At 65.0% G+C, this 57,671-nt stretch carries 54 protein-coding genes, 1 tRNA gene and 3 pseudogenes (1 of these 58 running past the window's edge); 50 read left to right on the top strand and 8 right to left on the bottom strand.

Annotation, left to right across the window (positions count from 1 at the left end):
* The 32 genes and pseudogenes from AC1DKD_RS25725 to AC1DKD_RS25570 form a co-directional block, all read left to right on the top strand.
* The coding region annotated (locus AC1DKD_RS25725) for a CDP-alcohol phosphatidyltransferase family protein (protein WP_477143859.1) crosses the window boundary (this coding region is incomplete at its 5' end): on the top strand, positions 1–94 show 94 of its 504 nt. The annotated region extends 410 nt beyond the left edge of the window.
* 162 nt (positions 95–256) lie between these two features.
* Positions 257–748 (top strand): peptidoglycan-binding protein LysM, encoded by a 492-nt coding sequence (gene lysM, locus AC1DKD_RS25720; protein ID WP_441630161.1) that lies wholly within the window; start codon positions 257–259, stop codon positions 746–748.
* A 370-nt stretch (positions 749–1,118) separates the two neighbouring features.
* A complete protein-coding gene (locus tag AC1DKD_RS25715; RefSeq protein ID WP_441630159.1) occupies positions 1,119–2,657 on the top strand; it encodes a 2-isopropylmalate synthase in 1,539 nt (512 codons plus the stop codon).
* Between the two features lie 234 nt (positions 2,658–2,891).
* Entirely contained in the window at positions 2,892–3,098 is a 207-nt protein-coding gene (locus AC1DKD_RS25710) for a hypothetical protein (protein WP_441630157.1), read from the top strand.
* 204 nt (positions 3,099–3,302) lie between these two features.
* Complete coding sequence (locus tag AC1DKD_RS25705) at positions 3,303–4,547, top strand: branched-chain amino acid ABC transporter substrate-binding protein (RefSeq protein ID WP_441630155.1); 1,245 nt, start codon at positions 3,303–3,305, stop codon at positions 4,545–4,547.
* 202 nt (positions 4,548–4,749) lie between these two features.
* Positions 4,750–5,022, top strand: a complete 273-nt coding sequence (gene rpsO / locus AC1DKD_RS25700; protein ID WP_035868720.1) for a 30S ribosomal protein S15 — start codon at positions 4,750–4,752, stop codon at positions 5,020–5,022.
* A gap of 460 nt (positions 5,023–5,482) precedes the next feature.
* Positions 5,483–7,678 (top strand): polyribonucleotide nucleotidyltransferase, encoded by a 2,196-nt coding sequence (gene pnp, locus AC1DKD_RS25695; RefSeq protein ID WP_477143858.1) that lies wholly within the window; start codon positions 5,483–5,485, stop codon positions 7,676–7,678.
* A 190-nt stretch (positions 7,679–7,868) separates the two neighbouring features.
* Positions 7,869–8,873, top strand: coding sequence for an NAD(P)H-quinone oxidoreductase (locus tag AC1DKD_RS25690; RefSeq protein ID WP_441630151.1), 1,005 nt, complete (start codon positions 7,869–7,871; stop codon positions 8,871–8,873).
* Positions 8,874–9,033: 160 nt separating this feature from the next.
* Positions 9,034–9,771, top strand: coding sequence for a triose-phosphate isomerase (gene tpiA, locus AC1DKD_RS25685; protein ID WP_441630149.1), 738 nt, complete (start codon positions 9,034–9,036; stop codon positions 9,769–9,771).
* A gap of 46 nt (positions 9,772–9,817) precedes the next feature.
* On the top strand, positions 9,818–10,195 hold the full coding sequence (secG, locus tag AC1DKD_RS25680; RefSeq protein ID WP_045238150.1) for a preprotein translocase subunit SecG: 378 nt from the start codon (positions 9,818–9,820) through the stop codon (positions 10,193–10,195).
* A 206-nt stretch (positions 10,196–10,401) separates the two neighbouring features.
* A tRNA-Leu gene (locus AC1DKD_RS25675) sits at positions 10,402–10,486 on the top strand.
* Positions 10,487–10,650: 164 nt separating this feature from the next.
* The gene (locus AC1DKD_RS25670; protein WP_006156838.1) at positions 10,651–11,010 is read left to right on the top strand and encodes an NADH-quinone oxidoreductase subunit A; all 360 of its coding nucleotides are present in this window, start codon (positions 10,651–10,653) and stop codon (positions 11,008–11,010) included.
* A gap of 6 nt (positions 11,011–11,016) precedes the next feature.
* Positions 11,017–11,499, top strand: coding sequence for a NuoB/complex I 20 kDa subunit family protein (locus AC1DKD_RS25665; RefSeq protein ID WP_006156837.1), 483 nt, complete (start codon positions 11,017–11,019; stop codon positions 11,497–11,499).
* A gap of 1 nt (position 11,500) precedes the next feature.
* Complete coding sequence (locus AC1DKD_RS25660) at positions 11,501–12,100, top strand: NADH-quinone oxidoreductase subunit C (protein WP_045238149.1); 600 nt, start codon at positions 11,501–11,503, stop codon at positions 12,098–12,100.
* Between the two features lie 9 nt (positions 12,101–12,109).
* Positions 12,110–13,363: an NADH-quinone oxidoreductase subunit D gene (locus AC1DKD_RS25655; RefSeq protein WP_441630146.1), complete on the top strand. Its 1,254-nt coding sequence runs from the start codon at positions 12,110–12,112 to the stop codon at positions 13,361–13,363.
* Positions 13,364–13,563: 200 nt separating this feature from the next.
* Positions 13,564–14,058, top strand: coding sequence for an NADH-quinone oxidoreductase subunit NuoE (nuoE, locus tag AC1DKD_RS25650; protein WP_035868701.1), 495 nt, complete (start codon positions 13,564–13,566; stop codon positions 14,056–14,058).
* A 1-nt stretch (position 14,059) separates the two neighbouring features.
* Complete coding sequence (nuoF, locus tag AC1DKD_RS25645; RefSeq protein WP_477143857.1) at positions 14,060–15,355, top strand: NADH-quinone oxidoreductase subunit NuoF; 1,296 nt, start codon at positions 14,060–14,062, stop codon at positions 15,353–15,355.
* 12 nt (positions 15,356–15,367) lie between these two features.
* The gene (gene nuoG / locus AC1DKD_RS25640; protein WP_477143856.1) at positions 15,368–17,590 is read left to right on the top strand and encodes an NADH-quinone oxidoreductase subunit NuoG; all 2,223 of its coding nucleotides are present in this window, start codon (positions 15,368–15,370) and stop codon (positions 17,588–17,590) included.
* Complete coding sequence (nuoH, locus tag AC1DKD_RS25635) at positions 17,548–18,534, top strand: NADH-quinone oxidoreductase subunit NuoH (protein WP_477143855.1); 987 nt, start codon at positions 17,548–17,550, stop codon at positions 18,532–18,534. Before nuoG ends, nuoH begins: the two co-directional genes overlap by 43 nt.
* 65 nt (positions 18,535–18,599) lie before the next feature.
* Positions 18,600–19,091: an NADH-quinone oxidoreductase subunit NuoI gene (nuoI, locus tag AC1DKD_RS25630; RefSeq protein ID WP_017224316.1), complete on the top strand. Its 492-nt coding sequence runs from the start codon at positions 18,600–18,602 to the stop codon at positions 19,089–19,091.
* A gap of 144 nt (positions 19,092–19,235) precedes the next feature.
* Positions 19,236–19,886, top strand: coding sequence for an NADH-quinone oxidoreductase subunit J (locus AC1DKD_RS25625; protein ID WP_045238145.1), 651 nt, complete (start codon positions 19,236–19,238; stop codon positions 19,884–19,886).
* A 16-nt stretch (positions 19,887–19,902) separates the two neighbouring features.
* Complete coding sequence (nuoK, locus tag AC1DKD_RS25620) at positions 19,903–20,208, top strand: NADH-quinone oxidoreductase subunit NuoK (protein ID WP_006156828.1); 306 nt, start codon at positions 19,903–19,905, stop codon at positions 20,206–20,208.
* Positions 20,209–20,267: 59 nt separating this feature from the next.
* A pseudogene (nuoL, locus tag AC1DKD_RS25615) lies at positions 20,268–22,081 on the top strand (NADH-quinone oxidoreductase subunit L).
* A 13-nt stretch (positions 22,082–22,094) separates the two neighbouring features.
* Positions 22,095–23,561 carry an NADH-quinone oxidoreductase subunit M gene (locus AC1DKD_RS25610; RefSeq protein ID WP_441630137.1) on the top strand — a complete coding sequence of 489 codons (1,467 nt, stop codon included), beginning with the start codon at positions 22,095–22,097 and terminating at the stop codon, positions 23,559–23,561.
* Positions 23,562–23,579: 18 nt separating this feature from the next.
* Entirely contained in the window at positions 23,580–25,055 is a 1,476-nt protein-coding gene (gene nuoN / locus AC1DKD_RS25605; RefSeq protein ID WP_035868681.1) for an NADH-quinone oxidoreductase subunit NuoN, read from the top strand.
* A 22-nt stretch (positions 25,056–25,077) separates the two neighbouring features.
* Entirely contained in the window at positions 25,078–25,386 is a 309-nt protein-coding gene (locus tag AC1DKD_RS25600) for a DUF2818 family protein (protein ID WP_477111087.1), read from the top strand.
* A gap of 51 nt (positions 25,387–25,437) precedes the next feature.
* Positions 25,438–26,061: an NUDIX domain-containing protein gene (locus AC1DKD_RS25595; protein WP_477102670.1), complete on the top strand. Its 624-nt coding sequence runs from the start codon at positions 25,438–25,440 to the stop codon at positions 26,059–26,061.
* 1,039 nt (positions 26,062–27,100) lie between these two features.
* On the top strand, positions 27,101–27,547 hold the full coding sequence (locus tag AC1DKD_RS25590; RefSeq protein ID WP_441630131.1) for a DUF1178 family protein: 447 nt from the start codon (positions 27,101–27,103) through the stop codon (positions 27,545–27,547).
* Positions 27,548–27,642: 95 nt separating this feature from the next.
* Positions 27,643–28,845 carry an acyl-CoA dehydrogenase family protein gene (locus AC1DKD_RS25585; protein WP_477143854.1) on the top strand — a complete coding sequence of 401 codons (1,203 nt, stop codon included), beginning with the start codon at positions 27,643–27,645 and terminating at the stop codon, positions 28,843–28,845.
* Positions 28,846–28,858: 13 nt separating this feature from the next.
* Positions 28,859–29,977 (top strand): acyl-CoA dehydrogenase family protein, encoded by a 1,119-nt coding sequence (locus AC1DKD_RS25580; RefSeq protein ID WP_477143853.1) that lies wholly within the window; start codon positions 28,859–28,861, stop codon positions 29,975–29,977.
* 107 nt (positions 29,978–30,084) lie between these two features.
* Positions 30,085–30,534 (top strand): MaoC family dehydratase, encoded by a 450-nt coding sequence (locus AC1DKD_RS25575; RefSeq protein ID WP_441630128.1) that lies wholly within the window; start codon positions 30,085–30,087, stop codon positions 30,532–30,534.
* A gap of 76 nt (positions 30,535–30,610) precedes the next feature.
* Entirely contained in the window at positions 30,611–31,090 is a 480-nt protein-coding gene (locus AC1DKD_RS25570; protein WP_035868658.1) for a MaoC family dehydratase, read from the top strand.
* Positions 31,091–31,167: 77 nt separating this feature from the next.
* Here AC1DKD_RS25570 and AC1DKD_RS25565 read toward each other — a convergent pair whose 3' ends face one another.
* On the bottom strand, positions 31,168–32,469 hold the full coding sequence (locus AC1DKD_RS25565) for an MFS transporter (RefSeq protein WP_477143852.1): 1,302 nt from the start codon (positions 32,467–32,469) through the stop codon (positions 31,168–31,170).
* Between the two features lie 205 nt (positions 32,470–32,674).
* On the opposite strand from AC1DKD_RS25565, the gene AC1DKD_RS25560 reads away from it, so the two are divergent.
* The 15 genes and pseudogenes from AC1DKD_RS25560 (at position 32,675) to AC1DKD_RS25490 (ending at position 46,406) form a co-directional block, all read left to right on the top strand.
* Complete coding sequence (locus AC1DKD_RS25560) at positions 32,675–33,034, top strand: hypothetical protein (protein WP_441630123.1); 360 nt, start codon at positions 32,675–32,677, stop codon at positions 33,032–33,034.
* A 166-nt stretch (positions 33,035–33,200) separates the two neighbouring features.
* Positions 33,201–34,466: an urea ABC transporter substrate-binding protein gene (urtA, locus tag AC1DKD_RS25555; RefSeq protein ID WP_477143851.1), complete on the top strand. Its 1,266-nt coding sequence runs from the start codon at positions 33,201–33,203 to the stop codon at positions 34,464–34,466.
* A 221-nt stretch (positions 34,467–34,687) separates the two neighbouring features.
* Positions 34,688–36,160, top strand: a pseudogene (gene urtB, locus AC1DKD_RS25550) (urea ABC transporter permease subunit UrtB); the annotation flags it as partial.
* Positions 36,160–37,365, top strand: a complete 1,206-nt coding sequence (urtC, locus tag AC1DKD_RS25545; protein WP_477111100.1) for an urea ABC transporter permease subunit UrtC — start codon at positions 36,160–36,162, stop codon at positions 37,363–37,365. The pseudogene urtB and the gene urtC, both read left to right, overlap by 1 nt.
* Entirely contained in the window at positions 37,362–38,210 is an 849-nt protein-coding gene (gene urtD, locus AC1DKD_RS25540; RefSeq protein WP_441630117.1) for an urea ABC transporter ATP-binding protein UrtD, read from the top strand. Before urtC ends, urtD begins: the two co-directional genes overlap by 4 nt.
* A gap of 31 nt (positions 38,211–38,241) precedes the next feature.
* A complete protein-coding gene (gene urtE / locus AC1DKD_RS25535) occupies positions 38,242–38,934 on the top strand; it encodes an urea ABC transporter ATP-binding subunit UrtE (protein WP_035868638.1) in 693 nt (230 codons plus the stop codon).
* 211 nt (positions 38,935–39,145) lie between these two features.
* Positions 39,146–40,024, top strand: a complete 879-nt coding sequence (locus AC1DKD_RS25530; protein ID WP_441630113.1) for an urease accessory protein UreD — start codon at positions 39,146–39,148, stop codon at positions 40,022–40,024.
* Between the two features lie 55 nt (positions 40,025–40,079).
* Entirely contained in the window at positions 40,080–40,382 is a 303-nt protein-coding gene (locus tag AC1DKD_RS25525; protein WP_035868631.1) for an urease subunit gamma, read from the top strand.
* 69 nt (positions 40,383–40,451) lie between these two features.
* A complete protein-coding gene (locus tag AC1DKD_RS25520; protein WP_441630111.1) occupies positions 40,452–41,075 on the top strand; it encodes a HupE/UreJ family protein in 624 nt (207 codons plus the stop codon).
* 19 nt (positions 41,076–41,094) lie between these two features.
* Entirely contained in the window at positions 41,095–41,400 is a 306-nt protein-coding gene (locus AC1DKD_RS25515; protein WP_441630109.1) for an urease subunit beta, read from the top strand.
* A complete protein-coding gene (gene ureC / locus AC1DKD_RS25510; protein WP_477143850.1) occupies positions 41,400–43,118 on the top strand; it encodes an urease subunit alpha in 1,719 nt (572 codons plus the stop codon). The genes AC1DKD_RS25515 and ureC overlap by 1 nt, the downstream gene beginning before the upstream one ends.
* 9 nt (positions 43,119–43,127) lie before the next feature.
* Positions 43,128–43,667, top strand: coding sequence for an urease accessory protein UreE (ureE, locus tag AC1DKD_RS25505; protein WP_477143849.1), 540 nt, complete (start codon positions 43,128–43,130; stop codon positions 43,665–43,667).
* Entirely contained in the window at positions 43,664–44,356 is a 693-nt protein-coding gene (locus tag AC1DKD_RS25500; RefSeq protein WP_441630103.1) for an urease accessory protein UreF, read from the top strand. The genes ureE and AC1DKD_RS25500 overlap by 4 nt, the downstream gene beginning before the upstream one ends.
* A 47-nt stretch (positions 44,357–44,403) precedes the next feature.
* Positions 44,404–45,033, top strand: coding sequence for an urease accessory protein UreG (ureG, locus tag AC1DKD_RS25495; RefSeq protein WP_035868617.1), 630 nt, complete (start codon positions 44,404–44,406; stop codon positions 45,031–45,033).
* Positions 45,034–45,386: 353 nt separating this feature from the next.
* Positions 45,387–46,406: a pyridoxal-phosphate dependent enzyme gene (locus tag AC1DKD_RS25490; protein ID WP_477143848.1), complete on the top strand. Its 1,020-nt coding sequence runs from the start codon at positions 45,387–45,389 to the stop codon at positions 46,404–46,406.
* Positions 46,407–46,451: 45 nt separating this feature from the next.
* On the opposite strand, the gene AC1DKD_RS25485 is transcribed toward AC1DKD_RS25490, so the two are convergent.
* Positions 46,452–46,838: a helix-turn-helix domain-containing protein gene (locus tag AC1DKD_RS25485; protein ID WP_441630099.1), complete on the bottom strand. Its 387-nt coding sequence runs from the start codon at positions 46,836–46,838 to the stop codon at positions 46,452–46,454.
* Positions 46,839–47,298: 460 nt separating this feature from the next.
* On the opposite strand from AC1DKD_RS25485, the gene AC1DKD_RS25480 reads away from it, so the two are divergent.
* On the top strand, positions 47,299–48,132 hold the full coding sequence (locus tag AC1DKD_RS25480) for a hypothetical protein (RefSeq protein ID WP_441630097.1): 834 nt from the start codon (positions 47,299–47,301) through the stop codon (positions 48,130–48,132).
* Between the two features lie 43 nt (positions 48,133–48,175).
* On the opposite strand, the gene AC1DKD_RS25475 is transcribed toward AC1DKD_RS25480, so the two are convergent.
* Together AC1DKD_RS25475 and AC1DKD_RS25470 are read right to left on the bottom strand one after the other, a co-directional pair.
* Positions 48,176–48,868 carry a glutathione binding-like protein gene (locus AC1DKD_RS25475; RefSeq protein ID WP_441630095.1) on the bottom strand — a complete coding sequence of 231 codons (693 nt, stop codon included), beginning with the start codon at positions 48,866–48,868 and terminating at the stop codon, positions 48,176–48,178.
* A gap of 157 nt (positions 48,869–49,025) precedes the next feature.
* Positions 49,026–50,288 carry an acyl-CoA dehydrogenase family protein gene (locus AC1DKD_RS25470; protein ID WP_477143847.1) on the bottom strand — a complete coding sequence of 421 codons (1,263 nt, stop codon included), beginning with the start codon at positions 50,286–50,288 and terminating at the stop codon, positions 49,026–49,028.
* 193 nt (positions 50,289–50,481) lie between these two features.
* Between AC1DKD_RS25470 and AC1DKD_RS25465 the strand changes: the two genes are divergently transcribed.
* On the top strand, positions 50,482–51,417 hold the full coding sequence (locus tag AC1DKD_RS25465; protein ID WP_441630091.1) for a LysR family transcriptional regulator: 936 nt from the start codon (positions 50,482–50,484) through the stop codon (positions 51,415–51,417).
* A gap of 45 nt (positions 51,418–51,462) precedes the next feature.
* Here the strand turns inward: AC1DKD_RS25465 and AC1DKD_RS25460 are convergent, their stop codons facing one another.
* From AC1DKD_RS25460 to AC1DKD_RS25450, 3 genes are all read right to left on the bottom strand, one after another.
* The gene (locus AC1DKD_RS25460; protein ID WP_477111086.1) at positions 51,463–52,845 is read right to left on the bottom strand and encodes a hypothetical protein; all 1,383 of its coding nucleotides are present in this window, start codon (positions 52,843–52,845) and stop codon (positions 51,463–51,465) included.
* A complete protein-coding gene (locus tag AC1DKD_RS25455; RefSeq protein WP_051648690.1) occupies positions 52,842–53,462 on the bottom strand; it encodes an RNA polymerase sigma factor in 621 nt (206 codons plus the stop codon). The genes AC1DKD_RS25460 and AC1DKD_RS25455 overlap by 4 nt, the downstream gene beginning before the upstream one ends.
* Positions 53,463–53,554: 92 nt before the next feature.
* Complete coding sequence (locus AC1DKD_RS25450; RefSeq protein ID WP_477143846.1) at positions 53,555–55,327, bottom strand: vWA domain-containing protein; 1,773 nt, start codon at positions 55,325–55,327, stop codon at positions 53,555–53,557.
* Between the two features lie 263 nt (positions 55,328–55,590).
* On the opposite strand from AC1DKD_RS25450, the gene ggt reads away from it, so the two are divergent.
* A complete protein-coding gene (gene ggt, locus AC1DKD_RS25445) occupies positions 55,591–57,453 on the top strand; it encodes a gamma-glutamyltransferase (protein ID WP_477111084.1) in 1,863 nt (620 codons plus the stop codon).
* A 99-nt stretch (positions 57,454–57,552) separates the two neighbouring features.
* On the opposite strand, the pseudogene AC1DKD_RS25440 reads toward ggt, so the two are convergent.
* A pseudogene (locus tag AC1DKD_RS25440) lies at positions 57,553–57,671 on the bottom strand (tripartite tricarboxylate transporter substrate binding protein); the annotation flags it as partial.

Genomic DNA, 57,671 nt, shown 5'->3' with positions numbered 1-57,671 from the left:
CATTTCCGGTTACCTGCTATGGGGCTGGCATGCGTTGCATGGCAAGCCGGCAGGCATCCGGACGGCGCGGGACGGCGGGAATGAACGTTCCTGACGGCAGGTCAGTAAAGAGGCGCTACGGCGCCTTTTTACTTTTTGTTTTCCAGAACTCTGCGCTGTCTGGCCCGCAAGGCCGGGGCGCAGGCTAGCGGTGCGGTTTGCCGTGGTTTGCTGTATCCACTGTTGTCCACTTATCACTGACCAACTGGAGGTTCTCATGGGCATGCTCGACTTCATCAAGGAAGCAGGAGAGAAACTGTTCGGCGGCAGCGCAGCCAAGGCCGCGCCGGCCGATGCACCGTCGGCGGACGTCGACGCGGCCAACCGCGCGGCTGGCGATGCCATCGAGGGCTACATCAAGCAGATGAACCTGGATGCCACCGGGTTGATGGTGCAGGTTGACGGTGCACAGGCGCTGGTGACGGTGTTCGGCGTGGCGCCGGATCAGGCGACCCGCGAGAAGATCGTCCTGTGCTGCGGCAATGTCCAGGGTGTGGAGAAGGTCGAGGACAAGATGTCGGTCAATGTCGACTCGATCGAGTCGACATGGCATACGGTGGTCAAGGGCGACACTTTGTGGGCGATTTCCCAGACGGCCTATGGCAACGGTGCGCTATACACCACCATTTTCGAGGCCAACCAGCCCATGTTGTCGCATCCGGACAAGATCTATCCCGGCCAGAAGCTGCGCATCCCGCCCAAGGCCTGACGCCTGGCATCCCAGGGGCAGGGCGCCCCTGGGGCCTTTCTTCCCGGCGATCACCCCGATTCACGCGATCATATTGCACACGCCCGGCATCTCGGCTATAGTCGCTGACATGATTTCGCGCCAAGCCCTACTCGCCCGCACCATTCTAGGTGGCCTACTAGGTCATCAGGTCGGGACGCGTTTGCGCTGAGGGAAGCCAAGACCCTCGCGCCAAGTCACACAGGATTCATAAAACGCCCCGGCCTGCATCACTGCACGCCGGGGCGTTTTGCATTCAGCACCAATACAGCAGCACAGCAAAACAAGACGGCGAATGCCGAGACAGCAACTTGATTCGCCAGATACAAAGATAAGCCCAGGAGCCCCACTCATGTCCGACAAACTCATTATTTTCGACACCACCTTGCGCGACGGCGAACAGTCGCCAGGCGCCTCCATGACCCGCGAGGAAAAGATCCGCATCGCGCGGCAGCTGGAGCGCCTGAAGGTCGACGTGATCGAAGCCGGCTTTGCGGCCAGCTCCAACGGCGACTTTGAAGCGATTCGCTCCATCGCGCAGGTCGTCAAGGATTCGACCATCTGCTCGCTGGCCCGCGCCAACGACCGCGATATCGCGCGCGCGGCGGAGGCGCTGAAACCGGCCAACGCCTTCCGCATCCATACCTTCATCGCCACTTCGGCGCTGCATATGGAAAAGAAGCTGCGCATGACGCCGGACCAGGTCTATGAACAGGCCATCCTGGCGGTACGCTTTGCGCGCCAGTTCACCGACGATATCGAGTTTTCGCCCGAAGACGGCAGCCGTTCGGACATGGATTTCCTGTGCCGCGTGCTTGAAGGCGTGATTCGTGAAGGCGCCAGCACCATCAACCTGCCGGATACCGTGGGTTATGCCGTGCCGGAGGGCTATGCGGGGCTGATCCGCTCGGTGCGCGAGCGCATCCCCAATTCCGACAAGGCCATCTGGTCCGTGCATTGCCATAACGACCTCGGCATGGCGGTGGCCAACTCGCTGGCAGCGGTCAAACTCGGCGGCGCGCGCCAGGTCGAGTGCACCATCAACGGCCTGGGCGAGCGCGCCGGCAATACCAGCCTGGAAGAAGTGGTGATGGCGGTGAAGACGCGCCGCGACTACTTCGACCTCGACGTCGGTGTGGACACCACGCAGATCGTGCCGGCCTCCAAGCTGGTATCGCAGATCACCGGCTTCGTGGTGCAGCCCAACAAGGCCGTGGTCGGCGCCAACGCGTTCGCCCATGCTTCGGGTATCCACCAGGATGGGGTGCTGAAGGCGCGCGATACCTACGAGATCATGCGCGCCGAAGATGTGGGCTGGACCGCCAACAAGATCGTGCTGGGCAAGCTCTCGGGCCGCAACGCCTTCAAGCAGCGCCTGCAGGAACTCGGCATCGAACTGGAAAGCGAGAGCGAAGTCAACGCTGCTTTCACTCGCTTCAAGGAACTGGCCGACCAGAAGTCCGAGATCTTCGACGAAGACATCATGGCCATCGTTTCCGACGAGGCACACGACGTCAACGAGCACTTCCGCTTTATCTCCCTGTCGCAGCACTCCGAAACCGGCGAGCGCCCGCATGCGCGCGTGGTGTTCAATATGGACGGCCAGGAGCTGACCGGGGAAGGCGAGGGCAACGGTCCGGTCGATGCCACGCTGCACGCGATTGAAGGCAAGGTCAACAGCGGCGCCGAACTGGTGCTGTATTCCGTCAATGCCATTACCGCCGGCACGCAGGCGCAGGGCGAGGTAACGGTCCGCTTGTCCAAGGGTGGGCGCATCGTCAACGGCGTGGGCACCGATCCCGATATCGTGGCCGCTTCGGCCAAGGCCTACCTGGCTGCCTTGAACAAGCTGCACGACAAGGCCGTGCAGAAGATCAACCCGCAGATCTGATCCCGATCTGACCGGTAAGCCCGCGGCCCAGGCGGCAGCGGGGCTTGAATCGGCCCGCCGCGTTCCCACGAGGACGACGGCGGGCGTTTTGCGTTCCGCGCACGCTCCACGATCGGCCCCGCTCACACCTCACCGGCGCCGGTCAGGCCCGTTGGCGAGGGGGGCGGGCGTGATCTGGTATATAGAACAGCAGTTCGGCAAGCCCCGCGAGCCCAAGCAGGCAACTGGCCGTCAATGTTCAATTTCCATTTCGATGGCGGCGGCGTGCTGCGCCACGACCTCCGCCTGATAGAGTTCGTCCTCTGGCTCGAAGACCCGGTGGCGGAGCAGGGCAGCAAGAACGGTGCGTTTCGAAGCACGCTGGAGCCGATGACTCTCGCCCCCTTCGCGCAGCGCTTTCACTTCAACTGGACGAAGCACTGGCAAAAGCTCTGGTGCTAGCGTCCGCGCGCCGGTATGCGCCGGCTTGGGGCCGAATACAGGAGCCGGCGACCGCTGGTCCTGCGTTCTCCCCTTCAACTTCCTCTATTTTTGCCGCCGCTTGGGCTATTCTCGCTCAATTCCGCGTTTTGCCGCGAAGGTGCGCCCATTTGCCTCTGCCTGCTCCCTGGCTTACCATGCAGCGCTTTAGCGGGAGGTCTCTCGATGTGGTGTAAACGATGGCTGGCAGCTTGCTTGCTCGCGGTAGCGGCAGGGGCCGGCGCGCAGGAGCCGATCCGTCTCGGCATGATCGAGGGGTTGTCCGGTCCCTTTGCCAACGCGGGCGATGCCGTTGTGCGCAACCTGCGGATTGCCATCGATCGCGTCAACGCGCGTGGCGGCGTCAAGACTGCCGAGGGCCCGCGTCCCTTTGAACTCGTTACCTTCGATAGCAAGGGCAATGTCGACGAGAGCCTGATCCAGTTGCGCGGCCTGGTGGACAGGAATATCCCCTTTGTCCTGCAAGGCAATAGTTCGGCGGTGGCTGGCGCGCTGGTGGGCGCCATCAATCGGCACAACGCGCGCCAGCCCGAGGCGCGCGTGCTCTTTCTCAACTATTCCGCGGTCGATCCCGCGCTGACCAACGAAAGCTGCAGTTTCTGGCATTTCCGCTTCGATGCGAGTGCAGACATGCGCATGCAGGCGCTGACCGAGGTCATCCGCGCCGATACCAGCGTGCGGCGCGTGTACCTGATCGACCAGGATTACAGTTTTGGCCATCAGGTGGCTCGTTCGGCACGCGAGATGCTGGCCGCCAAACGCCCTGAGCTGCACATCGTGGGCGATGAGTTTCATCCGATCGGCAAAATCAAGGATTTCGCCCCATATATCGCCAAGATCAAGGCCAGTGGCGCGGACGCCGTGATTACGGGCAACTGGGGCAACGATCTCACGCTGATGGTCAAGGCAGCGCGCGAAGGCGGACTGAAAGCCAAGTTCTACACGTTCTATGGCAACGGCCTGGGCGCGCCGGCGGCCATGGGCGATGCCGGGGTCGGGCGGGTGCTGGCGGTGGCCGAGTGGCATCCGAACGTGGGCGGCGCGGCTTCGGATGCGTTCTACCAGGCGTTCCGGGCGCGCTACCCGGAGCCCAAGGACGACTACGTGCACCTGCGCATGCAGATGATGGTGGAGATGCTGGCCCGGGCGATCGAGAAGGCAGGGTCGACGGATGCCGTCAAGGTGGCGCGGGCGCTCGAGGGTATGCGCTATGTCAACGATTTTCATGAGGCGACTATCCGGGCCGATGACCATCAGGTGCTGCAGCCGCTTTATGTTTCCGTGATGGAGCGGCAGGGCGGGGATGTGCGGTTCGATAACGAAGGATCGGGGTATGGGTTCCGGACTGTCAGGAAGCTGAAGTCCGCCCAGACTACACTGTCCACCAGTTGCAAGATGGAGAGGTTTTAGCGGGGATTCGGCGGGGGCAACCAGCCCGCAACCGGGCAAATTCCATCCCCATCCCAATTTCCGCTATAATCGCCGGCTGTCACGGCCAACCGGTTGCTCAATCGGTCCGGCCAGGACGGAAATTGCCTGACAGCAACATCAAAGGCACGACGCATACGGCACATTCCGCGCTGTAGCGTTCGCAAGTGAAAAGGAAATCACCATGGCAGTAGCCGAAATCAACAGCAAGACCGAAGTCATCAAGCAGTTCGCACGCGCCGCCAACGACACCGGTAGCCCGGAAGTCCAGGTTGCCCTGCTGACCAACCGCATCAACGAACTGACCCCCCACTTCAAGGCCAACATGAAGGATCACCACAGCCGCCGCGGTCTGCTGCGCATGGTGAGCCGTCGTCGTCGCCTGCTGGACTACCTCAAGGCCAACGATGCCGACCGTTATCGTTCGCTGATCGAGAAGCTCGGCCTGCGTAAGTAAGCAGTCAGGATCGTCCGGATGGCAGCACGAATGGATGCACTGCACGCCTTCGCGTGAGCCACGAATGCCTGCGTCAGCCCCGCTGATGCAGGCATTTTGTTTTTGCGGCCGGAAGGTCGATGCCTTGAATCGCTTAAAGTGATTTTTATTTCACTTGATGGCGCCATGCCCCCCGGGCTGGCGCCCGTTGCGCCAAGACGTGCAACGGAGTAAGTTACTTCGTTCTTTAGCTTTTTCTGCAGTGATTCGTCTGCAGTCATTCAAATACCGGAGTCGGGCAAGGAAACGGGGTTTTGTGTCATTCCAGGGCGGTATCCACCTGAGCACCAACTGAGCAGGTGCCGCACTGGAATGGCATAGCACTTCCCTGCAACTGCGACCGACGATGATCCGGCAGTTCGCCCGCGGCTGCTAACGCGGGCGTTGCACAAGCGTGCAAGCGCGAATTAAAGGAACGCTCATGACCATGTTCAATAAGATCGTCAAGGAATTCCAGTGGGGCCAGCACAAGGTGCGCCTGGAAACTGGCGAGATTGCCCGCCAGGCTGGCGGTGCCGTGATCGTCGACATTGAAGACACCGTGGTGCTCGCCACCGTTGTCGCTGCCAAGTCGCCCAAGGCCGGCCAGGACTTCTTCCCGCTGACCGTCGACTACATCGAAAAGACCTACGCCGCCGGCAAGATCCCCGGTGGCTTCTTCAAGCGTGAAGGCCGTCCGTCGGAAAACGAGACGCTGACCTCGCGCCTGATCGACCGTCCGCTGCGCCCGCTGTTCCCGGAAGGTTTCTATAACGAAGTGCAAGTGGTCATCCACGTGCTGTCGTTGAACCCGGAAGTGCCGGCGGATATCCCCGCCCTGATCGGCGCGTCGGCTGCCCTGGCAGTGTCGGGCATTCCGTTCAGCGGCCCGGTCGGCGCAGCGCGCGTTGGCTACAAGGACGGCCAGTACCTGCTGAACCCGACCCGCTCGCAGATCGCCGCATCGGAACTGGACCTCGTGGTTGCCGGTACCGAGCGCGCCGTGCTGATGGTGGAGTCGGAAGCCCGCCAGCTGTCGGAAGAAGTGATGCTGGGCGCCGTGGTCTATGGCCACGAGCAAATGCAGACCGCCATCAACGCCATCCATGAGCTGGTGCGCGACGGCGGCAAGCCGGAGTGGGACTGGACCRCCGCACCGAAGAACGAAGCGCTGATCGCCAAGGTTGGCGAGATCGCCCTGCCGCTGCTGCAGGACGCCTACCAGCTGCGCCAGAAGTCGGCGCGCAGCCAGAAGCTCAAGGAAGTCTACGCCTCCGTGACGGCCAAGCTGGCCGAAGCCGGCGTGGAAGCCGACAAGGTCGAAGTGGGCAACGTGCTGTTCGACATCGAAGCCAAGATCGTGCGCAGCCAGGTGCTGTCGGGCGAGCCGCGCATCGATGGCCGCGATACCCGCACCGTGCGCCCGATCGAGATCCGTTCGTCGGTGCTGCCGCGCGCCCACGGCTCGGCCATCTTCACCCGTGGTGAAACCCAGGCGCTGGTGGTTGCCACGCTGGGCACCAAGGGCGATGAGCAGATCATCGACGCGCTCGCCGGCGAATACCGCGACCGCTTCATGCTCCACTACAACATGCCTCCGTTCGCCACCGGCGAAACCGGTCGCGTGGGCAGCCCCAAGCGCCGCGAAATCGGTCACGGCCGCCTCGCCAAGCGCGCGCTGATCCCGGTCCTGCCGAAGGATGACGAATTTGCCTACACCATTCGCCTGGTGTCGGAAATCACCGAATCCAACGGCTCGTCGTCGATGGCATCGGTGTGCGGCGGCTGCCTGGCACTGATGGACGCCGGCGTTCCGATCAAGGCGCACGTGGCCGGCGTGGCCATGGGCCTGATCCTGGAAGGCAACAAGTTCGCCGTGCTGACCGACATCCTCGGTGACGAGGACCACCTCGGCGACATGGACTTCAAGGTCGCGGGTACCGACAACGGCATCACGGCGCTGCAGATGGACATCAAGGTCCAGGGCATCACCAAGGAAATCATGCAGGTCGCGCTGGCGCAAGCCAAGGAAGGCCGCCTGCATATCCTGGGCAAGATGCAGGATGCGATGGGCCATGCGCGCACCGAGCTGTCGGAGCACGCACCGCGCATGATCACCATGAAGATCCATCCGGACAAGATCCGCGAAGTGATCGGCAAGGGCGGCTCGACCATCCAGGCGCTGACCAAGGAAACCGGCACCACCATCGACATCCAGGAAGACGGCACCATCACCATCGCCTCGACCTCGACCGATGGCATGGCCGAAGCCAAGCGCCGCATCGAAGGCATCACCGCGGAAGCCGAAGTGGGCAAGATCTACGCCGGCACCGTGCTGAAGCTGCTGGACTTTGGCGCCATCGTCAACATCCTGCCGGGCAAGGACGGCCTGCTGCACATCTCCGAGATCGTCAACGAGCGCGTCAAGGACATCAAGGATTGGCTCAAGGAAGGCCAGCACGTTCGCGTGAAGCTGATCCAGGCCGACGAAAAGGGCCGCCTGCGCCTGTCCCTGAAGGCTGCGCTGGCCGAAGAGGGTGGCAGCATCAGCCCGATCGCCAACACCAGCGAAGCACCTGCTGCTCCGGCCGCACCGGCTGCGCCGACGACGCCTTCGGCGGATCAGCAACAGCAGTAAGCGTTTCGTAGTATCCGTAGCAGAGAAAGCGGCTGGCGATGTCCAGCCGTTTTTTTGTTTACACTGCCGCCAGTCCCGTCCGCCACCGGCGGCCCGCTCGGCCCGTTTGTAGTGCTGCGCGGCGGCAGAGCAGATCGATCCCCCGTCATGCGTGCGAGAGCCCGCCGCATGCGAAAAGCAAGGAGCAGCAATGCAAGCCATCGAAATCCGCGAATACGGCGCCCCCGAAGTCCTGCAACTGGCGCAACGTCCCGATCCCGTGCCCAAGGCGGGAGAGATCCTGATCCGCGTGAGCGCGGCCGGCATCAACCGCCCCGACGTATTCCAGCGCACCGGCAACTATCCTGTGCCGCCCGGCGCGTCCGACCTGCCGGGCCTGGAAGTGGCGGGGGTGGTTGCCGGCGGCGACCTGTCGCACACCGACAACCGCTTCGGCCTGAAGCTGGGCGATCGCGTCTGCGCGCTGGTGCAGGGCGGTGGCTACGCGGAGCTGTGCGTGGCCCCCGCGGCGCAATGCCTGCCGGTGCCGGCCGGCCTGTCGGATATCGAGGCGGCGGCATTGCCCGAGACCTTCTTCACCGTATGGAGCAATGTGTTCGATCGCGGCTACCTGGGCCGCGGCCCGCTGGGCAAGGATGAGACCCTGCTGATCCAGGGTGGCTCCAGCGGCATCGGCACGACCGCCATCCAGATTGCCAAGGCACTGGGCCACAAGGTCTTCGTGACGGCTGGCAGCGCAGACAAGTGCCGTGCCTGCGAGGAACTGGGCGCCGACCGCGCCATCAACTACAAGACCGAAGACTTCGTCGCCGAGGTCAAGGCCTTGACCGGTGGCCGCGGCGCGGACGTCATCCTCGACATGGTGGCCGGCCCCTACCTGGCGCGCGAGCTTTCCTGCGTGGCCGACGACGGCCGCATCGTGATCATTGCGCTGCTGGGCGGCGCAAAGGCGGAGATCCCGCTGGGCGACATCCTGCGCCGACGCATCACCGTTACCGGTTCGACGCTGCGTCCGCGCCCGGTTTCGTTCAAGGGTGAGATAGCGCAAGCACTGCACCAGCACGTCTGGCCGCTGCTGGCCGCGGGCAAGATCAAGCCGGTGATCCACCAGACCTTCCCGGCCGCCCAGGCGGCGGACGCGCATCGCCTGATGGAATCGAGCGAGCACATCGGCAAGATCGTCCTGACCTGGTAAGCGGGCGGAGCTGGGGCTGCGCGCCCCGGCGGTATGGCAGGGTAGGGCGGGCCCCGGGATCGCCTGGGCGCGGGAGCCTCCTGGCCGATTTCGGGCCCCTTCGGTGGCGTAGGGCCCTGGCCCGCGCTACAATAGCCGGTTTGATTGAGAGGGGCGCCCTGTGAGACAAAAGCTCGTCATCGGCAACTGGAAGATGCACGGCAGCCTGGCCGCCAACGCGGCCCTGCTGGAAGGTATCAAGGCTGTACCGGCACGTGCCCGCCTTGCGGTGTGTGCGCCGTTCCCTTACCTGGCACAGTGCCAGTCGTTGCTGGTCGGCTCCAATGTGGCCTGGGGCGCTCAAGACGTATCCGCCGAGGCGCGCGGTGCCTTCACGGGCGAAGTGGCGGCATCCATGCTGGCCGAGTTCGGTGTTTCGTACGCCCTCGTGGGGCATTCGGAGCGCCGCAGCTACCATGGCGAGAACGATGCCACGGTGGCGGCCAAGGCGCTGCGCGCACTCGAATTCGGCATCGTGCCGGTGGTGTGCGTGGGCGAGACCCTGGCGCAGCGCGAGGCCGGCGAGACCGAGGCGGTGGTTGGCCGTCAGCTTGGCGCCGTGCTCGAAGCGCTGTCGCTGGAGCAGCTTGGGCGTATCGTGCTGGCATATGAGCCGGTGTGGGCAATCGGCACCGGCAAGACCGCAAGCAGCGAGCAGGCCCAGGCCGTGCATGCCTTCTTGCGCGGCCAGGTGGCAGCGCGCGATGCAGGGGTTGCGGCTCGCATGGCCATGCTGTACGGCGGCAGCGTCAAGCCGGACAACGCGGCAGAACTATTTTCCATGCCCGACATCGACGGGGGGCTGATCGGAGGCGCCTCGCTGAAGTCGGACGATTTCCTCGCGATCGGCAACGCCTGAATGCCGGCCGCTCATAGGGTCTGATCAGGCAAGCGAATCGAACCAAATGGCAATTTTCAAAACTTTGTTGGTAGTGGCGCAGGTACTATCCGCGCTTGGCGTGATTGGCCTGGTGCTGCTGCAGCATGGCAAGGGCGCCGATGTCGGTGCGGCGTTCGGCTCGGGGGCCTCGGGCAGCCTGTTCGGCGCCACCGGCTCGGCCAACTTCCTGTCGCGTACCACCGCCGTGCTGGCGACGCTGTTCTTCATCTGCACGCTGAGCCTGACGCTGCTGGGCAACTATCGGCCGGCGGCATCGCTGGGTGTGATGGGCTCCGCGCCGCAGGTGGCACCGGCAGTGGCGGGGGCTTCGGCGCCTGCAGCCGCGGCTGCCGCATCGGGTGCCGCGGCTTCGAATTCGTCCGCGCCCGCAGTACCGAAATAATCAACCTGCCTTGTGTCTGATTCTTGAAGATTTTTGCAGTTGTGCATTGAACAAATCAGGAATTCTAGGTTAGAATACAAGGCTTGAAACGATCCCCCAGCGACGGGGCTCTAGCCAGGACAAAGCAGTCCCAGCCAGAGTTCCGAAGGGTGTAAAAACCCTGGGCCCTGAAAAGCCCGGCGCGAGGCAATATTGTTTCTCCCCCAGCCGACGTGGTGAAATTGGTAGACACGCTATCTTGAGGGGGTAGTGGCGAAAGCTGTGCGAGTTCGAGTCTCGCCGTCGGCACCAAACAACTTGATCGGGTTGTCCGTCCGGAGTGTATCCCGGATGGGCAGCCCGGCCAGTCCGCAAGGCGGCGTCGTAATTTCTACGGAATGGCGCTTGGGGTGGGCAACAGGACGCCGCTTACCGCTGGTGCTGTTGACAACATTCCAGATAAGGCTGGCCGTACCTTGAATCTCGAAGCCTACTTCCCCGTCCTCATCTTCATCATCTTCGGTGTCGTGCTCGGCATTGCACTGATGTCGATTGGCCGAATTCTCGGTCCCAACAAACCTGATCCCGCGAAGCTCTCTCCGTACGAGTGCGGCTTCGAAGCGTTCGAGGACGCGCGCATGAAGTTCGACGTGCGCTACTACCTCATCGCTATTCTTTTTATCCTGTTCGATCTCGAAACCGCCTTCCTGTTTCCCTGGGGTGTAGCCCTGCGGGATATCGGCTGGCCGGGTTTCTTCGCCATGGGCGTGTTTCTGCTGGAATTCATCGTGGGCTTCGTCTACATCTGGAAAAAGGGCGCGCTCGATTGGGAGTGATGTGATATGGCAATCGAAGGCGTTCTCAATGAAGGCTTCGTCACGACTACCGCTGACAAGCTGATCAACTGGACCCGCACCGGGTCGCTCTGGCCGATGACCTTTGGCCTGGCSTGCTGYGCYGTGGAAATGATGCATGCYGGCGCCGCGCGCTACGACATGGACCGSTTCGGCGTGATTTTCCGCCCGTCGCCGCGYCAGTCGGACGTGATGATCGTGGCCGGCACGCTGTGCAACAAGATGGCCCCCGCGCTGCGCAAGGTCTACGACCAGATGGCCGAGCCACGCTGGGTGATCTCGATGGGTTCGTGCGCGAATGGCGGCGGTTACTATCACTACTCGTATTCAGTGGTGCGTGGTTGCGACCGGATCGTGCCGGTGGATATCTATGTGCCTGGCTGCCCCCCCACGGCGGAAGCGCTGATCTACGGCATCATCCAGCTGCAGAACAAGATCCGTCGCACCAACACCATCGCGCGCAAGGGCTGACATGTCGAACCTCGATACTCTGAAGGCCGCGCTCGAAAAGGTACTGGGCAAGCGTATCCAGAAACTGGTGGAGGCGGTAGGCGAGATTACCCTTATCGTCAAGGCCGAAGACTCCGTCGAAACCGCGCTGATGCTGCGCGACGATCCGTCGCTGCGCTTCGAGCAGCTGATCGACGTTTGCGGCGTCGATTATTCCTCCTATGGCGACGGCGCCTGGGATGGTCCCCGTTTCGCCGCCGTGACGCACCTGCTGTCGGTGACGCACAACTGGCGTCTGCGCGTACGTGTGTTCGCGCCGGATGACGACGTGCCCGTGGTGCCGTCGCTGAATGACGTCTGGAACTCGGCCAACTGGTTCGAGCGCGAAGCGTTCGACTTCTATGGCATCGTGTTCGAGGGCCATAACGACCTGCGCCGCCTGTTGACCGACTACGGTTTCGTCGGCCATCCGTTCCGCAAGGACTTCCCGGTATCGGGCTATGTCGAGATGCGCTACGACCCCGAACAGAAGCGGGTGATCTACCAGCCCGTCACGATCGAGCCGCGCGAGGTAACGCCGCGCGTCATCCGCGAAGAGAATTACGGCGGCTTGCAGCACTGAGAACGCGCAATGGCAGATATCAAGAACTACACCCTGAACTTCGGCCCGCAGCATCCTGCGGCACACGGCGTGCTGCGCCTTGTGCTGGAGCTTGACGGCGAAGTGATCCAGCGCGCCGACCCCCATATCGGCCTGTTGCACCGTGCCACCGAAAAGCTGGCCGAGCAAAAGACCTGGATCCAGAGCGTGCCGTACATGGACCGCCTCGACTACGTGTCGATGATGGTCAACGAGCATGCCTACGTGATGGCCATCGAGAAGATGCTGGGTCTCGACGTGCCGGTCCGCGCGCAATACATCCGCGTGATGTTCGACGAGATCACGCGTCTGCTGAACCACCTGATGTGGATCGGCTCGCACGCGCTCGACGTGGGCGCGATGGCGGTGTTCCTGTACGCCTTCCGCGAACGCGAGGACATGTTCGACATGTACGAGGCGGTATCGGGCGCGCGCATGCACGCGGCCTACTACCGTCCGGGCGGCGTGTACCGCGACCTGCCGGACACAATGCCGCAATACAAGGCATCGAAGATCCACAACGAACGCGCCATCAAGGCCATGAACGAGGCGCGTTCGGGTTCGCTGCTGGACTTCATCGAGGACTTCACCAACCGTTTCCCGAAGTACGTTGACGAATACGAAACGCTGCTGACGGACAACCGGATCTGGAAACAGCGCCTGGTCGGCATCGGCGTGGTGAGCCCGGAACGCGCGCTGCAAATGGGCTTTACCGGCCCGATGCTGCGCGGCTCCGGCATCGAGTGGGACCTGCGCAAGAAGCAGCCCTACGAAGTGTATGACCGCATGGACTTCCAGGTCCCGGTGGGCGTGGGCGGCGATTGCTACTCGCGCTACCTGGTGCGTATCGAAGAGATGCGGCAGTCCAACGGCATCATCAAGCAGTGCATCGACTGGCTGCGCCGCAACCCCGGCCCGGTGATGACCGACAACCACAAGGTGGCGCCGCCTTCGCGCGTGGACATGAAGTCCAACATGGAAGAGCTGATCCACCACTTCAAGCTCTTTACCGAAGGCATTCACGTGCCGGAAGGCGAGACCTACGCGGCGGTGGAGCATCCCAAGGGCGAGTTCGGCATCTATGCGATCTCCGACGGCGCGAACAAGCCGTACCGCCTGAAGATCAGGGCACCGGGCTTTGCCCATCTTGCCGCCCTGGATGAAATGGCCAAGGGCCACATGATTGCGGACGCGGTAACGATCATCGGTACCCAGGACATCGTCTTCGGCGAGATCGACCGCTAATTGGTACCGCCGGCCCCGGACGACGATCCGGGCGCCCCTGGCAAGGACCCGAATCACGGTGTCCGGCCACGGGAAACCCGCGGTGGGCCCAGCATGCTGCGACATGCGGGCCGCAACGGCAGCGACGGCTGCAAACCTGCGGATGCGTGCCATGTGGCGGCGCAGTTCCGCAAATGACTCGGCGTATTACAGCAACGACCATGCTATCAGCAGAAGCTCTCAAGGAAATCGATCGCGCGATCGCCAAGTATCCGGCTGACCAGAAGCAGTCGGCCGTGATGGCGGCGTTGGCCGTGGCGCAGGGCGAAGTGGGCTGGGTCTCCCCGGAAGTCATGCAGTTCGTTGCCAGCTACCTCGACATGCCGCCGGTATGGGTCGAGGAGGTCGCAACCTTCTACAACATGTACGACACCAAGCCGGTCGGCAAGTACAAGCTGACCGTCTGCACCAACCTGCCGTGCGCACTCTCCGGTGGCGAACGGGCCGGCGACTACCTCAAGCAAAAGCTGGGTATCGGCTATAACGAAACCACCCCGTGCGGCACCTTCACCCTGAAGGAAGGCGAGTGCATGGGCGCCTGCGGCGACGCACCGGTGATGATCGTCAACAATACCCGCATGTGCAGCCACATGAGCGACGCCAAGCTGGACGCGCTGGTGGACGAGCTCAAGGGCACCGCCAAGGGGGACAAGTAACATGACCTCTCTGCACGACCGCCACATCAAGCCGCTGATCCTGGCCGGCCTCGATGGCAGCAACTGGCACCTCGAAGACTACGTCAAGCGCGGCGGCTATCAGCAGCTCAAGCGCATCCTGACCGAGAAGATCACGCCCGAGCAGGTGATCGCGGACGTCAAGGCCTCGGGCCTGCGCGGCCGTGGCGGCGCAGGCTTCCCCACCGGCCTGAAGTGGAGCTTCATGCCGCGTCAGTTCCCCGGCCAGAAATACCTGGTCTGCAACACCGACGAGGGCGAGCCAGGTACCTTCAAGGACCGCGACATCATCCGCTACAACCCGCATGCGCTGATCGAAGGCATGGCCATCGGTGCGTACGCGATGGGCATCACCGTGGGCTACAACTACRTCCACGGCGAGATCTGGAACGAATACAAGATCTTCGAGCAGGCGCTCGAAGAGGCGCGCGCGGCTGGCTTCCTGGGTGACAACATCCTGGATTCGGGCTTCAACTTCCAGTTGCACGCCCACCACGGCTACGGCGCCTACATCTGTGGCGAGGAAACCGCGCTGCTCGAATCGCTGGAAGGCAAGAAAGGCCAGCCGCGCTTCAAGCCGCCTTTCCCGGCCAGCTTTGGCCTGTACGGCAAGCCGACCACCATCAACAACACCGAGACGTTCGCCGCGGTGCCGTTCCTGCTGTCGATCGGGCCGGAAAACTACCTGAAGATGGGCAAGCCGAACAACGGCGGCTCCAAGATCTTCTCGATTTCCGGCGACATCGAGCGTCCCGGCAACTACGAGATCCCGCTGGGCACGCCGTTCGCGACCCTGCTGGAACTCGCCGGCGGCATGCGCGGCGGCAAGCGCATCAAGGCAGTGATCCCGGGTGGCTCGTCCGCCCCGGTGGTGCCGGGCGACATGATGATGGCGTCCGACATGGATTACGACTCGATCGCCAAGGCCGGCTCGATGCTGGGCTCGGGCGCGGTGATCGTGATGGACGAGACGCGCTGCATGGTTCGCTCGCTGCTGCGTCTGTCGTATTTCTACTTTGAAGAATCGTGCGGCCAGTGCACGCCGTGCCGTGAAGGCACCGGCTGGCTCTACCGCATGGTGAATCGTATCGAACACGGAGAAGGGCGCCAGGAAGACCTGGACCTGCTCAATAACGTCGCTGAAAACATCATGGGCCGCACCATCTGCGCGCTCGGTGATGCGGCAGCGATGCCGGTCCGCGGCATGCTCAAGCACTACTGGAAAGAGTTCGAATATCACGTCGAACACAAGCAGTGCATGGTTCCGGCCTACTCTTAAGCGTGGCAGAACATGGTTGAACTCGAGATCGACGGCAAGAAGGTTGAGGTTGCTGAAGGCAGCCTGGTGATGGAAGCCGCCCGCCAGCTGGGCACCTACATCCCGCACTTCTGCTACCACCGTAAATTGTCCATTGCGGCTAACTGCCGCATGTGCCTGGTTGAGGTTGAGAAAGCGCCCAAGGCGCTGCCGGCCTGCGCCACGCCCGTTACCCCTGGCATGAAGGTCTTCACCAATTCGGAGAAGGCGGTCAAGGCGCAGAAGTCGGTGATGGAATTCCTGCTGATCAACCACCCGCTGGATTGCCCGATCTGCGATCAGGGCGGCGAGTGCCAGCTGCAGGATCTGGCCGTGGGCTACGGCGCATCGGAATCGCGCTACAAGGAAGAAAAGCGCGTCGTCTTCCACAAGAACGTTGGCCCGCTGATCTCCATGGAAGAGATGAGCCGCTGCATCCACTGCACCCGCTGCGTGCGCTTTGGCCAGGAAGTGGCCGGCGTGATGGAGCTGGGCATGCTGGGCCGCGGCGAGCACTCCGAGATCACGACCTTCGTCGGCCAGACCGTGGATTCGGAACTGTCCGGCAACATGATCGACCTGTGCCCGGTCGGCGCGCTGACCAGCAAGCCGTTCCGCTACTCGGCCCGTACCTGGGAACTGRCTCGCCGCAAGTCGGTGTCGCCGCACGATGGCCTGGGCGCGAACCTGGTGGTACAGACCAAGAACCAGCGCGTAATGCGCGTGCTGCCGCTGGACAACGAAGCCGTCAACGAATGCTGGCTGTCCGACAAGGACCGCTTCTCGTACGAAGGCCTGAACAGCGCCGACCGTCTCACCAAGCCCCTGCTCAAGCAAGGTGGCGAGTGGATGGAAACGGACTGGCAGACCGCGCTGGAATACGTGGCCAATGGCCTCGCCAGCATCAAGCGCGACCATGGCGCCGACCAGATCGCCGCGCTGGCCAGCCCGCACAGCACGCTGGAAGAACTCCACCTGCTGGGTAAGCTGGTGCGTGGACTGGGCAGCGACAACGTTGACTTCCGCCAGCGCCAGACCGACTTCTCGGCCGCCATCAAGGGCGCGCCGTGGCTGGGCCTGCCGATTGCCGACGTCTCCGCGCTGCAGCGCGTACTGGTGATCGGTTCATCTCTGCGCAAGGATCACCCGCTGCTGGCCGCGCGTCTGCGCCAGGCCGGCAAGAAGGGCGCCCGCGTGGCAGTGCTCGGCGCCAGCGCCGATGACCTGCTGATGCCGCTGGCCGCACGCATCGACGCTGCACCGTCCGGCTGGACCGCAGCCCTGGCCGGCGTGGCCCGTGCCGTCGCCGCCGCCAAGGGCGTGGCCGCTCCGGCGGGCACCGATGGTTTCGACGGCGACGACAAGTCCAGGCTGGTAGCCGATGCGCTGCTGTCGGGCGAGCGCCGCGCCGTGTTCCTCGGCAACGAGGCCGTGCGTCACCCGCAATTCGCCGCGCTGCACGCGCTGGCACAGTGGATCGCCACCGAAACCGGCGCCACGCTGGGCTTCCTGACCGAAGCCGCGAACACGGTCGGCGGCCATATCGCAGGTGCGCTGCCGCAGAAGGGCGGCGCCAACGCGCAGGCCATGTTCGACACGCCGCGCCGCGCCTACGTGCTGCTGAACACGGAACCCGAGTTCGACGCTGCCAACCCGCGTCAGGCCCTGGCCGCGCTGGCCCAGGCCGGTACCGTGGTGGTGCTGTCGCCGTTCCGCTCGGAAGCCGCGCTGCAATATGCTGACGTGATCCTGCCGGTGACCCCGTTCACCGAAACCGCGGGTACGTTCGTGAACTGCGAAGGCCTGCCGCAAAGCTTCAACGGCGTCGTCCGTGCGCTGGGCGATTCGCGTCCGGCATGGAAGGTGCTGCGCGTGCTGGGCAACCTGCTCGACGTGCCTGGTTTCGACTACGAGACCGCCGAAAGCGTGCGCGACGAAGTGCTGGCCAAGCCGGTCGCTCCGCAACTGAACAACGGCACCGACGCGGCCATCCGCGTGAGCGCCGCCGCGGGCGGCATCGAGCGCATCGCCGATGTGCCGATCTACCACGCGGACCCGATCGTGCGCCGTGCCGATTCGCTGCAACTGACCGCAGCCGCGCGCCGCGCCATGCAAGCCGGCCTGTCGGCCGACTTGTTCGCCTCGCTGGGCGTGCAGGCGGGCGACCCGGCGCCGTGGTCATTGTGGTGCCGCTGCTGTTGTGCGTGGCCTACCTGATCCTCTGGGAGCGCAAGCTGATCGGCTGGATGCACGTGCGTATCGGCCCGAACCGGGTCGGCCCGCTGGGCCTGCTGCAGCCGATCGCCGACGTGCTCAAGCTGCTGCTCAAGGAAGTGATGATGCCCACGCAGGTCAGCCGGGGCATGTACCTGGTTGCCCCGCTGATGGTGCTGATGCCCGCCGTGGCGATCTGGGCGGTGATTCCGTTCCAGGCCGAGGTGGTGATGGCCAACGTCAACGCCGGCCTGCTGTACGTGATGGCGATCAGCTCGGTTGGCGTGTACGGCGTGATCCTGGCAGGCTGGGCCTCCAACTCCAAGTACGCCTTCATCGGCGCCATGCGCGCCGCGGCGCAGATGGTGTCGTATGAAATCGCCATGGGCTTTGCCCTGGTGACTGTGCTGATGGTGTCGGGCAGCCTGAACCTGTCGGCCATCGTCAACTCGCAGAACACCGGCTACTTCGCCAACATGGGGATCAACGTACTGTCGTGGAACTGGCTGCCGCTGCTGCCCATGTTCGGCGTGTACTTCATCTCCGGCGTGGCCGAAACCAACCGCCACCCGTTTGACGTGGTCGAAGGCGAGTCGGAAATCGTGGCCGGCCACATGATCGAATACTCGGGCATGGGCTTCGCGCTGTTCTTCCTGGCCGAGTACATCAACATGATCGTCATCTCCACGATGACCGCGCTGATGTTCCTGGGCGGCTGGGCGCCCCCGTTCGAGAGCTTCATCACGAACGCGGTGCCGGGTTTCTTCTGGCTGCTGATCAAGGTATTTTTGCTGCTGTCGGTGTTTATCTGGATCCGCGCTTCGTTCCCGCGTTACCGCTATGACCAGATCATGCGCCTGGGCTGGAAGATCTTCATCCCGCTGACGGTGGGCTGGCTGGTCATCGTGGCGATCTGGATCCGGTCGCCCTGGAATATCTGGCATTGAACGGCCAAAGCAGGGGCGCAGCCGCATTTGGCGGCGCCCCGTGGAATCATTAGGAAGCAATCGTCATGCTGCTCGCCATCAAGGACTTCTTCAACAGCCTGCTCCTGAAGGAACTCTTCAAGGGCATGGCCCTGACCGGGCGTTATCTCTTCGCGCGCAAGATCACAGTCCAGTTCCCGGAAGAAAAAACGCCGATGTCGCCGCGTTTCCGGGGTCTGCACGCGCTGCGCCGCTACCCGAACGGCGAAGAGCGCTGCATCGCCTGCAAGCTGTGCGAAGCGGTTTGCCCGGCACTGGCCATCACCATCGAGTCCGATGCACGCGTCGACGGTACCCGCCGCACCACGCGCTATGACATCGACCTGACCAAGTGCATTTTCTGCGGTTTCTGCGAGGAAGCCTGCCCGGTCGACGCCATCGTCGAGACGCATATTCTCGAATACCACGGCGAGAAGCGCGGCGACCTGTACTTCACCAAGGACATGCTGCTGGCCGTGGGCGACCGCTACGAGCCGCAGATTGCCGCGGCGAAGGCCGCGGACGCCAAGTACCGTTAATACGGCGCGATACAGGGCGCGTCCGCCGATTCTGGCGGACGTTGCCAACGAATAGTGAATCGGGCCCCGTGTGGGGCCAACGAAAAGGATGCCGCAAGGGCAGGCCACCAGGGGTGGCTTGTGCCAGAAGGCTCGACGAGGACCATGGAACTCACGACCACCATCTTCTATGTCTTTGCGCTGGTGCTGGTGCTCTCCGCACTGAAAGTCATCACCGCGAAGAACCCGGTGCACTCCGCACTGTTCCTCGTGCTGTCGTTTTTTACGGCAGCCGCGATCTGGATGCTGCTGAAGGCCGAATTCCTCGCCATCCTGCTGGTGCTGGTGTACGTGGGCGCGGTGATGGTGCTGTTCCTGTTCGTGGTGATGATGATCGATATCGATATCGAGCACCTGCGACGGGACTTCTGGACCTATGTACCGATGGCTTCGGTGGTTGGCGCGCTGATCATCGCCGAGATGGCCACCGTGCTGGTGCGCAACTTCATCGGCACGACCACGCCGCTGAACAACGTCGTGCACGGCCCGGACTACTCCAACACCGCCGAGCTCGGCAAGCTGATCTACACCGACTACATCTACGCCTTCGAAGTGGCCGGCATCATCCTGCTGGTGGCGATCATCGCCGCCGTTGCGCTGACGCTGCGCCGCCGCAAGGACAACAAGTCGCAAGACGTGGGCGAGCAACTGCGTACCCGCCGCCAGGACCGCGTGCGCCTGGTCTCGATGCCCAGCGAAGCCCGTGCCGGCACCCAAGCCAGCCCGGATGCCGCGGCTGCCGCCAACAAGAACTAAAGCCCGGAGAAACGCTGTGCTCTCTCTCGCCCATTTCCTCGTGCTCGGTGCGATCCTGTTCGCCATCAGCATCGTTGGTATTTTCCTGAACCGCAAGAACGTCATCGTGCTGCTGATGGCGATCGAACTGATGCTGCTTGCGGTCAATATGAACTTCGTCGCCTTCTCGCACTATCTGGGCGACCTGGCAGGACAGGTTTTCGTTTTCTTTATCCTCACGGTGGCTGCGGCCGAATCGGCAATCGGCCTTGCAATTCTGGTCGTGCTGTTCCGCAACCTGGACACGATCAACGTGGACGACATGGACACCCTCAAGGGCTGATCCGAGTTTCTACGTTATGAACCAAGACCGTTCTCCGACCGCACACCACTAAGCGTCCTATGGCAACCACGCTCGACCCCAACCTGCTACTGGCGATTCCGCTCGCACCGCTCGCCGGTGCAGCGATCGCCGGCCTGTTCGGCACCAAGTTCTTCAGCACGTTCTCCTCGGAGACGCGCGCCGGCCGCACGCTGGCCCACACCGTGACGATCCTCGGTGTGGCGATCTCCTGCCTGCTGTCGATCATCGTGCTGATGGACGTCCTTGACGGCGCGAGCTTCAATGCCACCGTGTACGAGTGGATGACGATCGGCAGCCTCAAGATGGAAGTGGGCTTCCTGGTCGACTCGCTGACCGCGATGATGATGGTGGTGGTGACCTTCGTCTCGCTGATGGTGCACATCTACACCGTCGGCTACATGAGCGAAGACCCCGGCTACAACCGCTTCTTCGCCTACATCTCGCTGTTCACCTTCTCGATGCTGATGCTGGTGATGAGCAACAACTTCCTGCAGCTGTTCTTCGGCTGGGAAGCCGTGGGTCTGGTGTCGTACCTGCTGATCGGCTTCTGGTACACCCGCCCGACCGCCATTTTCGCCAACCTCAAGGCGTTCCTGGTCAACCGCGTGGGTGACTTCGGCTTTATCCTCGGCATCGGCCTGCTGCTGGCCTACAGCGGCAGCATGAACTACACCGAAGTGTTCGCCGCGCGCGACCAGCTCGCCACGGTGATCTTCCCGGGCACCGACTGGATGATGATCACGGTTGCCTGCATCTGCCTGTTTATCGGCGCGATGGGCAAGTCGGCCCAGTTCCCGCTGCACGTGTGGCTGCCGGACTCGATGGAAGGCCCGACCCCGATCTCCGCGCTGATTCACGCCGCCACCATGGTGACGRCCGGCATTTTCATGGTCGCGCGCATGTCGCCGCTGTTCGAGCTGTCGGACACCGCGCTGTCCTTCGTGCTGGTGATCGGCGCCATTACCGCGCTGTTCATGGGCTTCCTGGGCATGATCCAGAACGACATCAAGCGCGTGGTGGCGTACTCCACGCTGTCGCAGCTCGGCTACATGACGGTCGCGCTGGGCGCCTCGGCCTACTCGGTGGCCGTGTTCCACCTGATGACCCACGCGTTTTTCAAGGCACTGCTGTTCCTTGCGGCCGGCTCGGTCATCATCGGCCTGCACCATGACCAGGACATCCGCAACATGGGCGGCCTGCGCAAGTACATGCCGATTACCTGGATCACGTCGCTGGTGGGTTCGCTGGCGCTGATCGGCACGCCGTTCTTCGCGGGCTTCTACTCCAAGGACTCGATTATCGAGGCGGTGGCCGAATCGCATATCGCTGGCTCGGGCTTCGCTTACTTCGCGGTGCTGTCCAGCGTGTTCGTCACGGCGTTCTATTCCTTCCGCCTGTACTTCCTGGTGTTCCACGGGGAAGAACGCTTCGGCAAGGAAGATCACCACGCGCATCACGCGGGCAATCATGATGACGAGGAAGCGACCTCGGACCATCATCATGGCCTGGCTCCGGGCGAGAAGCCGCACGAGTCGCCGTGGGTTGTCACGCTGCCCCTGGTGCTGCTGGCGATTCCGTCGGTCGTGATCGGTGCCCTTACGATCAAGCCGATGCTGTTCGGCGACTTCTTCAAGCACGGCGTGGCCTTCAGTGGAAGGGCGGCGACCAGGGCCTGATCGACGGCCTCGTGGTCAACGGCGCCGCACGTGTGGTGGGCTGGTTCGCGTCGGTGAGCCGTTACCTGCAATCCGGCTACATCTATCACTACGCATTCGCCATGATCCTGGGCATGCTGATCCTGCTGACGATGACGGTGTTCGGCACCTCGTTCGCCACGGTGAGCGCCAAGTAAGGAAAACAAGAAAATGGTTCTGTCTTTCGCTATCTGGCTGCCGATCTTTTTTGGCTTGCTGGTCCTTGCCTCGGGTTCCGACCGTAGCCCCGGCTACGTCCGCTGGATGTCGCTGTTCGGCTCCATCGCCAGCTTCCTCGTTACGCTGCCGCTGGTATTCCACTTCGACCGTTCCACGGCTGCCATGCAGTTCGTCGAGAAGTCGGAGTGGATCGAACGCTTCAACATCAACTACCACCTGGGTGTCGACGGCATCTCGATGTGGTTCGTGGTGCTGACCGCCTTCATCACGGTGATCGTGGTGATCTCCGCCTGGGAAGTGATCACCGAGCGCGTGGCCGAGTACATGGCCTCGTTCCTGATCCTGTCGGGCCTGATGGTCGGCGTGTTCTGCGCGCTCAACGGCATGCTGTTCTACGTGTTCTTCGAGGCCACGCTGATCCCGATGTACATCATCATCGGCGTCTGGGGTGGCCCGAACCGTGTGTACGCGGCCTTCAAGTTCTTCCTCTACACGCTGCTTGGCTCGCTGCTGACGCTGGTTGCGCTGCTGTATCTGTACAGCAAGACCGGTACCTTCGACATCCTCGAATGGCACCAGGCCAAGCTGTCGATGAGCGAGCAGACCGCGCTGTTCATTGCCTTCTTCCTGGCGTTTGCGGTCAAGGTGCCGATGTGGCCGGTCCACACCTGGCTGCCGGACGCCCACGTGGAAGCGCCAACCGGCGGCTCGGTGGTGCTGGCCGCCATCATGCTGAAGCTGGGCGCCTACGGTTTCCTGCGTTTCTCGCTGCCGATCGCACCGGATGCCAGCCATAGCATGGCCGCCTTCATCATCACGATCTCGCTGGTCGCGGTGATCTACATCGGCCTGGTCGCGCTGGTGCAGGCCGACATGAAGAAGCTGGTGGCGTACTCGTCGATCGCCCACATGGGCTTCGTCACGCTGGGTTTCTTCATCTTCAACGAGATCGGCATCGAGGGCGGCATCATCCAGATGATCTCCCACGGCTTTATCTCGGGCGCCATGTTCCTTTGCATCGGCGTGCTGTATGACCGCGTGCACTCGCGCCAGATCGCCGATTACGGCGGTGTGGTGAACACCATGCCGAAGTTCGCGGCGCTGTCGGTGTTCTTCGCCATGGCCAACTGCGGCCTGCCGGCTACCTCGGGTTTCGTCGGCGAGTTCATGGTGATCCTGGGCGCGGTCAAGTTCAACTTCTGGATTGGCCTGCTGGCCGCCACCGCGTTGATCCTGGGCGCCGCCTACTCGCTGTGGATGGTCAAGCGCGTGATCTTTGGCGACGTGGTGCACAAGCACGTGGCCGAACTGGTCGACCTGAACAAGCGCGAGTTCCTCATGCTTGGCCTGCTGGCGATCATGACGCTCTATATGGGCCTGTATCCGAAACCCTTCACCGATGTGATGCACGCTTCCGTGGTGAACCTGCTGTCGCACGTGGCGCAGTCGAAGCTGTAATCGGGGAGAGAAACAAACATGCAACCGTCCTCGACATTGGCACCTGTGGCGCCAATCATTTTCCTGGCGATCGCCATCGCCGCGGTCAACTGGATCGACCTTGCCCGGGGCAAGGGCCGCTCCAGCGTGGCCTATCCGCTGTCGCTACTCACCACGCTCGTGCTGACCGTCTGGTTTGGCCTGAACGCGGCCGCCGGCGACACGCACTACGCCTTCGCCAACCTGGTGGTGGTGGACCCGATGGCCAATGTGCTGTCGGCCTTCGCCTCCGGCGCGCTGTTCGTCACGCTGGTCTATACGCGTAGCTACCTGGCTGACCGCGACATGTACAGCGGCGAGTTCTACATGCTCGCGCTGTTCACGCTCGGCGGCCAGATCGTGATGATCACCGGCAACAACTTCCTGACCCTGTACCTGGGCCTGGAACTGCTGTCGCTGGCGTCCTACGCGCTGGTGGCCCTGCGCCGCGACAACCGCGTGACGTCCGAATCGGCCATCAAGTACTTCGTGCTGGGCGCGCTGGCGTCGGGTTTCCTGCTGTATGGCATGTCCATGCTCTATGGTGCGACCGGTTCGCTGAACCTTGGCGAAGTGTTCCGTGTCGTGGAGTCGGGCCGGGTCAACACCACCATGCTGGCATTCGGCGTGGTCTTCCTGGTGGCGGGCATTGCATTCAAGATGGGCGCGGCGCCGTTCCATATGTGGATTCCGGACATCTACCAGGGCTCGCCGACCGCGGTKACGCTGCTGATCGCCGGTGCGCCGAAGCTGGCAGCCTTCGCCATGGCGCTGCGCCTGCTGGTGGAAGGCCTGTTGCCGCTGGCGGTGGATTGGCAAGTGATGCTGACTGTACTGGCCGTGGCCTCGCTGGCCATCGGCAACCTGACCGCCATCGTGCAGACCAACCTGAAGCGGATGCTGGCGTATTCCACCATCTCGCACATGGGCTTCCTGCTGCTGGGCATGCTGTCCGGCGTGGCTGACGGCAAGGCCGATGGCGCGGCCAGCGCCTACGGTTCGTCGATGTTCTACGCGGTGACCTACGTGATCACCACCCTGGGCACTTTCGGCATCGTCCTGCTGCGCGCCGGCAAGGATTTCGAAGCCGAGACGCTGGACGACCTCAAGGGCCTGTCGCGCAAGAATCCCTGGTACGCGCTGCTGATGCTGGTGATGATGTTCTCGCTGGCTGGCATTCCGCCGACCATGGGCTTCTACGCGAAGCTGGCCGTGCTCGAGGCCGTGGTCCATAGCGGCATGACCTGGCTGGCCGTGGTGGCGGTGCTGTTCTCGCTGATCGGCGCGTTCTACTATCTGCGTGTGGTCAAGCTGATGTATTTCGATGCGCCGGCCGACGAGCGCAAGCTGGAATCGAGCTTCGGCCTGCGTTCGATGCTGACCCTGAACGGCGCGGTCATCATTGCCCTGGGCCTGTTCCCGGCAGCGCTGATGAACCTGTGCTACCAGGCCATCCGCGCCACGCTGGCGTCCTGATGCGCGACGGCGGCGTAGCGATATGAGTTCATCGACGGCGGGCTGGTTTGTCATCTTGCTGGCATTGGTTTGTGCCAACCTGCCGTTTGTCAACCAGCGATTGTTCGTGCTGATCCCGCTGCGCTTTGTCAAAAAGCCGCTGTGGATCAGGGCGGGCGAATTGTTTGCCTGGTATGTGGGGGCCGGTCTGGCCGGCTTCGCCGTGGAGGCTGGGCTGGGCAACGCCTTCCCGCAAGGCTGGCAGTTCTACGCCATCACCGGTTGCATGATGCTGGTGTTCGCCTTCCCGGGCTTCACTTGGCAGTATCTCGTCAAACATCGCGCGGCCTGAGGCCGGGTAGCGAAGGCGCCCGGGCCGGCCGCGTCCGGACCCGGAGCTTTCATGAGCGACAAGATTGACATGCTGGACGCCGGTGCTATCGCCGCTGGCGACGATCAGGGCCTGAAAGAAACCTGCGTGGCGTCCGCCACGCTGCACACAGGCAAATTCCTCACGCTCAAGCAGGACATCGTCAAGCTGCCCGACGGCAAGCATGCCGGGCGCGAATACGTACTGCATCCTGGCGCGGTGATGATGATTCCGCTATTCGACGATGGGACTGTGCTGTTGGAGCGGCAGTATCGCTATCCCGTTGGTGAAGTGATGCTTGAGTTTCCTGCTGGCAAGCTGGACCCCCAGGAGGGCGCGCAGCGCTGTGGCGAGCGCGAGTTGCGTGAGGAAACTGGCTATAGCGCGCGGCGTTGGGATTACCTCACTCGGATCCATCCCGTCATTTCCTACTCGACCGAGTTTATCGATATCTTCCTGGCTCGGGACCTGACCGCTGGGCCCGCCCAGCTCGATGAAGGCGAATTCCTCGAGACGTTTATCGTGCCGGCGGGGCAGGTGATCGATTGGGTGCGTTCGGGGCGGATTACCGACGTCAAGACGATCATTGGGGCTTTCTGGTTGGAGAAGGTGGTGTCGGGGATATGGGAGGCGGGGGAGCAGGTGTTGCCGGGGTAAAGGGGGATTGGGCGGGGGCTGGCTGAGGGTGGAGTCATCGGTTTTTGTTCCTTTGGTTTTTTCTTGAGCGGCGATGGCTCTTGCACCCAAGTGCGTACGACATCCCCCTGCGGGGGACGCCGGTCACTCTTCTTTGCCTCGGCAAAGAAGACTAACGAGAAGAAAGCCGACCCTGCCGGGAGCAGAGCAATAAGGCTTTCGAATATCGGTGGTTTCGTCGTACGGCCCGGAGTGCCGGCGGGCTTCTGCCGCTACCAGTTTGAGCGGCCACGAACCTGCCAATTTCCGGGAAGCGTGGTGCGGCCCCGGTAGCAAACATCACTTGCTTCAAGCCGTCTGTCGCTCGCGGAGCGGGCGGCCACGAAGTTGCAGGCGCGCCGGTTCCGTCGTGGGCGCGGTGGCACCGAGTGATATGCCTGAGGCCATCACCACCGCGCCCGCCCCACCACGAAACCATTGGCATGTGATGTGTCGTGGTAGGCCGCGCCGGTAACGGCAGATGTGAGAATGGTCACCGCACACGAGGTCAGGGGCACCACCACGAAACCCATGGGTCATGCTATTGCGATGCCGTACGGGCCGGTAACGGCAGATATCAGCAGAACCATTGGCCATACGAYGAAACCAGCGCCCTTCGCACCCGCGATTGCTCTGCCCCCGGCAGGGTCGGTTTTCTTCTCGTTAGTCTTCTTTGCCGAAGCAAAGAAGAGTGACCGGCGTCCCCCGTAGGGGGATGTCGTACGCTGTTGGGTCCAAGGGCCATCACCGCTCAAAGAAACAGCGACCAGCCCCGCAAGATGATGTCGTACGGCTTTCGGGTGCAATAGCCATCGCCGCCCAAAGAAACAGCGCCCCAACGCATCCCACCCCCCATAAGCGTAAAATCCCTCTTTAGCCGTGTGATTGCAGCCATACCTCCTCACCCCCCCGCCCAAGGCTTTCCCACCAAGGGCCCCGTTATGGCCGCAAAAAAATTAGCACGACCGTTCACAAAATTCCGTTTCGCGGATACTATAGCTTTCGACGGGCTGGAAACATCATGAAGGTGCTCGACCTGCGCTGCGCGCAAGACCATCGTTTCGAGGGCTGGTTTGCTTCGGAGGACGATGCGCAATCGCAGATTTCGCAAAATCTCGTCCAATGTCCGGTCTGCGAGGACCATGCCATCACCCGGCTGCCCAGCGCGCCGCGCCTGAATCTTTCGGGAGCGGTCGCCGCGCCGGCTGGCAGGCCAGCCGAGGCGAAAGCCCCGGCGCCGGCAACGCTGCAGTCGCTTTACCTGAAGGCGGTAAAGCAGGTGCTGGCRCAGACCGAGGACGTGGGCGAACGCTTTGCCGAAGAGGCCAGGCGCATGCAYTACGACGAAGCRCCGGAACGCGGSATYCGCGGAACGGCTTCGCCGGACGAAGTGCAGGCGCTTGCCGACGAAGGCATCGATACTTTCCAGCTCGTGGTGCCGGATGCGCTCAAGCAGACGGCTCACTGAATAGCGTCCTGTGCCCGAGGCAGTGCTCTTGCCGGCGCATGACGCGCTAGCTAGAACAATTTGCCGGTCTCACACCGGCATCACTGGAGACGGGCATGGATCTCAACTATTCGGCGTCCGACGATGCTTTCCGCGCCGAAGTGCGCGGCTGGCTGGAGGCCAACCTGCCGGCGGAAATCAGCAGCAAGATTCTGAACCACCGCCGCCCCAATCGCGACGATCTGGTGCGCTGGCACAAGCTGCTGGCCGGCCGCGGCTGGTCCGCGCCGCACTGGCCGGTCCAGTACGGCGGTACGGGCTGGAACGCCACGCAACGCCATATCTGGGACGAGGAAAATGCCCGCGTCGGCGCACCCGGCGTGCTGCCCTTCGGCGTGGCCATGGTCGCGCCCGTGATCATGAAGTACGGCAGCGAGGAGCAGAAGTCGTACTACCTCCCGCGCATCCTGGATTGCACCGACTGGTGGTGCCAGGGTTACTCGGAGCCGGGTTCGGGTTCCGACCTCGCATCGCTGAAGACCCGCGCCGAACTGACCTCGGACGGCAAGCACTACATCGTCAACGGCCAGAAGACCTGGACCACGCTCGGCCAGCACGCCGACATGATCTTCTGCCTGGTCCGCACCGATCCCGAAGCCAAGAAGCAAGAGGGCATTTCCTTCCTGCTGATCGACATGAAGACGCCGGGCATCACCGTGCGCCCGATCATCATGCTCGACGAAGAGCATGAGGTGAACGAAGTGTTCTTCGACAACGTCCAGGTGCCGGTGGAAAACCGCGTGGGCGAGGAGAACCGCGGCTGGACCTATGCCAAGTACCTGCTCGGCCATGAGCGCACCGGTATCGCCCGCRTGGGCAACTCCAAGCGCGAACTGGGTTTCCTCAAGCGCGTTGCCAAGCAACAGCAGAAGAACGGCCGCCCGTTGCTGGAAGATCCGCTGTTCGGCGCCAAGGTTGCCGCGCTGGAAATCGAACTGATGGCGCTGGAACTGACCGTGCTGCGCGTGGTGTCGAGCGAGAGCGCCGGCAAGGGCCCCGGCCCCGAGGCCTCGATGCTCAAGATCAAGGGCACGGAAATCCAGCAGATGCTGACCGAACTGATGGTGGAGGCCGTCGGCCCCTATRCCCAGCCGTTCGACACCGCCTACCTGGAATGCGAACACGAGCACGCGGTGACCGGCTATGACGATGCCGCGCCGCTCGCCGCTTACTACTTCAACTATCGCAAGACCTCCATCTACGGCGGGTCCAACGAAATTCAGAAGAACATCATCAGCCAGATGATCCTGGGGCTGTGAGGAGACACGCGATATGAACTTCAATCTCAGCGACGAACAGAAGCAACTGGCTGACGCCGTCCACCGCTTCATCGACAAAGACTACGATTTCGAAACCCGCAAGAAGGGCATCAAGGCCGAAGCCGGCCATAGCGATGCCGCCTGGGGCGCTCTGGTCGAGCTCGGCCTGACCGCGCTGCCGGTGCCTGAAGCGCAGGGCGGCTTCTCGGGCACGCCCGTCGACATGATGGTGGTGATGCAGGAACTGGGCCGCGGCCTGGTGGTCGAGCCGTACTTCGCCACCGTGGTTGCCGCATACGCGCTCAAGCTGGCCGGCGGCCAGGACGCGCTGCTGGAGCAGGTCGCCGCCGGTGAGCTGAAGCTGGCGGTTGCCTTCAATGAGCCGCATGCACGCTATGCGCTCAACGACGTGCGCGTGACGGCCAAGGGCGGCAAGCTCAACGGCCGCAAGGTCGTGACCATTCACGGCGCGCAAGCCGGCAAGCTGGTTGTCTCGGCTCGCACCAGCGGCGCCGATGCCGATACCAATGGCATTTCGCTGTTCCTGGTGGACCCGAAGGCAGCTGGCGTCAGCAYCACCGACTACCGCACCATCGACAACCTGCGCGCYGCCGATATCACCTTCAAGGACGCGCCGGGCGAACTGCTGGGCACCGAAGGCGCCGCGTTTGCGCTGATCGAGCAGGCGGCCGACTACGCCGCCGTGCTGCTGTGCTCGGAAGCGGTGGGCGTGATGGATGCGCTCAATGCGGCGACGCTGGAATACGCCAAGACCCGCCAGCAGTTCGGCGTGCCGATCGCGCGTTTCCAGGCGCTGCAGCATCGGATGGTGGAGATGTTCATCCACGCCGAGCAATCGCGCTCGATCACGCTGCTGGCCGCCGCCAAGTTCGACGAGGCCAGCCCGGAAGAACGCCGGCGCWTCGCCTCCGCAGCCAAGGCACGCGTGGGCCAGGCGGCTCGCTCGGTCGGCCAGGAAGCGGTGCAGATCCACGGCGGCATGGGCGTCACCGACGAACTGCCGGCGGCGCATATGTTCAAGCGCCTGACGCTGATCAACACGACCTTCGGGGATGTCGATCATCACCTGGGCCGCTTTGCGACACAGCCCGGTTTCCTGGAAACGGTCTGATCCAGGTTGAGTAAAAGAACCGCGCCGGTTGTTCCAGGCGCGGTTTTTTGTTATGCATTGTCCTCGCTACATGGACATCGCCATAGCTTTCGTTGACGGAGCCATTCATGCCCACCCTCTATTTCGAAGACTTTAGCGTCGGCAGCAAGCGCGATCTGGGGTCCCACCTGGTGACCGAGGAAGAGATCCTCACCTTTGCCCGCCAGTATGATCCGCAGCCCTTCCATATCGACAAGGATGCCGCGCAGAAGAGCATCTACAAGGGCCTGATCTCCAGCGGCTGGATGACCTGCTCGATCATGATGCGCCTGCTGGTGGACAACATGACCAGCAAGGCGGCCAGCATGGGCTCGCCCGGTGTGGACGAAATCCGCTGGCTCAAGCCGGTTTACGCGGGTGACACGCTGAGCGTATCGCTGGTCGTGCTGGATGCGCGCGCCTCGTCGTCCAAGCCCGATCGCGGCGTGGTGCACACCCAGTGGGAAGCCACCAATCAGCGCGGCGAACTGGTCTGCACCGTCAAGGGCATGGGTATGTACGGCCGCCGCCCAGCCTGAAAGCGCTTGCACCGGGGCAGCACGCACCTCGATTGAATCCCGGCCATCCCGGCCATCACAACAACTAGGAGACACCATGCGTACCATCGCTTCGCTCGAAGAACTGGAAAGCCTGCAGGGCCAGGAAGTGGCCGTCAGCGACTGGATTGAAATCACCCAGCAGCAGGTCAACCTGTTCGCCGAAGCCACTGGCGATCATCAATGGATCCATGTCGACGTGGAGCGCGCCCGGCGCGAGTCTCCGTTTGGCGGCCCGGTAGCGCACGGCTTCCTGACCCTGTCGCTGCTGCCGGCCTTCATGCACAACGCGATCGACATGCCGGGCGTCAAGATGGGCGTCAACTATGGCCTGAACCGTGTGCGCTTTACCGCGCCGGTACCGGTGGGCAGCCGCCTGCGCGCCCGCGTGAAGCTGCTGTCGGTGGAGCGACTGGAGCCGCTGCCGAACGCGCCCGCGCTGGTCGGCGCCCAGTCGAACTGGGAAGTCACCGTGGAGCGCGAAGGCAGCGAGCGGCCGGTGTGCGTCGCTGAGTCGATCAGCCGGCGTTATTCGTAATCACTGAAGGCCACCGCCGCAACGGGTGCGCGGCGGCCGCTGCCTGGTGGGGTTTGCCCGCTGAGCGGGGGCCGGGCTCAGGCGGGCGAGCGCGCCGCCGTCATGTCATGCGTGGCCGCCGCCAGGGCCTTGGCCGAGCGCTCGGGATTCAGCCAGCACAGGCCGATCACGCCGGCCACCATCAGCAGCATGGCGTTGATCGTGAATCCCACTTCGAAGCCACCGATCATGCCGTGGCGCTGCACCAGTTGCCCCACCACGGCCGGGGCCAGGATGCCCGCCAGCGTGATCAGCGCCGTGTGGATGGACAGCACGCTCCCGCGCTGGGCCTCCGGTACGATCTGCGCCAGCATCGCCGGCGTCAGCGCGAAGCCCACGGGGGGCAGGCATGCCGCCACGGCAATCAGCAAGGTCTTCGGGACGGGGGGCAGCGTTACCGACGCGATCACCAGGTACACGCAGCCGCCCACCAGCGCGGCGATCGAGATGATCACGCCGCGCGCCAGCCGCGACGACGCGCCGCCGCGCAACATGCGTTGCGACAGCCAGCTAAGGATCAGCGTGACGGGCATGGCCGAGGCCACGATGGCCGCATACCAGCGCCCGGTGGTGACCGGGTCGAAGCCGAGGCCTTTCTCCAGGTAGGCCGGCAGCCAGGTCAGCCCCAGCGCCAGCGCCCAGTACGCGCAGAAGCCGATGGCCAGGCAGGAAAGCACGGTCGGGTCGCGGAAGATGCGGCGATAGGGCAGCCGCACGGGCATGGCCGCGGCGCCGGGGCGCCGGTCGCTCGCCTGCGCCAGCGGCCCCTCGCGTCCCACGCAGAGCCACATCGCACTCCATGCCGCGCCGATGGCGGCGAGGATCATGAAGTTGGCGCGCCATCCCCAATGCATCGTCACCAGCGGGATCAGCAAGCCCGCCAGCAGCAGGCCCGCCGTCGCGCCCTGGTTGACCACCGCCACCGGCAGATTGCGCTTGTGGTCGGGAAACCATTTGAATAACGCATGCACGGAGATCGGGAAGGCCGGGCCCTCGGCCGCGCCAAGCAGCATGCGGCACAAGAGAATGGTCATGGCCGAGGTGGCCAGCGCCAGCGGTATTTGCAGCAGGGCCCACGACAGGCCCATCGCCAGCAGCAGCCAGCGCGTGGCCACGCGATTGGACAGAAATCCCACCAGCACGGTGGACAGCGAAAACAGCCAGAAGAAGCTGCTGGCGATCAGGCCGAACTCCGCCGGCGGCAGCTTCAGGTCCGCCATCAGCGGCACGGCCACCATGCCCAGCACGATCTTGTCGAGGAAGTTGATCAGCGACAGCCAGGTCAGCATCGAGGCCATGGCCCAGGCGCTGCGTGGCTGGTATGACGGAAGTGTGGTCATCGGTTTGCCTGGAGGCGTTGCTGGTTGGGATGGGATGTTCAAAAAGCCGGCTTGATGGTTCCGTTCAATCCAGGTGCTGCGCGATCAGTGCCATAGCGGACGTGCCCGAGCGGGCCGAAGCGCTCGGGGATTTCCGGCTGTGGCAAGCATGCGCTGGACCGGTCCAGGCTTTGGCGCGAAGGAGAAGCGGTGCAGGCGGGAGGGAATGTCGCAGCCGCGGCCCGGACAGGTGTTGTCGCGCCAGGTGCCGCCCACCGTGCCGGCATTCCCGAAGACGACGAAGGTATCGATGCAGGCTTGCCTGAGCCGGATGCCCATGCACATGTCGGCCACACTCGCGCCGATGATGACGATCTGGTTCCCTGGCGCCGCTGACGCGTTCAATGGGTTGTCTCCGTCGTGCTGTTTTCTGCTTGTCTGCGCAATATGCGGCAAGGGCACGGCGCGCAAGCGAACGGCCACCATAGAGCCGATTCGGGATTCGGGCAAGTCACGCCGCAGCATGCGCGCCGGCGGATGCCCCAATCTGATTCAGCCGCTGACGCCGCACTGGCTTGGTGCGTGACGTATCCGCACTATCGTGGTGCGGCATGGCGCGTGGCCGCCGCCGGAGGCTCGCCAGGCGGTGTGTGCAACCATGTATACAAGCTTGTATGCCATGGCATGCTAGTTGCAGAAGGTGTACCCGGGGTGCGTTGTTCCTTATCCAACACGACAATCTGGGAGCTGCAATGAAAAGACGTGACATGCTGAAACTGTCGGCGGTAGCCGCCGCGGCATTCTTCGCAACGGCAGGTGTTAGCCCGCTGGCATTGGCGCAGTCCAAGGAGCCGATCAAGGTCGGTATCCTGCATTCGCTGTCCGGCACCATGGCCATTTCCGAGACGTCGCTCAAGGACGTGGCGTTGATGACGATCGACGAGATCAACAAGAGCGGTGGTGTGCTTGGCCGCAAGCTTGAGCCGGTCGTGGTCGATCCCGCTTCCAACTGGCCGCTGTTCGCCGAGAAGGCGCGCCAGCTGATCACCAAGGACAAGGTTGCCGTCACCTTCGGCTGCTGGACCTCGGTTTCGCGCAAGTCGGTGCTGCCCGTTTATGAAGAGCTGAACTCACTGCTGTTCTACCCGGTGCAGTATGAAGGCGAGGAGATGTCCAAGAACGTCTTCTATACCGGCGCCGCACCCAACCAGCAGGCCATTCCCGCCGTGGAATACCTGATGAGCAAGGAGGGCGGCGGCGCCAAGCGCTTCTTCCTGCTGGGCACCGACTACGTCTACCCGCGCACCACCAACAAGATCCTGCGGGCCTTCCTGAAGAGCAAGGGCGTGGCGGACAAGGATATCGAAGAGGTCTACACGCCGTTTGGCCACAGCGATTACCAGACCATCGTCGCCAATATCAAGAAGTTCTCGCAAGGCGGCAAGACSGCGGTSATCTCSACSRTCAAYGGCGACTCCAACGTGCCKTTCTACAAGGAACTGGGCAACGCCGGCCTSAAGGCCAAGGACGTGCCGGTGGTGGCGTTCTCTGTCGGCGAGGAAGAGCTGCGCGGCATCGACACCAAGCCGCTGRTGGGCCACCTGGCCGCATGGAACTACTTCATGTCGGTCAAGAACCCGGAAAACGAAGCCTTCAAGAAGCAATGGGCGGCATGGGTCAAGGCCAACAACCTGCCGGGCGGCGACAAGCGCGTGACGAACGACCCGATGGAAGCCACCTACGTGGGCATCCATATGTGGGCGCAAGCCGTGAAGAAGGCCGGCACCACCGATACCGACAAGGTGCGCGCCGCGATGTATGGCCAGACCTTCAAGGCGCCGGACGGCTTCACGTTGACCATGGGCGAGAACCATCACCTGTACAAGCCGGTGATGATCGGCGAGGTCAAGGGCGACGGCCAGTTCACGGTGGTGTGGAAGACGCCGAAGGCAGTGCGCGCGCAGCCGTGGAGCCCGTTCATCGCGGGTAACGAAGGCAAGCCGGACAAGGTGATGTAAGACCGCGGGCGGGCCTGCGTCGAGAAGACCGCGCCCGCAAGCTGTCCGGTGTTTGTTCTCCGCCTTCGGGAGAGGGGAGCAAACCGACTTTGTTTCACTGCCGCGGGCCGCTTCAGGGCCGCGGCGCAAAGCAAAACCCGTCACGCCGACCAAGGTGGTCGCGCGCTTCCTGCGCGCGATCGCAAACCTTATGCACCGACCCTTATCGTTCTCTTTCGCTTCACACCAAGGCGCCGGTGGCGGAGGCGGGCCCCATTCTCAAGGCGCTGCAAGACGATACGCTGCAATACGCGCCCGGCGTCGGCATGGTGCGCCAGGACGGCGACAAGCTGGTGGACGCCATCAGCGGCAAACCGGTCACGGTCAAGCCCGATGCGCTCGAAGCGCTGACCCTTAACAACAGCCTGCGCGCGCTGGTGGACAGTGCCGCCAGCAGCACGCTGCTGCAATCGCCCGATGCGGCGGTGCGCACGCAGGCCGTCAACACGCTGCTGGACCAGCCCGGCAGCGCCTCGCGCCCGGTGGTGGAAGCCGCGCGCAAGGCCGAGGCCGATGCCGGCCTGCGTGCCAAGCTCGATGTGATCTGGGCCAATATCGTGCTGGCCGAGGGCAATCGCGACGAACGGCTGGAAGCCATTCATATTCTCGGGCGCGACAGCAATCCGCAAAGCCGGCAGAAGCTGCAGCCACTGCTGGAGCGTGACGAAGCCGGCAAATACCGCGAGCCCGACGCCGAACTGCGAGGCGCCGCCCAGCAGGCGCTCGATGCCCTGCGCGGCGACCAGCGCCGCGCCGAACTCATCGGCAACCTCTTCGCCGGCCTGAGCCTGGGCAGCGTGCTGCTGCTGGCCGCGCTGGGCCTGGCCATTACCTATGGCCTGATCGGCGTCATCAATATGGCGCACGGAGAATTCCTGATGATCGGCGCGTACGCCACCTATATGGTGCAAGGCGTATTCCGGGCGCATTTCGCCGGTGCCTTCGACTGGTACCTGCTTTTTGCGCTGCCAGCATCGTTCCTGGCATCGGCCGTGGTTGGCTTCGTGCTGGAGCGGCTGGTGCTGCGCCATCTCTACGGCCGTCCGCTGGAAACGCTGCTGGCGACGTTTGGCGTGAGCCTGCTGCTGATGCAGGCGGTGCGCACGCTGTTCGGCGCGCAGAACGTGGAAGTGGCCAATCCCTCCTGGATGAGCGGTGGCGTTGAATGGCTGCCGGGGATGGTGTTGCCCTACAACCGCATGATCATCATCGTGTTCGCGCTGGCGGTGGTGGCGGTGGCATGGGCCGTGCTCAACCGCACCCGCCTGGGCCTGTTCGTGCGCGCCACCACGCAGAACCGCACCATGGCGGCCTGCGTGGGCGTGCGCACCTGGAAAGTGGATAGCTACGCTTTCGCGTTCGGTGCGGGCATTGCCGGGCTCGGTGGCTGCGCCTTGTCGCAGATCGGTAATGTGGGGCCCGACCTCGGGCAGGCCTACATCATCGACTCCTTCATGGTAGTGGTGCTGGGCGGCGTGGGGCAACTGGCGGGCACCATCATCGGTGCCTTCGGGCTGGGCCTTATCAACAAGTTCATCGAGCCGTTCTACGGTGCGGTGCTGGCCAAGATCTTTGTCCTGGTGCTGATCGTGCTCTTCATCCAGAAGCGCCCGCAAGGACTGTTCGCGCTCAAAGGGCGCAGCGCGGAGGCATGATGCAGACTTCAACATCGAAACAATCCGCGACCGGATTCCGGCTGGCGGTGCCGGAACGCCAGCCGCTGTTCTCGGGCCGCGGCTGGGCGGCGCTGCTGGCGATCGCGCTGGTGGCGGGCATCGGCGTGCCGGTGTGCGCGCTGCTGTTGCCCGAAGGCCATCCGATGCATCTGTCGGCCTATGCGCTGACGCTGATCGGCAAGATCATGTGCTTTGCGCTGGCCGCGATCGCGCTGGACCTGGTGTGGGGCTACTGCGGCATCCTCAGCCTGGGCCACGGGCTGTTCTTCGCGCTCGGCGGCTATGCCATGGGCATGTACCTGATGCGCGCCATCGGCCGTGAAGGTGTCTACAAAAGCGACCTGCCGGACTTCATGGTCTTCCTCGACTGGAAGGAGTTGCCGTGGTTCTGGCATGGCACCGAACATCTTGGCTACGCCATGCTGCTGGTGGTGCTGGTGCCCGGCGTGCTGGCGTGGCTGTTCGGCTTCTTCGCCTTCCGCTCGCGCATCAAGGGTGTGTACCTGTCCATCATCACGCAGGCCATGACCTATGCCGCGATGCTGCTGTTCTTCCGCAACGAGACCGGCTTCGGCGGCAACAACGGCTTCACCGATTTCAAGCGCATCGCCGGTTTTGCCGTGGCCGCGCCCGAAACCCGTACCGCGCTGTTCGTGCTGACGTTCCTTGCCTTGCTGGCCGGCTTTATCGCCTGCCGCTACATCGTCACCTCCAAGCTTGGCCGCGTGGTGACGGCGGTGCGCGATGCGGAGATGCGCGTGATGTTCTCCGGCTACAACCCGCTTGGCTACAAGCTCTTCGTGTGGACGTTCTCGGCGGTGCTATGCGGCATTGCCGGCGCGCTTTACGTGCCGCAGGTGGGCATCATCAACCCGGGCGAGATGTCGCCGGCCAACTCCATCGAGATGGCGGTGTGGGTCGCCGTGGGCGGACGCGGCACGCTGATCGGCCCGATCATCGGCGCCTTCCTTGTCAACGGCGCCAAGACGATGTTCACGGCTTATTTCGCCGAGTACTGGCTGTTCCTGCTGGGCGCGATGTTCGTGCTGGTCACGCTGTACCTGCCGGACGGCGTGATCGGCCTGATCAAGCGCGTGCGCGGCATGCGTGCCAGGCACCCGGTTGCACAAGGCACATCGGCCGGCGCGCCGGCCAAAGTTACCCGCAGCGGAGGTGAAGCATGAACGCCGCACTCGGAGCGCAGCAGGCGGAAAGCGGGGGCACCACCGGCCTCGGCCGCGTGCTGGAGCCCGGCGTCATCGATGTCTCGCACGGTCCCATCCTTTACCTGGAAGACGTGACTGTGCAGTTCGATGGCTTCCGCGCGCTCAACCAGCTCACGCTGTCGATCGACCACGGCGAACTGCGCTGCGTGATCGGTCCCAATGGCGCGGGCAAGACCACGATGATGGACGTGATCACCGGCAAGACCGGGCCACGCAATGCCAATGTGAGCGGGCGCGTGTTCCTCGGGCAGAGCATCGACCTGATGCGCATGACCGAGCCCAAGATCGCGCAGACCGGCATCGGCCGCAAGTTCCAGAAGCCCACCGTGTTCGAGCAGCACGAGGTGTGGGAGAACCTGGAACTGGCGATGAAGGGCGACAAGCGCTGGTTCTCTTCCTTGCGGGCGCGCCTGGGGGCGCAAGGGCATCGCCGCATCGAGGAAACGCTGGCGTTGACGGGGCTGGAAGATGAAGCGTATCGCCCGGCCGGCATGCTGTCGCATGGGCAGAAGCAGCGGCTCGAGATCGGCATGCTGCTGATGCAGCAACCGCAGTTGCTGCTGCTCGACGAGCCGGTGGCCGGCATGACCGACGAGGAAACCATGCAACTGGCCCAGCTGCTGAACAGCCTGCGCGGCACCTGCTCAATGATGGTGGTGGAGCACGACATGGAATTTGTCGCGGCGCTGGCCGGCGATAGCGGCAAGGTCACGGTGCTGGCCGAAGGCAGCGTGCTGGCCGAAGGCACGCTCGACGCCGTCAAGCGCGAGGAGCGCGTGATCGAATCCTATCTGGGCCGGTAAGCGCGCACGCGTAGATAAAGGAAACCAAACCATGTTGCAGGTCAATGCACTCAACCAGTTCTACGGCGGCAGCCACATCCTGCGCAATGTCACCTTCGAGGTGCCGCAAGGCAAGCTGACGACCTTGCTGGGCCGTAACGGCGTGGGCAAGAGCACCCTGCTCAAATGCCTGATGGGCGTGGTGCCCACGAGGAGCGGCAGCATCAGCTGGGCGGGGCACGCGCTGGAAAAGAAGCCGCCGTACGAGCGCGTGGCATCCGGGCTCGCCTACGTGCCGCAGGGACGCGAGATATTCCCGCGCCTGACGGTGGAGGAGAACCTGCTGATCGGCGCCGCGAGCCTGAAGCGCCCGGCCGGCGTGCCCGACCGGATCTACCAGTTGTTCCCGGTGTTGCGCAGCATGCGCCAGCGCCGGGGCGGCGATCTCTCGGGCGGCCAGCAGCAGCAACTGGCAATCGGCCGCGCGTTGATGAGCGAGCCGGAGCTGCTGATCCTGGACGAGCCGACCGAGGGCATCCAGCCTTCCATCATCCAGGACATCGGCCGCGCGCTGCGGCTGCTGGTGGACGAGTTCGGCATGACGGTGCTGCTGGTGGAACAGTATTACGAGTTCGCCCGGCATCTGGCGGATCACTACGTCGTGATGAGCCGCGGTGAGGTGGTGGCGAGAGGGGAGGGGGCAAGAATGGAAGAGGAGGGGGTGCGGGAGCTGATCGCGGTGTAAGCGAGGTCGTGGGTTTGTCCGGCGAGAGAGCCGTGGCTGAACATAAAGCGGCTGCCGGGGCAGAGAGCTTGCGTCGGCAGTAGCGAAGAGCATGCCAATCCGCCAGATGCCGCGCGCCGACAATACCGCTTCCAGCCGCACCGACCCCGCGCTATGATGCCCGCATCGAGCGCGCCACGCATCACCGGCAGCGTCCGCCTTTCCATCGCCCATGCGTCATCCAGACTTTCCTTCGACCCTTGCCGTGCCGCCCGCATGGGAGGCCAGCCTGCGCCTGCGGTTTGCCGCGCGCGGCGAACGCAGTGTGCTGGCCGAGCGCCGCCACCGGGGGCCATTGCTGGTGCAAAAGCCGCTCTATCCAGAGGGCGCAGGGGGGGCGATCTGCCACGTGGTGATCCTGCATCCGCCCGCCGGCGTGGCCGGCGGCGACAGCCTGGAGATCGAGGTGACGGTGGAGGCGGGCGCCCATGCGGTGCTGGCGACGCCCGGCGCCACCAAGTGGTACAAGTCGCTCGGCCGCGAGGCCGCGCAACGCGTCACGCTGACGCTGCAAGCCGGCGCGCGGGTGGACTGGCTGCCGCAGGAAAACATCGTATTCGACGACGCGCACGCGCGCCTTGCCACCACCGTGACGGTGGCGCCCGGCGCCAGCGCGATCGGCTGGGATGCCGTCGTGCTGGGCCGCCAGGCCAGCGGCGAAACGTGGGCGCGCGGATCGCTGGTCATGGAGACCACGGTGAATGGCGGTACGCGCCCGCTGTGGATCGAAAGCGCGCAACTGGACGCCGGCTCCGCGCTGCGGCATGCGGTGGCCGGGCTGGATGGGCTCAATGTGATGGGCACGCTGTGGGCGGTGGGCGAGGGTGCCACGCAGGAACTGGCCGAAGCGCTTGCCGAACGGCTGCCGTATGGGCCGGACCTGCGTGCCGGCGTGACGCGGTTTGAGCAGGATGGCCAGTCCATGCTGCTGCTGCGCGTGCTGGGTGCGCAGATGGAGGCGGTCAGGCATCTGATGGTAAGCGCATGGAGCGCATTGCGCGAGCCCATCCACGGCGTTGCCGCCAGGCCGCTGAGGCTGTGGGCGACGTAGGCGCTTGCCGGCCGCGTACCGGACATGCAGAACAAGAAACTACGGGAATACCAAGATGGAACTGACTCCGCGAGAGAAGGACAAGCTGTTGATCTTCACCGCCGCGCTGCTGGCCGAGCGCCGCCGCGCGCGCGGGCTCAAGCTCAACTATCCCGAGGCGGTGGCCCTGATCACGGCGGCCATCATGGAAGGCGCGCGCGATGGCCGCACCGTGGCCGAGCTGATGCACGAAGGCACCACGGTGCTCACGCGCGAAGATGTGATGGAGGGGGTGGCCGAACTGATCCCCGAGATCCAGGTGGAAGCCACCTTCCCCGATGGCACCAAGCTGGTCACTGTGCATCATCCGATCGTCTGAGACGGGCGAGCGCTTTGCTTGCGCACGCCAGGCCTGCCGAACCACTGAACGAAAACACGAGGTCAAGACATGAACCGTTCCAATCGCTCGCGCGCCGCCAGGGCCGCCATGGCGGGTGTCCCGCTGGCGCTTGCCAGCGCCGCGGCCTTCGCCCATCCCGGCCACGATGCCGCCACGGTCGGCGCCAGCCTGTGGGCGGGCCTGCTGCATCCCTTCACCGGCATGGACCACTTGCTCGCCATGGCGGGCGTGGGCGTGTGGAGCGCGCTGGGAGCACGCTCGCCGCGCGAGGCGCTGCGCATGCCTTTTGTGTTCGTTGCACTGATGCTGGCCGGCGCGGCGCTCGGGCTGAGCGGCCTCGGCCTGCCGCTGGTGGAGCCGATGATTGCCGCATCGCTGCTGGTGATCGGCGTGCTGGTGGCGCTGCGTGCCAGGCTGCCGGCGTGGGCGGGCATGGCCATCGTCGGGGGCTTCGCCGTCTTTCATGGCTACGCGCATGGCGCCGAGCTGCCGGCCACGGCTGGCGCGTTGCCCGCGGTGGTGGCCTATGTCGGCGGCTTCGCTGTCGCCACCATGACGCTGCACCTGGCCGGCATCGGCCTGGGCGGCGCGCTGCGCCGCCAGGCCGGTTGGCTGGCACGGCTGGCGGGCGCCGGCGTGGCGCTCTATGGCGTCGGCCTGATGGTTGCCTGATCTCGACAAGGAAACCAGCATGATCCCCGGTGAACTGATGCCCGCAGAGGGCGAGATCGAACTCAATGCCGGCCGCCCCACGGTGAGCGTGACGGTGGCCAACACCGGCGACCGTCCGGTCCAGGTCGGCTCGCATTTCCATTTCTACGAGACCAATCCCGCGCTGGATTTCGACCGCGAGGCCACCCGCGGTTTCCGGCTCAATATCGCCGCCGGCACCGCGGTGCGCTTCGAGCCGGGCCAGAGCCGCACGGTGGAGCTGGTGGCGCTGGCCGGCGCGCGCATCGTCTACGGCTTCAACGGCAAGATCATGGGAGCGCTGTGATGAGCGTGAAAATCTCCAGGCAGGCCTATGCCGAGATGTTCGGCCCCACCACCGGCGACCGCCTGCGGCTGGCCGACACCGGGCTCATCATCGAGGTGGAGAAGGACTTCACCATCTACGGCGAGGAGGTGAAGTTCGGCGGTGGCAAGGTGATCCGCGACGGCATGGGGCAGAGCCAGCGCATGGCGAAGGACTGCGTCGACACCGTCATCACCAATGCGCTGATCGTSGATCACTGGGGCATCGTCAAGGCCGACATCGGTCTCAAGSATGGCCGCATYGCGTCGATCGGCAAGGCCGGCAATCCGGACATCCAGCCAGGCGTGACCATCGTCGTCGGTCCCGGCACCGAAGTGATCGCGGGCGAGGGCATGATCGTCACCGCCGGCGGCATCGACAGCCACATCCACTTCATCTGCCCGCAGCAGATCGAAGAAGCGCTGATGAGCGGCGTCACCACCATGATCGGCGGCGGCACCGGGCCCGCGACGGGGACGTTTGCCACCACCGTGACGCCTGGCCCCTGGTTCATGGAGCGCATGCTGCAGGCGGTCGAGGCTTATCCGATGAATATCGGCCTGCTCGGCAAGGGCAACGCCAGCCAGCCGGGGCCGCTGACGGAGCAGGTCGAGGCCGGCGCCATCGGGCTCAAGCTGCATGAAGACTGGGGCACCACGCCGGCGGCGATCGACACCTGCCTGGGCGTGGCGGATGCCACCGATACGCAGGTGGCGATTCATACCGATACGCTCAACGAGGCCGGTTTCGTCGAGGCTACGGTGGCTGCGTTCAAGGGCCGCACCATTCATACGTACCACACCGAAGGCGCGGGCGGCGGCCACGCGCCAGACATCATCAAGGTGTGCGGCGAGCCCAACGTATTGCCGTCGTCGACCAACCCGACGCGGCCCTACACCATCAACACGCTCGACGAACACCTCGACATGCTGATGGTGTGCCATCACCTGGACCCGTCGATCGCCGAGGACATCGCTTTCGCGGAAAGCCGCATCCGCCGCGAGACGATTGCCGCCGAGGACATCCTGCACGATCTCGGCGCCTTCTCGATGATCTCCAGCGACTCGCAGGCCATGGGCCGGGTCGGCGAGGTCATCATCCGCACCTGGCAGACCGCGCACAAGATGGCCGCGCAGCGCGGCAAGCTGCCCGGCGATCCCGGAGATRCGCGCGGCGGGCATGACAATTTCCGCGTCAAGCGCTACATCGCCAAGTACACCATCAACCCCGCGCTCACGCACGGCATCGCGCATGAGGTGGGCTCGATCGAGGTGGGGAAGTGGGCCGACCTCGTGCTGTGGAAGCCGGCCTTCTTCGGCGTCAAGCCGAGCCTGATCCTCAAGGGTGGGATGATCGCCGCGGCAGCGATGGGAGATCCCAACGCATCGATCCCGACGCCGCAGCCGGTGCACTACCGGCCGATGTTCGCCGCTGCCGGCCGGGCCCTGCACAAGTCTTCGCTGACCTTTGTCTCGCAGGCCGCGCTGGCAGCCGATGTGGGCGGCCGCTATGGACTGGAGAAGGTGCTTTCGGCGGTACGCGGTACGCGCACCGTCAGCAAGCGCGACATGGTGCACAATGACTGGCAGCCGAACGTCACGGTGGATCCCGAGACGTACCAGGTGGTGGCCGACGGCCAGTTGCTGATCTGCGAGCCGGCTACCGTGCTGCCGATGGCGCAGCGCTATTTCCTTTTTTGAAGGCCCCCTTTGCAAAAGATCGACAAACACCTCAGCGCCCCGCATGGCATCGCCGCCGTGCTGGTGCGCCGCGCGCCCAAGCTGGTGCTGCCTTTCGCCGAGCGCAGCAAGAGCCGCCTGCGCGCCACCCTCGATAGCGGAGAGGAAGTCGCCTTGTTTCTGCCGCGCGGCACCGTGCTGCGCGGCGGCGATCTGCTGGTCACCGAGAGCGGAGTCTTCGTCGAGGTGCTCGCCGCGCCGGAGTCCGTGCTGCAGGTGGGAGCCAGTGATCCGCAGGCGCTGATGCGCGCGGCCTATCACCTGGGCAACCGGCACACGCCGGYGGAAGTGGGGCGCGACTACCTGCGGCTGGAGTACGACCCGGTGCTGGCGGACATGCTGGCCCGCCTTGGCGTGCAGGCCGAGCGCGCCGAGCTGCCGTTCGAGCCCGAGGCCGGCGCCTACGGCGGCGGGCACAAGCACGGTCACGATGCCACTTTCGCCGAGGACTACGCCGCGGCGCAGGCGGTGTTTCATGAGCATCACGGGCAGTGCGCAGTCGTTCCATGACCCAACTCTCCCAGCTCATCTCCCTGCTGCACCTGGCCTCCCCCGCGCTGCCGATCGGCGGCTTCAGCTATTCGCAAGGGCTGGAGGCGGCCATCGACTGCGGCATCGTGCGCGATGCCGGCAGCGCGGAGCAATGGGTGCGCAGCAACCTGCTGGATGTGCAGTCGCAGTGCGAGGCACCGGTGTGGCTGCTGCTCTATCGCCATTGGCGCACACTGGACGCGACGCGCCTGGCCGAATGGAACAACTGGTTCCACGCCACGCGCGAGAGCGCGGAGCTGCGGCTGGAGACCGAGCAGATGGGCTGGTCGCTGGCCCGGCTGGTGGCGCAGATGGAGTGGGGCGACGCCGCACTGCGCGCGCAGCTCGCGGTGCTGTCGCCGGTATGCCTGCCGACCGCCTTCGCCGCGGCTTGCGTGGCGCTGGACGTTGGCGAGCGCGACGGGCTGGCGGCCTATTGCTTCAGCTGGGCCGAGAACCAGGTGTCCGCCGCCCTCAAGGCGGTGCCGCTGGGCCAGGTGGCGGGGCAGCACATCCTGCGCCGGCTGCATCCCGCGGTGCTCGCAACCGTCGACGAGGCGGTGCGCCGCGCCGATGCCGAGCCGCCAATGCTGTCTACTTTTTCCCCGATGCTGGGCCTGCTGTCCGCGCGGCACGAAACGCAATACTCCCGGCTGTTCCGTTCCTGAGCGGGCCACCGCGGCAACCAGACGATTACCAGGACAAGACTCTCATCATGACCCAGGCCCGTACCAAGAAGAATCCCCCGTTGCGCGTCGGCGTGGGCGGCCCCGTCGGTTCCGGCAAGACCACCTTGCTGGAGATGCTGTGCAAGGCCATGCGCGAGCGCTATGACCTGGTCGCCATCACCAACGATATCTACACCAAGGAAGACCAGCGGCTGCTGACCATCTCCGGGGCCCTGCCGGCCGAGCGCATCATGGGCGTGGAAACGGGCGGCTGCCCGCATACCGCGATCCGCGAAGATGCCTCGATCAACCTGGAGGCGGTCGACCGCATGCTGGCGAAGTTTCCCGATGCCGATATCGTCTTCATCGAGTCCGGCGGCGACAATCTTGCCGCCACCTTCAGCCCGGAGTTGTCGGACCTGACCATCTACGTGATCGACGTGGCCGGCGGCGAGAAGATCCCGCGCAAGGGCGGCCCCGGCATCACCAAGTCGGACCTGCTGGTGATCAACAAGACCGACCTGGCCCCCTATGTGGGCGCCAACCTGGACATCATGGAAAGCGATGCGCGCAAGATGCGCGGCGTACGCCCGTTCGTGATGGGCAGCGTGAAGTCGGGGCAGGGGCTGGACCAGGTGATCGCCTTTATCGAGCGCCAGGGCATGCTGGGCGTGTAACGCGCGGCCGCCGCAATCGCGTCTTCAACGACGGCGCGTACCGCATGTCGGCGCGGCCCTGCTCCGTGTTTGCGGTGGCCACCGCTTGTGGCATACTGGCCGGTCCATGACGTCGACATCGCCCGCCCCTTCTTCGCATTGCCGCGACACCGCTACCGGTGGCGCCGCTGCATGCGCGGGCGCCGGGCAGCCCACGTCCCGCCTGTCCTCCTCCTTCTCGTTCTCCATTATTCGAATTATCCGGGGTCGCTGAGCTGCGGCTTTGGCTGGTGCTCGGTGGCCCGTGGTCCCTCCCTTGCCGTGCACGGCCATGGGGCCTGCACGCGACCAACCGATTCGATGGAGAACACCCGATGTCCGATCTTTCCGACCTGCGCGCGCACGCCCGCTATCCCAGCCTGCCCGACATCCAGGAGACCGCGCGCCGGCTCCAGGGCAAGGTGCTGGAGACGCCCGTGTGGCGCTGGCAGACCGGCGCCATGCAGCAGCTCGATCCCGCCACCGAGGTATGGCTCAAGCTGGAACTGTTCCAGATCACCGGCACCTTCAAGCTGCGCGGCGCGCTCAACAGTATCGAGCGCATGGACGGCGCGGCGCGCGCGCGTGGCGTGGTGGCGGCCAGTGCGGGCAACCATGCCATGGCGGTAGCCCACGCGGCAAAGGTGGCTGGCGTTGGCGCCAAGCTGGCGATGCCGGCCAGCGCCAGTCCGGCGCGCATGGCCGCCYGCCGCGAGGCCGGGGCCGAGGTGCTGTTGTTACCGGACATACACGCGGCCTTCGACCACGCGCTGCAACTGGTCGAGCAGGAGGGGCGCACCATGGTGCACCCGTACGACGGCCCGCTGATCGCGCAGGGCACCGCGACCGTGGGGCTGGAACTGATGCGCCAGGTGAGCGGGCTAGATGCGGTGGTGGTGCCGGTGGGCGGCGGCGGGCTGTGCGGCGGCATCGCCGCGGCGGTCAAGCAGATCAATCCGGCCTGCCGGGTCTATGGGGCCGAGCCGGATGGCGCCGATGCCATGAACCGCAGCTTCGAGGCCGGGCGGCCGCAGGCCCTGGAGCGGGTCAGGACGATTGCCGACAGCCTGGGCGCGCCGTATGCGCTCGATTACAGCTACGGCGTGTGCCGCCAGTTTGTCGACGGCATGGTGCGGGTATCCGACGCGGCGATACGTGACGCCATGCGCATCCTCTACCGCGACATGAAGCTGGCCACGGAGCCGGCTACGGCGGTGTCCACCGCGGCGTTGCTGGGGCCGCTGCGCGAAACACTGGCGGGGAAAAAGGTGGCGCTGATCGTGTGCGGGGCCAACCTCGACGCGGCACGCTTTGCCGAACTGCTGGCAGTGGATGCGCCGGCCGCCGCCGGCTGAGCCTGGCTGCCGCGCGCGGCCCGGGGCGCTCTGGGCGCCGGGCCGCTAGGTCTGCTGCATGGCCCGGACGGCGATTGTGCGCGCCACCGACGCGATCACATCCTGCTCGGTGTCGGTCATCAGTGCCATATGGCGCACGGTGACACGCTGCGCCGGCGTGATATTGAACTCGGCGCACTTCTGCTCCAGCACGAGGGCGCCGCTCTGGCCGTCACCGCTGTTGAAGTTGAGCATTTCACTGGCGCTTACGCCGAGCGTGCCTGCCAGCGCGCAGATATTGATCAGGGAAACGTTGCGCATCCCGCGCTCGATACCGCTCAGGTAGGAGCGTGCCATTCCGCTTTCGAGAGCAAGCTTCTCCTGCGACCAGCCACGCTGTTTGCGCAACTCCGCAAGGTGCAGTCCAAACAGCTTGAGAGGATCACCGACCATGGCTCTATGCGTAATGGAGAACGGGTCGAGGCTAAGTTATTGACCTCTTTGTGGCGACGCTTTATAGTAGGACGCACTATAGGTTACTGGGCGAGACACGCAGAGTGCTGGCATGGTCGATGGGCAGGAACGCTCGGTTTTGCCCCTCGTTTGAAGAGGTTTCGGCCGTTTTTTATCGCGGTTGCCATTGGCGAATACGTTGGCGCCTGCTGCAGGCGGCATGCGTTCGGAAAACCTGTGGATGATGCCCGCGAGTGCTCGGTAAAAGCTTTTCCGAGTGTTACGAACGCTGCCGGGCACCTGTGCGAGCCGATACCGGGCGGCCAGGCAGCGGCAAAACCAGAAAACCAAGAAACCAAGAAACCAGGCAACCAAAGCCTTGGGCATCACGACATCGGGGACTCCAACCCACGGGGAAGCGCGGCGCTGCATTTTTCCACTACGCGGAGAAGGAAGTGCCATGCGTATTTTTTCGTTGTTCGACGCACAGATGCGCGGCGAAATACTGGCGGGCGGAAGCGCTTCGCAGTTGCGCGTCGGTTTGCAGGTGAGGGTGGTGCCGGAGGCCGCCGGGCTGGGCAGCAGCGGCGACTACATCTTCCTGCCGGAGGGCGCGATGCAGTCAGGTATCGTCACCGCCCGTGCCGAGTGGTGGGCCTGTCTGTACGGCACCATCAAGCTGACGCCGGTGGGCGGCGCCCCCGTGCTGTTGTCCGCCGGCGGCTTGTACGCGCTGCGTCAGGCCGAGCGCCTGGATCTGGCGGTGCTGCAGGACGCCGTAATGATCCGCGCCATCCTGGATCCCAATGCCGTCGGGCTGGTGGGGGCGGGCATCACCAGCAGCTACGATGCGTTTGCCACGGGCCAGGCGGAGCGCTGGCGGGCTACACCCGGCGCCGAGACGATCGAGGTGAGCGGCGTGTCGGTGCGCTCGGGATGCTTCGCGCCAGGGCTGGCCGAAGGCCAGGCGCGTTCCGCGCCTGGCGTGCTGCGGGTCAACGCGGCCTTTGTCTCGCTTGGGGAGGGCGAGCCGGAATGGGCGATGCGCCTGCGCGCGGGCGGGCTGAACTGGGCGGCCTGCCATGAGGGGACGCTGTGCCTGCAGTGGCATTCGCCCTGGCCGCATGCCGAGCGCGAGGTGGCCTACCTGCAGCCCGGCATGGTCTTCGCGCCGGATCCCGATGAAACGTATCGGATCGATGCGCTCCATCCCGTGGCGAGCCTGCTGTGCTGCCTGCAGGCGCCGGCGCATGTGGTGGGCGAGGCCGCGCTGCGGTCCGTCTGTCTGCATTGACGCCACGCGCGCGCGGTCCCCCGGGGCTGCTTCGGGCGGATGCTCAGCGGCGCTGGTATTGCTTGGCGCCGAAGAGGACTTCCCGCGACTTCTCATCGCGGATGGGCTTGCGTTCCATGGCCAGCACTTCCACCCCGCGCTTGACCGCCGGGCGCTCGGCGATCTCGTTGAACCAGCGCTTGAGGTGCGGGTAGTCGTCCATTTCCACGCCCTGGTTCTGCCAGCTGCGCAGCCAGGGGAAGGTGGCGATGTCGGCCACGGAGTACGCGTCGCCCGCCAGCCAGGCATGCTCCGACAATTGCTTGTCGATGACGCCGTAGAGGCGGCGGGCCTCATTGGTGTAGCGGTTGATGGCGTATTCGATCTTCTCGGGCGCATACATGCGGAAATGGTGCGCCTGGCCCAGCATCGGGCCGACGCCGCCCATCTGGAACATCAGCCACTGCAGCGCGTCGTACTTGCCGCGCACATCTTCGGGCAGGAACTTGCCGGTCTTGCCGGCCAGGTACAGCAGAATGGCGCCGGACTCGAACAGCGAGATGGGCTGGCCGTCGGGGCCGTCGGGATCGACGATGGCCGGGATCTTGTTGTTCGGGCTGATCTTGAGGAAGTCGGCCTCGAACTGGTCGCCGGCGCCGATATTGACGGGGTGGACCTTGTACTCGAGGCCGCACTCCTCGAGCATGATGTGAACCTTGTGGCCGTTGGGCGTAGGCCAGCTGTAGACGTCGATCATCGGATGGGGCTCCTGGCTGCGAAGGGGTGACCGCCACGTCAACCACTGGCGTGGCACGTGGTGAACCGCGCGATTTAAGCACAGAAGAAAAAAACGCGCAGACAGGCTGCGCGTTTTCCATGTTGCCGGCAGGGCCGGCAACGGTGCGGGTTGCGGCTTAGAAACCGCGCGTGACCGGCATGTTGATCTCGTCCGAATTCACGCCCATGTGCTTGGCCAGTTCCAGCTTGGCGATGGCATTGCGGTGCACCTCGTCCGGGCCGTCGGCCAGACGCAGGGTGCGCTGGTGCGCCCACCACGTAGCCAGCGGGAAATCGTCCGAGACACCGGCGGCGCCGTGCACCTGGATGGCCCAGTCGATCACCTTCAGCGCCATGTTCGGCGCCACTACCTTGATCATGGCGATCTCGGCCTTGGCCACCTTGTTGCCCGCGGTGTCCATCATGTAGGCGGCCTTGAGCGTCAGCAGGCGAGCCATTTCGATCTCGCAGCGGGCTTCGGCGATGCGTTCGCGCGTCACGCCCTGGGCGGCCACCGGCTTGCCGAAGGCGACGCGCGACAGGGCGCGCTTGCACAGCAGTTCCAGCGCGCGCTCGGCCACGCCGATGCTGCGCATGCAGTGGTGGATGCGGCCCGGGCCGAGGCGGCCCTGGGCGATCTCGAAACCGCGGCCTTCGCCCAGCAGGATGTTGGCGGCCGGCACGCGCACGTCCTTCAGTTCGATTTCCATGTGGCCGTGCGGCGCGTCGTCGTAGCCGAACACTGGCAGGAAGCGCTTGATGGTGATGCCCGGCGTATCGGCCGGCACCACGATCATCGATTGCTGCTCATGGCGGCCCGCTTCCGGATCGGTCTTGCCCATCACGATGTAGACGTGGCAGCGGGGGTCGCCTGCGCCCGACGACCACCACTTGGTGCCGTTGATCACGTAATCGTCGCCGTCGCGGCGGATGCTGCAGCAGATATTGGTCGCGTCCGACGAGGCCACGGCCGGCTCGGTCATCAGGAAGGCCGAGCGGATCTCGCCGCGCAGCAGCGGCTCCAGCCACTTGTCCTTGAGGGCTTCCGAAGCGTAGCGCTCCAGCGTTTCCATGTTGCCGGTGTCGGGCGCGGCGCAGTTGAAGACTTCGGCCGACCAGGGCRCCCGGCCCATGATTTCGCACAGCGGCGCGTATTCGAGATTGGACAGGCCTTCCGGGGCACGTTTGGAGTGGGGCAGGAACAGGTTCCACAGGCCGGCTTCGCGGGCCAGCGGCTTGAGTTCCTCGATCACCTTGGTCGGCACCCAGGCGTTGCCGGCCTGGCGATTGGCCTGGATTTCCGCGTAGAAACGCTTTTCGTTCGGATAGATGTGCTTGTCGAAGAAGGCCAGCAGGCGGGCCTGCATTTCCTTGACCTTGGGCGTGTACTCGAATTGCATGTTGTCTCCTCCACCTCAGAATGAGGCCGGTTTCCGGTGGGGCCGCAGCGGGTTGCTGCGCGCCGTTTCCGGCACCGGCGGACGCGGTTCGCGCCGACTGAAGAGGACTGTACCGTAATCCAGGTAATTAGAAAAATGAATTTTCTGGATTTGCCAGTATCAATGCGGTGCATTCCATGCCAGAATGCCTGCCATGCAGCTATCCCGGATCGACCTGAATCTCTTCGTGGTGTTCGACGCTATCCATAGCGAAGGCAGCATCACGGCCGCCGCGCGCCAGCTTAACCTGACCCAGCCCGCGGTCAGCCATGCGCTGGGGCGCTTGCGCAACCTGTTCGACGATCCGCTGTTCGAGCGGCGCGGGCAGGGCATGGCGCCCACGCCGCTGGCGCGCTCGCTGGCCGCCGAGGTGCGCACCGCGCTGCAATCGTTCGCGCGCACCCTGCAAGATACGCCGCATTTCGATCCGGCGGCCACCGTGCGGCGATTCACCATCGGCATGCGCGATGCATTGGAGTCGACCCTGCTGCCGCCCCTGATGGCGCGGGTGACCGCCGTCGCGCCGCAGGTGGAAATCGCGGCAATCCGCTTCGACCGGCGCGAGATGGAGTCCGAACTGCTGGCCGGCACGCTCGACGCCGCCATCGATATCCTGCTGCCGGTGTCGCCCGCGATCCACCACGCGCCCTTCATGGCCGACCCGATGGTGGTGCTGGCCCGCCGCGATCATCCGCTGGTGAAGAAGGAACTGACGCTGGACCGCTACCTGGCCGCCGAACACGTGCATGTGTCTTCGCGCCGGCGTGGTGCCGGCCTGGAGGACCAGGCGCTGCACCGGATGGGATTGACGCGCCGGGTGCGGCTGCGCTGTCAGCACTACGCCGCGGCTTGCCGCGTGGTGAGCTGCACCGACCTGCTGGCCACGCTGCCGCTGCGCTACGCGCGCATCGCCAACGAACCCTATGCCAACCGGCTGCTGTCGCTGCCCTTCAAGGTGCCCTCACTGGAGTTGCACCTTTACTGGCACGCGGGCGGCGAGAACGACGGAGCCAATCGCTGGCTGAGAGAACAGTTGATGGCCGTGATCACCTCGCTGGGCGGTGGCCTTGGCGAGGCGGCGCAGACCTGACTCCCTTTGCTGAGGGTGGCGCGGCCCGCCGCGCGGCGTTGCCCGTCAAGGCGCGTTATCGGCCTGTCGCTCGATGCGCACGGTGGCCGGGGGCAGCGTGCTGTCAGCCTGTACCGCGTAAGGCAGCGGCGGGCGGCGTTCGGCCGGCACGGCTTGCCATAGCCGTTCGACCCAGGCCCGGACCTCGGGGCTAGCGGGTGCCGCCGCTGTGATGCGCAGCGCAAGCGGCGCACCGGCGGCGGATCCGGTGCCTGGCGCATCCGACATCAGGCGCTCTACTGCCAACTGAGGTTCTTCCCGCAGGCTCATTGTCCATGCCGCCAGTTTTTGTCCCCTGGCCGCAGGTGCGCGCGCCGTCTCGGCCTGCGGTGCCGGGCTGGCTCGCAGCGCAAAGCGCGGCGGCTCGATGGCGGGAGCCGGCGCCGGCGGCGCGATAGGCGCGACCGGGGCCGGAGGCGCGACGGAAGCCATCGGCGGCATGGGTGCCATCGATGCCATCGGTGCCGGCGCGCGAATCACCGGCGCGGCAGCCGGGCGGTGCTCCGCCAGCATGTCGGACTCGCGCGGAGCGGTCCTGGCCTGCGCCTCCGCAGCGGGCGCGCGACTGGGCTGGGCGTTGGCCGTTGCGGCCGGGCTGGCTGCTGGCGCCTGGGCTGCCGATGGCCCGGGTGCGGCTGCCGGGGCTGGTGGCGCCTTGGCATCCGCCTGTGGCGATGCAGGCTGCCTGGCGGACGCGGCTTGCGTTGGTTCCGCTGCCGGCTTGCCTGCCTCCGCGTGCATTGCCGGCGCGGCAGGCGCACGCTTTGCGCTTTCCGTCGCGGGCGCTTTGGCCGGCAGCGTGATCTCGCCGTCGCGCAGGTCAAGCTGGCGCAACACGATCTGCAGCGACAAGACACCCACGCCGAGGGTGCCGGCGAGCACGCCCAGCGCGGGCCACCAGCGCCGGGCACGGCGTGCGCGCTCCGGCTTGGCCGCCGCCTGTTCGCCGGAAGCCTGTTGCGCGGCCTGCGCCTGTTCGCGCAGCCAGGCCTGTGCCGCCGCGCTAACCGGCGCGCCAAGCACGCTCTGCGGCGCGTCGCCGCGCCGGACCTCCTCCAGTACGGCGCTGCGGCGGGCGGCCTGTGCTACCTGCAGCCGCGCGGCTTCCGCCATGACCGATGCCTCCAGTCCGGCTGGCGGGCCAAATGCCAGTTCGTCATCGACGGCGGGGTTGTCGGCTTGCTCGGTGTAGGCCCGGACCCTGGCCGGCAAGGCGGCGGGCGGCAATGGCGCGGCCGCTTGCCGGGTCATCTGCCGGGCCGCTTGCTCGGCGCGCGCGGCGGCCATCACCGCAGCCTCCAGCGAGGCTGGCGGCACAAAGGCGGGCACCTCGCGCAGCAGTGCCGCGAGCCGGTCTTCGCCGGCAATGAATCGTTCGTCCGCGCTCATGGCAGCCGCTCCTGCGACGCCGTGGCCGCCAGGCTATCGCGCAGCCGCGCGAAGGCATAGCGCAGCCGGCTCTTGATGGTCTCGAACTTCTCGCCCAGCGTCAGGGCGATTTCCTCCACGCTCATCTCGCTGAAAAAGCGCAGCACGATCACTTCGCGCTGCGCCGCCGGCAGCGCCAGCAACGCTTGCCGCACGCCTTGCAGGTTCTGCCGCAGCTGCGCCTCGGCCTCGGGGCTCAGGTCGTCGGACGGCAGGGCGAGGTGGCCCTCGTCGAGCGTGTCGCGCTGGCGCTCGTAGGCGCCGCGCAACTGGTCCAGCCAGGTATTGCGCGCGATCTGGAACAGGAAGGTGCGCAGGGCCGCGCTGGGCTGGTAGTCGCCGCAGCGGGTCATCAGCTTGACCCAGGTCTTCTGCGTCACGTCCTCGGCCTCGCCGGCATTGCCCTGGCAGAGCCAGGCCACATAGTTGTATAGCGCCGCGTTGTGGCGGCGAAACAGCTCGGCCACCGGCTGCTCGATCAGGCCGTTGGCGACCAGCAGCATCAGGTCGGTGTCAGGCAGCGCGGACAGTCCTGAGGGTGGGGTGGGCGGCGGGGCGCCAGGCGTGGAGGCATGCATGCGCGGCAGTATATGACAGCCCCGCCCGCTGTCGTGCGGGCCGGGATGTCCGTGCCGGGCGGCGCGCGCGGGCAGCCCGGCCGATGGCGGTTTCAGCGTGGCTGCCCCCTGGCAGGCCCGTCGTCCTGCGCCAGCGGCGCGCGCGTCGACAAGGACTGGGCCAGGTCGATCAGCTTGATGAACTCGCCGCGATAGCCGAAGCGGTCGGTGCCGCGCGCGCCCAGCGCCAGGGCCCGCGCGTCGGCGTAGGTCCAGCCGCCGACATGGTTGCCGCCGCGCAGCACCTGGCCAAAGCCCGCTACCGCCGTGGCAAAGCGGAAGRCATCGTCGGCCTGCGCCAGCGTCCGCACCGAAGCRGCCTGCACGGGCAGGTCCATCAACTCGCTGGCCTGGGCCTGCGGCAGCTTGTAGCGCAGCTTGATGTGGGCCAGCTCGCCGGCGGCGCCTTTGCCCGGCCTGGCGGTGGGGCTGGCCGGCTGGTAGCGCAGCGGGTCAAGCAGGCCGGGCTGGTCCGTCAGGGTCAGCTCATAGAGCGCGGTCACGGTGTGCCCGGCGCCGATGTCGCCCGCATCGACCTTGTCGTTGTTGAAATCCTCGCGCTTGAGCGCACGGTTCTCGTAGCCGATCAGGCGGTATTCCCTGACCGTGGCGGGGTTGAATTCGACCTGGATCTTGACGTCGCGCGCCACCGTGGCGAGCGTGGAACTGAACTCCTCCACCAACACCTTCTGGCCTTCCATCAGGTTGTCGATATAGGAGTAGGCGCCGTCGCCCGCATCGGCGAGCTGCTCCATCAACTGGTCGTTGTAGTTGCCGGTGCCAAAGCCCAGCGTGGACAGCGAGACGCCCGACTTGCGCTTCTCGGCGACCAGCGACTTGAGCTGGCGGAAGTCGGTAATGCCCACGTTGAAATCGCCGTCGGTGGCGAGCAGTACGCGATTGATGCCACCCGCGATAAAGCTCTGCTGCGCGGCCTGGTAGGCCAGCGCGATGCCGCTCGCGCCGGCTGTCGAGCCGCCCGCGACCAGTGAGTCGATCGCCGCCGCGATGACGGCCTTGTCGCTGCCGGGTGTGGGCGGCAGGACGACGCGCGTGCCGCTGGCGTAAGTGACCAGGGTGATGCGGTCCTGCGGGCGCAGGACATTCGTCAGCAGCTTGAGCGAGGATTTCAGCAGTGGCAGCTTGTCGGCCGAGTACATCGAGCCCGACACATCGACCAGGAAGACCAGGTTGGCCGCCGGCAGGCTGTCGCGGGCCGCGTCGGCCGCCTTGATGCCGATGCGCAGCAGCACGTTGTGCGCGTGCCACGGCGCGGGTGCGGCGTCGGCGTGCACGGCGAAGGGACGGCCATCGCGCGGTTGCGCGTAGTCGTAGGGGAAATAGTTGACCATCTCCTCCACCCGCACCGCATCGGCGGGCGGCAAGCGGCCGGCGTTGAGCAGGCGGCGCACATTGCTGTAGCTGCCGGTGTCGACATCGATGCTGAAGGTGGAGACGGGCGCCTGCGCAACCAGCTGCACGCCGTTCTCGTCRATGGCGCCATAGCGCTCGCGATCCGGCTCGGCCTGGGGCTGCGGGTAGGGCATGGGGCGGGTCATCAGGGTCAGGGGCGCCGGCGGCTGGGCGCGCATGGCGCGCGTATCGGCGACGGCTCCGGCGGCTGTCTCCCTGGCGTGCGTGGCGGCGTCGCCGGCCTTGCTCGCGGGCACGGGCTGGGCGGGCATGGCTGGCGGCGGCGCGAGCGGTTGGTTTGTGGCCGGTTCGGCGTTGCCGTCTCGCGTTGGCGAGGTCGGAGCAGTCGCCGGATGGCCGCCGCATGCGGCCAGTACAAAGGCAGTAGCCAGGACTCCCAGGCGCTTGAGCATTTCTTTTTCTCCTGAAGGGCCGCGCCGGCGATGCCGGCGGCAGGGCGCTGTCAGTGAAACGAAGCAGCCCGGCTGGCGGGGTTAAGTCGGGTGGAAAAAATTCAAAAGGGGACGGCGAGTGCAGATCGCGCCGCGCGGGACAGGCCGGCCCACGTTTGCCTGACGCGGTCCATCGGTGCTGTCCCTGAGGTGTGCGTCAAGGGTGCCGCAGCAGCGCCCGAGCGCCATACAATGAGCATTTTTCCCCCCAGGAGGACGATTGCATGGCACCCCAGGCATATTCATCGGCGCTATGGCGCGGCCCGCTCGCCGCCGCCGCGGCGCTTGCGCTGCTAGGCGCCTGCTCGACGCAGACCAGCGCGCCTCCCGTGGCCCCGGCTCCCGCCGCTACGGCGATGCCGCCCGCACCGGAAGTGTCGTCCGGCTACCGGCAGGGCATGACCACCACCTATGCCGACAAGCATATGGCCGCGGCCGCCAATCCCCTGGCTACCGAAGCCGGCCGCAAGATCCTGCGCGCGGGCGGTACCGCGATCGATGCCGCGATCGCCATGCAGGCTGTGCTGACGCTGGTGGAGCCGCAGGCCACCGGCATCGGCGGCGGCGCTTTCATCATGTACTGGGACGGCAAGCGCGTGCAGGCCTATGACGGCCGCGAGACCGCGCCCGCTGGCGCCGACGAGAAGCTCTTCCTGCGCCCCGATGGCAAGCCCATGAGCTTCAGCGAAGGGCAGATCGGCGGCCGCTCGGTGGGTACGCCTGGCGTGTTGCGTGCGCTGGAAATGGCGCATCGCCAGCACGGCAAGCTGCCTTGGGCCAAGCTGTTCGAGCCGGCTATCGCGCTGGCGGAGCAGGGCTTCCCGATTTCGCAGCGCCTCTATACGCAGATCGCGGCGGACAAGTTCCTGCCGAACTCGCCCGAGATGGCGGCCTACTTCCTGACGCCCGACGGCAAGGCCAAGCCGGTTGGCACCCTGTTGAAGAATCCGGCGTTGGCCAAGACCCTGCGCGACATCGCCCGCCGCGGGCCGAATGCGCTCTATACCGGCCCCATCGCCAGCGAAATCGTCAAGCAGGTCAACGGCAGCGCCAACGCCGGTTCGCTGTCTCTGGCGGACCTGAGGGACTACAGCGCCAAGGAGCGCGCGCCCATCTGCAGCGACTACAAGCGCTGGAAGATCTGCGGCATGCCGCCGCCGTCGTCGGGCGGCATCGCGATCGCGCAGATGCTCGGGACCTTGCAGGCGCTGGAGGCGAAAGACCCGAAATACGCGCTTGCAGCGATGAAGCCTAAACAGGTGGCCACGCCTGCCGGCGTCGAGCCGGGTATCGAAGCCGTGCACGCTGTTTCCGAAGTCGGACGTCTGGCCTATGCCGACCGCGGCCTCTATGTGGCGGACTCGGATTTCGTGCCGGTCAACGTTGCGGGGCTGCTAAATCGTGACTACCTGGTGCAACGCGCGAGCCTGATCGGCGAGAAGAGCATGGGCAAGGCGGAGGCTGGCACGCCGCCTGGAAACACGCTGGCGCTGGCACCGGACCGTTCGCCGCCGCGCGTGTCCACCTCGCAGATTGTTGCCGTTGACAATACCGGCGGCGCGATTTCCATGACCACCACCGTGGAGAGCTATTTCGGTTCGCACCTGATGGTGCGCGGCTTCATTCTCAATAACCAGCTCACCGACTTCTCCTTCGTGCCGAGCGAGAACGGCAAGCCGGTCGCCAACCGGGTGCAGGCCGGCAAGCGCCCGCGCTCGTCGATGGCGCCGACGCTGGTGTTCGACCGCGAGACCGGCAAGCTGGTCGCCACGGTGGGCTCGCCGGGCGGTTCGCAGATCATCGAGTACGTATCCAAGACGCTGGTGGGCCTGCTGGACTGGAACATGGACGTGCAGGGGGCCATCAACATGCCCAACTTCGGCAGCCGCAACGGGCCGACGGAACTGGAAGCCGGACTGGTCAGCCCGGCCCTGGTGCAAGGCCTGAAAGACCGTGGGCATGAAGTGGCGCAGATCGAGATGACCAGCGGCACGCAGGCCATCATGCGCCGCCAGCGCCCCGACGGCACGTGGGCCTGGGCCGGCGGCGCCGACCCGCGCCGCGAAGGGGTTGCGCTGGGCGACTAGGCGTTTCGCCGGGTTGGCATGGGGCGTGCTCTGCCGGCGCTCCCGCAAAAAAATGGCCGACTTCCGAGTCGGCCATTTTTTGTCCGGCGCGCGGCTGGCTCAATCGAGCCGCACGTCAGCCTGTTTCACCACCGCCGCCCACCGCGCACGCTCGCCGACGAAGAACTTGTTCGTTTCCGGCGGCGTCATGGTCACCACTTCGGCACCCTGGCCAGCCA

This window comes from Cupriavidus sp. 05T313, assembly GCF_056396665.1.
Note: the sequence above shows the minus strand (reverse complement) of the source record. Positions and strands in the feature narration are given on the sequence as shown.

Excerpts from the sequence above, each read along its gene's own strand:
- lysM (WP_441630161.1), top strand. The coding sequence starts at position 257 with ATGGGCATGCTCGACTTCATCAAGGAAGCAGGAGAGAAACTGTTCGGC.
- AC1DKD_RS25715 (WP_441630159.1), top strand. The coding sequence starts at position 1,119 with ATGTCCGACAAACTCATTATTTTCGACACCACCTTGCGCGACGGCGAA.
- AC1DKD_RS25710 (WP_441630157.1), top strand. The coding sequence starts at position 2,892 with ATGTTCAATTTCCATTTCGATGGCGGCGGCGTGCTGCGCCACGACCTC.
- AC1DKD_RS25705 (WP_441630155.1), top strand. The coding sequence starts at position 3,303 with ATGTGGTGTAAACGATGGCTGGCAGCTTGCTTGCTCGCGGTAGCGGCA.
- rpsO (WP_035868720.1), top strand. The coding sequence starts at position 4,750 with ATGGCAGTAGCCGAAATCAACAGCAAGACCGAAGTCATCAAGCAGTTC.
- AC1DKD_RS25690 (WP_441630151.1), top strand. The coding sequence starts at position 7,869 with ATGCAAGCCATCGAAATCCGCGAATACGGCGCCCCCGAAGTCCTGCAA.
- secG (WP_045238150.1), top strand. The coding sequence starts at position 9,818 with ATGGCAATTTTCAAAACTTTGTTGGTAGTGGCGCAGGTACTATCCGCG.
- AC1DKD_RS25660 (WP_045238149.1), top strand. The coding sequence starts at position 11,501 with ATGTCGAACCTCGATACTCTGAAGGCCGCGCTCGAAAAGGTACTGGGC.
- AC1DKD_RS25655 (WP_441630146.1), top strand. The coding sequence starts at position 12,110 with ATGGCAGATATCAAGAACTACACCCTGAACTTCGGCCCGCAGCATCCT.
- nuoE (WP_035868701.1), top strand. The coding sequence starts at position 13,564 with ATGCTATCAGCAGAAGCTCTCAAGGAAATCGATCGCGCGATCGCCAAG.
- nuoI (WP_017224316.1), top strand. The coding sequence starts at position 18,600 with ATGCTGCTCGCCATCAAGGACTTCTTCAACAGCCTGCTCCTGAAGGAA.
- AC1DKD_RS25625 (WP_045238145.1), top strand. The coding sequence starts at position 19,236 with ATGGAACTCACGACCACCATCTTCTATGTCTTTGCGCTGGTGCTGGTG.
- AC1DKD_RS25610 (WP_441630137.1), top strand. The coding sequence starts at position 22,095 with ATGGTTCTGTCTTTCGCTATCTGGCTGCCGATCTTTTTTGGCTTGCTG.
- AC1DKD_RS25600 (WP_477111087.1), top strand. The coding sequence starts at position 25,078 with ATGAGTTCATCGACGGCGGGCTGGTTTGTCATCTTGCTGGCATTGGTT.
- AC1DKD_RS25595 (WP_477102670.1), top strand. The coding sequence starts at position 25,438 with ATGAGCGACAAGATTGACATGCTGGACGCCGGTGCTATCGCCGCTGGC.
- AC1DKD_RS25575 (WP_441630128.1), top strand. The coding sequence starts at position 30,085 with ATGCCCACCCTCTATTTCGAAGACTTTAGCGTCGGCAGCAAGCGCGAT.
- AC1DKD_RS25570 (WP_035868658.1), top strand. The coding sequence starts at position 30,611 with ATGCGTACCATCGCTTCGCTCGAAGAACTGGAAAGCCTGCAGGGCCAG.
- AC1DKD_RS25565 (WP_477143852.1), bottom strand. The coding sequence starts at position 32,469 with ATGACCACACTTCCGTCATACCAGCCACGCAGCGCCTGGGCCATGGCC.
- AC1DKD_RS25560 (WP_441630123.1), top strand. The coding sequence starts at position 32,675 with ATGTCGCAGCCGCGGCCCGGACAGGTGTTGTCGCGCCAGGTGCCGCCC.
- urtC (WP_477111100.1), top strand. The coding sequence starts at position 36,160 with ATGCAGACTTCAACATCGAAACAATCCGCGACCGGATTCCGGCTGGCG.
- urtD (WP_441630117.1), top strand. The coding sequence starts at position 37,362 with ATGAACGCCGCACTCGGAGCGCAGCAGGCGGAAAGCGGGGGCACCACC.
- urtE (WP_035868638.1), top strand. The coding sequence starts at position 38,242 with ATGTTGCAGGTCAATGCACTCAACCAGTTCTACGGCGGCAGCCACATC.
- AC1DKD_RS25530 (WP_441630113.1), top strand. The coding sequence starts at position 39,146 with ATGCGTCATCCAGACTTTCCTTCGACCCTTGCCGTGCCGCCCGCATGG.
- AC1DKD_RS25525 (WP_035868631.1), top strand. The coding sequence starts at position 40,080 with ATGGAACTGACTCCGCGAGAGAAGGACAAGCTGTTGATCTTCACCGCC.
- AC1DKD_RS25520 (WP_441630111.1), top strand. The coding sequence starts at position 40,452 with ATGAACCGTTCCAATCGCTCGCGCGCCGCCAGGGCCGCCATGGCGGGT.
- AC1DKD_RS25515 (WP_441630109.1), top strand. The coding sequence starts at position 41,095 with ATGATCCCCGGTGAACTGATGCCCGCAGAGGGCGAGATCGAACTCAAT.
- AC1DKD_RS25500 (WP_441630103.1), top strand. The coding sequence starts at position 43,664 with ATGACCCAACTCTCCCAGCTCATCTCCCTGCTGCACCTGGCCTCCCCC.
- ureG (WP_035868617.1), top strand. The coding sequence starts at position 44,404 with ATGACCCAGGCCCGTACCAAGAAGAATCCCCCGTTGCGCGTCGGCGTG.
- AC1DKD_RS25485 (WP_441630099.1), bottom strand. The coding sequence starts at position 46,838 with ATGGTCGGTGATCCTCTCAAGCTGTTTGGACTGCACCTTGCGGAGTTG.
- AC1DKD_RS25480 (WP_441630097.1), top strand. The coding sequence starts at position 47,299 with ATGCGTATTTTTTCGTTGTTCGACGCACAGATGCGCGGCGAAATACTG.
- AC1DKD_RS25475 (WP_441630095.1), bottom strand. The coding sequence starts at position 48,868 with ATGATCGACGTCTACAGCTGGCCTACGCCCAACGGCCACAAGGTTCAC.
- AC1DKD_RS25465 (WP_441630091.1), top strand. The coding sequence starts at position 50,482 with ATGCAGCTATCCCGGATCGACCTGAATCTCTTCGTGGTGTTCGACGCT.
- AC1DKD_RS25460 (WP_477111086.1), bottom strand. The coding sequence starts at position 52,845 with ATGAGCGCGGACGAACGATTCATTGCCGGCGAAGACCGGCTCGCGGCA.
- AC1DKD_RS25455 (WP_051648690.1), bottom strand. The coding sequence starts at position 53,462 with ATGCATGCCTCCACGCCTGGCGCCCCGCCGCCCACCCCACCCTCAGGA.
- ggt (WP_477111084.1), top strand. The coding sequence starts at position 55,591 with ATGGCACCCCAGGCATATTCATCGGCGCTATGGCGCGGCCCGCTCGCC.